The 56,347-nt window shown below is 67.0% G+C and carries 53 protein-coding genes (1 of these 53 cut by a window edge); 29 read left to right on the top strand and 24 right to left on the bottom strand.

Annotated features, from left to right (window positions below; translation table 11 throughout):
- The 10 genes from AC1DIP_RS17660 to AC1DIP_RS17615 form a co-directional block, all read right to left on the bottom strand.
- Positions 1-1,845: the 5' portion of a PEP-utilizing enzyme gene (locus AC1DIP_RS17660; protein ID WP_477734526.1), read on the bottom strand. The gene continues 18 nt to the left of window position 1, outside the view; the window shows 1,845 of its 1,863 coding nt (coding positions 1-1,845); it begins with the start codon at positions 1,843-1,845; the stop codon falls past the left edge of the window.
- Between the two features lie 67 nt (positions 1,846-1,912).
- On the bottom strand, positions 1,913-2,992 hold the full coding sequence (locus tag AC1DIP_RS17655; protein ID WP_476208319.1) for a PEP/pyruvate-binding domain-containing protein: 1,080 nt from the start codon (positions 2,990-2,992) through the stop codon (positions 1,913-1,915).
- Positions 2,993-2,997: 5 nt separating this feature from the next.
- Complete coding sequence (locus AC1DIP_RS17650) at positions 2,998-4,275, bottom strand: cytochrome P450 (protein ID WP_476208318.1); 1,278 nt, start codon at positions 4,273-4,275, stop codon at positions 2,998-3,000.
- 121 nt (positions 4,276-4,396) lie between these two features.
- Positions 4,397-5,191: an IclR family transcriptional regulator gene (locus tag AC1DIP_RS17645; protein ID WP_477734525.1), complete on the bottom strand. Its 795-nt coding sequence runs from the start codon at positions 5,189-5,191 to the stop codon at positions 4,397-4,399.
- Positions 5,192-5,288: 97 nt separating this feature from the next.
- A complete protein-coding gene (locus AC1DIP_RS17640) occupies positions 5,289-5,978 on the bottom strand; it encodes an HD domain-containing protein (RefSeq protein ID WP_477734524.1) in 690 nt (229 codons plus the stop codon).
- A 196-nt stretch (positions 5,979-6,174) separates the two neighbouring features.
- Positions 6,175-7,530, bottom strand: coding sequence for an MFS transporter (locus tag AC1DIP_RS17635; protein ID WP_477734523.1), 1,356 nt, complete (start codon positions 7,528-7,530; stop codon positions 6,175-6,177).
- 220 nt (positions 7,531-7,750) lie between these two features.
- Positions 7,751-8,950, bottom strand: a complete 1,200-nt coding sequence (locus AC1DIP_RS17630; RefSeq protein ID WP_477734522.1) for a cytochrome P450 — start codon at positions 8,948-8,950, stop codon at positions 7,751-7,753.
- 45 nt (positions 8,951-8,995) lie between these two features.
- Positions 8,996-9,961: a PDR/VanB family oxidoreductase gene (locus AC1DIP_RS17625; RefSeq protein WP_477734521.1), complete on the bottom strand. Its 966-nt coding sequence runs from the start codon at positions 9,959-9,961 to the stop codon at positions 8,996-8,998.
- A gap of 160 nt (positions 9,962-10,121) precedes the next feature.
- Positions 10,122-10,961, bottom strand: coding sequence for an IclR family transcriptional regulator (locus AC1DIP_RS17620; RefSeq protein WP_477734520.1), 840 nt, complete (start codon positions 10,959-10,961; stop codon positions 10,122-10,124).
- Between the two features lie 149 nt (positions 10,962-11,110).
- Positions 11,111-11,911, bottom strand: a complete 801-nt coding sequence (locus AC1DIP_RS17615) for an SDR family oxidoreductase (protein ID WP_477734519.1) — start codon at positions 11,909-11,911, stop codon at positions 11,111-11,113.
- A 158-nt stretch (positions 11,912-12,069) separates the two neighbouring features.
- On the opposite strand from AC1DIP_RS17615, the gene AC1DIP_RS17610 reads away from it, so the two are divergent.
- From AC1DIP_RS17610 to AC1DIP_RS17595, 4 genes are read left to right on the top strand one after another with little or no spacing between them, the layout of a single operon-like run.
- Complete coding sequence (locus AC1DIP_RS17610) at positions 12,070-13,449, top strand: aldehyde dehydrogenase family protein (RefSeq protein WP_477734518.1); 1,380 nt, start codon at positions 12,070-12,072, stop codon at positions 13,447-13,449.
- 30 nt (positions 13,450-13,479) lie between these two features.
- On the top strand, positions 13,480-14,406 hold the full coding sequence (locus tag AC1DIP_RS17605; RefSeq protein ID WP_477734517.1) for an MBL fold metallo-hydrolase: 927 nt from the start codon (positions 13,480-13,482) through the stop codon (positions 14,404-14,406).
- Positions 14,407-14,457: 51 nt separating this feature from the next.
- Positions 14,458-15,753, top strand: a complete 1,296-nt coding sequence (locus tag AC1DIP_RS17600) for an MFS transporter (RefSeq protein ID WP_477734516.1) — start codon at positions 14,458-14,460, stop codon at positions 15,751-15,753.
- 55 nt (positions 15,754-15,808) lie between these two features.
- Positions 15,809-17,212, top strand: a complete 1,404-nt coding sequence (locus tag AC1DIP_RS17595; protein ID WP_477734515.1) for an MFS transporter — start codon at positions 15,809-15,811, stop codon at positions 17,210-17,212.
- A gap of 143 nt (positions 17,213-17,355) precedes the next feature.
- On the opposite strand, the gene AC1DIP_RS17590 is transcribed toward AC1DIP_RS17595, so the two are convergent.
- Positions 17,356-18,228 carry an NAD(P)-binding domain-containing protein gene (locus AC1DIP_RS17590; RefSeq protein ID WP_476208311.1) on the bottom strand — a complete coding sequence of 291 codons (873 nt, stop codon included), beginning with the start codon at positions 18,226-18,228 and terminating at the stop codon, positions 17,356-17,358.
- A 137-nt stretch (positions 18,229-18,365) separates the two neighbouring features.
- Here AC1DIP_RS17590 and AC1DIP_RS17585 point away from each other — a divergent pair, with 137 nt between their 5' ends.
- Entirely contained in the window at positions 18,366-18,626 is a 261-nt protein-coding gene (locus tag AC1DIP_RS17585) for a DUF3072 domain-containing protein (protein ID WP_476208309.1), read from the top strand.
- A gap of 94 nt (positions 18,627-18,720) precedes the next feature.
- Here AC1DIP_RS17585 and AC1DIP_RS17580 read toward each other — a convergent pair whose 3' ends face one another.
- Positions 18,721-18,924: a hypothetical protein gene (locus tag AC1DIP_RS17580; protein WP_476208307.1), complete on the bottom strand. Its 204-nt coding sequence runs from the start codon at positions 18,922-18,924 to the stop codon at positions 18,721-18,723.
- A gap of 302 nt (positions 18,925-19,226) precedes the next feature.
- Here AC1DIP_RS17580 and AC1DIP_RS17575 point away from each other — a divergent pair, with 302 nt between their 5' ends.
- Both AC1DIP_RS17575 and AC1DIP_RS17570 read left to right on the top strand, forming a co-directional pair.
- A complete protein-coding gene (locus AC1DIP_RS17575) occupies positions 19,227-20,570 on the top strand; it encodes a glycosyltransferase family 87 protein (RefSeq protein WP_477734514.1) in 1,344 nt (447 codons plus the stop codon).
- 28 nt (positions 20,571-20,598) lie between these two features.
- Positions 20,599-21,855 carry a glycosyltransferase 87 family protein gene (locus AC1DIP_RS17570; RefSeq protein WP_477734513.1) on the top strand — a complete coding sequence of 419 codons (1,257 nt, stop codon included), beginning with the start codon at positions 20,599-20,601 and terminating at the stop codon, positions 21,853-21,855.
- Between the two features lie 21 nt (positions 21,856-21,876).
- Here the strand turns inward: AC1DIP_RS17570 and mptB are convergent, their stop codons facing one another.
- Positions 21,877-23,502 carry a polyprenol phosphomannose-dependent alpha 1,6 mannosyltransferase MptB gene (gene mptB, locus AC1DIP_RS17565; RefSeq protein WP_477734512.1) on the bottom strand — a complete coding sequence of 542 codons (1,626 nt, stop codon included), beginning with the start codon at positions 23,500-23,502 and terminating at the stop codon, positions 21,877-21,879.
- 149 nt (positions 23,503-23,651) lie between these two features.
- Positions 23,652-24,053 carry a MerR family transcriptional regulator gene (locus tag AC1DIP_RS17560; RefSeq protein ID WP_476211815.1) on the bottom strand — a complete coding sequence of 134 codons (402 nt, stop codon included), beginning with the start codon at positions 24,051-24,053 and terminating at the stop codon, positions 23,652-23,654.
- A 180-nt stretch (positions 24,054-24,233) separates the two neighbouring features.
- Between AC1DIP_RS17560 and AC1DIP_RS17555 the strand changes: the two genes are divergently transcribed.
- Complete coding sequence (locus tag AC1DIP_RS17555; protein ID WP_477734511.1) at positions 24,234-25,733, top strand: SulP family inorganic anion transporter; 1,500 nt, start codon at positions 24,234-24,236, stop codon at positions 25,731-25,733.
- Positions 25,734-25,794: 61 nt separating this feature from the next.
- On the opposite strand, the gene AC1DIP_RS17550 is transcribed toward AC1DIP_RS17555, so the two are convergent.
- The 5 genes from AC1DIP_RS17550 to AC1DIP_RS17530 all read right to left on the bottom strand — a co-directional run bounded on the left by AC1DIP_RS17550 (position 25,795) and on the right by AC1DIP_RS17530 (position 30,563).
- The gene (locus AC1DIP_RS17550; RefSeq protein WP_477734510.1) at positions 25,795-26,916 is read right to left on the bottom strand and encodes an NAD(P)/FAD-dependent oxidoreductase; all 1,122 of its coding nucleotides are present in this window, start codon (positions 26,914-26,916) and stop codon (positions 25,795-25,797) included.
- Positions 26,917-26,991: 75 nt separating this feature from the next.
- Positions 26,992-28,035, bottom strand: coding sequence for a Gfo/Idh/MocA family protein (locus tag AC1DIP_RS17545; protein ID WP_477734509.1), 1,044 nt, complete (start codon positions 28,033-28,035; stop codon positions 26,992-26,994).
- Positions 28,035-28,817: an amino acid ABC transporter ATP-binding protein gene (locus tag AC1DIP_RS17540; RefSeq protein WP_275181364.1), complete on the bottom strand. Its 783-nt coding sequence runs from the start codon at positions 28,815-28,817 to the stop codon at positions 28,035-28,037. The genes AC1DIP_RS17545 and AC1DIP_RS17540 overlap by 1 nt, the downstream gene beginning before the upstream one ends.
- Positions 28,814-29,602, bottom strand: coding sequence for an ABC transporter permease subunit (locus tag AC1DIP_RS17535; RefSeq protein ID WP_476208296.1), 789 nt, complete (start codon positions 29,600-29,602; stop codon positions 28,814-28,816). The genes AC1DIP_RS17540 and AC1DIP_RS17535 overlap by 4 nt, the downstream gene beginning before the upstream one ends.
- 97 nt (positions 29,603-29,699) lie before the next feature.
- Positions 29,700-30,563, bottom strand: coding sequence for a transporter substrate-binding domain-containing protein (locus AC1DIP_RS17530; protein WP_476208294.1), 864 nt, complete (start codon positions 30,561-30,563; stop codon positions 29,700-29,702).
- A 173-nt stretch (positions 30,564-30,736) separates the two neighbouring features.
- Here AC1DIP_RS17530 and AC1DIP_RS17525 point away from each other — a divergent pair, with 173 nt between their 5' ends.
- Positions 30,737-31,846: a substrate-binding domain-containing protein gene (locus AC1DIP_RS17525; protein ID WP_476208292.1), complete on the top strand. Its 1,110-nt coding sequence runs from the start codon at positions 30,737-30,739 to the stop codon at positions 31,844-31,846.
- A 25-nt stretch (positions 31,847-31,871) separates the two neighbouring features.
- On the opposite strand, the gene AC1DIP_RS17520 is transcribed toward AC1DIP_RS17525, so the two are convergent.
- Entirely contained in the window at positions 31,872-32,912 is a 1,041-nt protein-coding gene (locus tag AC1DIP_RS17520; protein ID WP_477734508.1) for a LacI family DNA-binding transcriptional regulator, read from the bottom strand.
- A 296-nt stretch (positions 32,913-33,208) separates the two neighbouring features.
- Between AC1DIP_RS17520 and AC1DIP_RS17515 the strand changes: the two genes are divergently transcribed.
- From AC1DIP_RS17515 to AC1DIP_RS17485, 7 genes are read left to right on the top strand one after another with little or no spacing between them, the layout of a single operon-like run.
- A complete protein-coding gene (locus tag AC1DIP_RS17515) occupies positions 33,209-34,528 on the top strand; it encodes an extracellular solute-binding protein (RefSeq protein WP_476208289.1) in 1,320 nt (439 codons plus the stop codon).
- A 6-nt stretch (positions 34,529-34,534) separates the two neighbouring features.
- Complete coding sequence (locus tag AC1DIP_RS17510) at positions 34,535-35,437, top strand: ABC transporter permease subunit (protein ID WP_476208288.1); 903 nt, start codon at positions 34,535-34,537, stop codon at positions 35,435-35,437.
- A complete protein-coding gene (locus tag AC1DIP_RS17505; protein ID WP_477734507.1) occupies positions 35,437-36,339 on the top strand; it encodes a carbohydrate ABC transporter permease in 903 nt (300 codons plus the stop codon). The genes AC1DIP_RS17510 and AC1DIP_RS17505 overlap by 1 nt, the downstream gene beginning before the upstream one ends.
- A gap of 13 nt (positions 36,340-36,352) precedes the next feature.
- Positions 36,353-37,543, top strand: a complete 1,191-nt coding sequence (locus AC1DIP_RS17500) for a Gfo/Idh/MocA family protein (protein ID WP_477734506.1) — start codon at positions 36,353-36,355, stop codon at positions 37,541-37,543.
- A 53-nt stretch (positions 37,544-37,596) separates the two neighbouring features.
- Entirely contained in the window at positions 37,597-38,601 is a 1,005-nt protein-coding gene (locus AC1DIP_RS17495; RefSeq protein WP_477734505.1) for a sugar phosphate isomerase/epimerase family protein, read from the top strand.
- 47 nt (positions 38,602-38,648) lie between these two features.
- Complete coding sequence (locus AC1DIP_RS17490; RefSeq protein WP_477734504.1) at positions 38,649-39,347, top strand: ThuA domain-containing protein; 699 nt, start codon at positions 38,649-38,651, stop codon at positions 39,345-39,347.
- Positions 39,332-40,447 carry a Gfo/Idh/MocA family protein gene (locus tag AC1DIP_RS17485; RefSeq protein WP_477734503.1) on the top strand — a complete coding sequence of 372 codons (1,116 nt, stop codon included), beginning with the start codon at positions 39,332-39,334 and terminating at the stop codon, positions 40,445-40,447. Before AC1DIP_RS17490 ends, AC1DIP_RS17485 begins: the two co-directional genes overlap by 16 nt.
- A gap of 37 nt (positions 40,448-40,484) precedes the next feature.
- On the opposite strand, the gene AC1DIP_RS17480 is transcribed toward AC1DIP_RS17485, so the two are convergent.
- Positions 40,485-41,636 carry a GGDEF domain-containing protein gene (locus tag AC1DIP_RS17480; RefSeq protein WP_477734545.1) on the bottom strand — a complete coding sequence of 384 codons (1,152 nt, stop codon included), beginning with the start codon at positions 41,634-41,636 and terminating at the stop codon, positions 40,485-40,487.
- Positions 41,637-41,853: 217 nt separating this feature from the next.
- Here AC1DIP_RS17480 and AC1DIP_RS17475 point away from each other — a divergent pair, with 217 nt between their 5' ends.
- Both AC1DIP_RS17475 and AC1DIP_RS17470 read left to right on the top strand, forming a co-directional pair.
- Positions 41,854-43,215, top strand: a complete 1,362-nt coding sequence (locus AC1DIP_RS17475; protein ID WP_477734502.1) for a hemolysin family protein — start codon at positions 41,854-41,856, stop codon at positions 43,213-43,215.
- The gene (locus tag AC1DIP_RS17470) at positions 43,208-44,248 is read left to right on the top strand and encodes a hemolysin family protein (RefSeq protein ID WP_477734501.1); all 1,041 of its coding nucleotides are present in this window, start codon (positions 43,208-43,210) and stop codon (positions 44,246-44,248) included. Before AC1DIP_RS17475 ends, AC1DIP_RS17470 begins: the two co-directional genes overlap by 8 nt.
- A 35-nt stretch (positions 44,249-44,283) precedes the next feature.
- Here the strand turns inward: AC1DIP_RS17470 and AC1DIP_RS17465 are convergent, their stop codons facing one another.
- Complete coding sequence (locus AC1DIP_RS17465) at positions 44,284-44,664, bottom strand: MFS transporter (protein ID WP_477734500.1); 381 nt, start codon at positions 44,662-44,664, stop codon at positions 44,284-44,286.
- A 6-nt stretch (positions 44,665-44,670) separates the two neighbouring features.
- Entirely contained in the window at positions 44,671-45,549 is an 879-nt protein-coding gene (locus AC1DIP_RS17460) for an MFS transporter (protein WP_477734499.1), read from the bottom strand.
- A gap of 89 nt (positions 45,550-45,638) precedes the next feature.
- Between AC1DIP_RS17460 and AC1DIP_RS17455 the strand changes: the two genes are divergently transcribed.
- The 8 genes from AC1DIP_RS17455 to AC1DIP_RS17420 all read left to right on the top strand — a co-directional run bounded on the left by AC1DIP_RS17455 (position 45,639) and on the right by AC1DIP_RS17420 (position 53,841).
- Positions 45,639-46,178 carry a CGNR zinc finger domain-containing protein gene (locus AC1DIP_RS17455; protein WP_477734498.1) on the top strand — a complete coding sequence of 180 codons (540 nt, stop codon included), beginning with the start codon at positions 45,639-45,641 and terminating at the stop codon, positions 46,176-46,178.
- 250 nt (positions 46,179-46,428) lie between these two features.
- Positions 46,429-47,589, top strand: a complete 1,161-nt coding sequence (gene rsgA / locus AC1DIP_RS17450; protein WP_477734497.1) for a ribosome small subunit-dependent GTPase A — start codon at positions 46,429-46,431, stop codon at positions 47,587-47,589.
- A gap of 44 nt (positions 47,590-47,633) precedes the next feature.
- Entirely contained in the window at positions 47,634-48,350 is a 717-nt protein-coding gene (locus AC1DIP_RS17445; protein WP_477734496.1) for an alpha/beta fold hydrolase, read from the top strand.
- Between the two features lie 43 nt (positions 48,351-48,393).
- Positions 48,394-49,497 (top strand): agmatine deiminase family protein, encoded by a 1,104-nt coding sequence (locus AC1DIP_RS17440; RefSeq protein WP_477734495.1) that lies wholly within the window; start codon positions 48,394-48,396, stop codon positions 49,495-49,497.
- Positions 49,494-51,260, top strand: a complete 1,767-nt coding sequence (locus AC1DIP_RS17435) for an amidase (protein ID WP_477734494.1) — start codon at positions 49,494-49,496, stop codon at positions 51,258-51,260. The genes AC1DIP_RS17440 and AC1DIP_RS17435 overlap by 4 nt, the downstream gene beginning before the upstream one ends.
- 32 nt (positions 51,261-51,292) lie before the next feature.
- Entirely contained in the window at positions 51,293-52,126 is an 834-nt protein-coding gene (locus AC1DIP_RS17430; RefSeq protein ID WP_477734493.1) for a pentapeptide repeat-containing protein, read from the top strand.
- Between the two features lie 100 nt (positions 52,127-52,226).
- The gene (locus AC1DIP_RS17425; protein ID WP_477734544.1) at positions 52,227-53,477 is read left to right on the top strand and encodes a D-arabinono-1,4-lactone oxidase; all 1,251 of its coding nucleotides are present in this window, start codon (positions 52,227-52,229) and stop codon (positions 53,475-53,477) included.
- Between the two features lie 22 nt (positions 53,478-53,499).
- Positions 53,500-53,841, top strand: coding sequence for a hypothetical protein (locus AC1DIP_RS17420; RefSeq protein WP_477734492.1), 342 nt, complete (start codon positions 53,500-53,502; stop codon positions 53,839-53,841).
- Positions 53,842-53,855: 14 nt separating this feature from the next.
- On the opposite strand, the gene AC1DIP_RS17415 is transcribed toward AC1DIP_RS17420, so the two are convergent.
- Entirely contained in the window at positions 53,856-54,386 is a 531-nt protein-coding gene (locus AC1DIP_RS17415) for a MarR family transcriptional regulator (RefSeq protein WP_476208265.1), read from the bottom strand.
- Positions 54,387-54,659: 273 nt separating this feature from the next.
- Between AC1DIP_RS17415 and AC1DIP_RS17410 the strand changes: the two genes are divergently transcribed.
- The 3 genes from AC1DIP_RS17410 to AC1DIP_RS17400 all read left to right on the top strand — a co-directional run.
- Positions 54,660-55,559 carry a hypothetical protein gene (locus AC1DIP_RS17410; RefSeq protein WP_477734491.1) on the top strand — a complete coding sequence of 300 codons (900 nt, stop codon included), beginning with the start codon at positions 54,660-54,662 and terminating at the stop codon, positions 55,557-55,559.
- Positions 55,559-55,990, top strand: coding sequence for a phage holin family protein (locus AC1DIP_RS17405; RefSeq protein WP_477734490.1), 432 nt, complete (start codon positions 55,559-55,561; stop codon positions 55,988-55,990). Before AC1DIP_RS17410 ends, AC1DIP_RS17405 begins: the two co-directional genes overlap by 1 nt.
- Positions 55,987-56,347, top strand: a 361-nt coding sequence (locus AC1DIP_RS17400; RefSeq protein WP_477734489.1) for a DUF3618 domain-containing protein, incomplete at its 3' end; no start/stop codon positions are given. The genes AC1DIP_RS17405 and AC1DIP_RS17400, both read left to right, overlap by 4 nt.

The raw sequence follows: 56,347 nt of genomic DNA, 5'->3' as shown, positions 1-56,347 counted from the left end.
GTGGGCGCCGGGGCCGGCAACCACAAGGTCGTCCTCGGCGTCCAGGATCTGGACCGTGCCCTTGGTGCCGTCCACCCGCAGCCGCTGGCCGGTCTTGATGGTGGTTGACCCGGAGCCCGTTCCGGTCACGGCCGGCAGTCCGTATTCACGGCACACGATCGCGGCGTGGCTCATCATGCCGCCGATGTCCGTGACGGTTGCGCTGATCTTGCCGAAGATAGGTCCCCAGGAGGGCGCCGTCACCGTAGCCACCAGGATCTCGCCCTGCTGAACCTCGGAGAGCTGGTCGGCGTCAGTGACCACACGGGCCAGGCCTTCCACCACGCCGGGCGAGGCGGCCATGCCGCGGAGTCCGCCGCCTTCCACTTCTTCGCCCGCTCCCAGCCACTGCTGGACCTGCTCGGTGGTGATGCCCCAGAGCATCCTGGTGAAGGGTTCGGTGATGGAGGCCGGCGGGGTGTTCAGGGCCGGCGCGGGGCGGGCGGTCTTGAGGGCGTCCACGATGCCGCGGCGGCGTTCGATCTCCTCGGGCCAGTAGTCGGGGCCTATGGGCTTGGCGCCCACGCCCCAGCCGGTGACCAGGTCGAAGAGGGCGTCGCGGACCTCATTGCGGCCCAGGTAGAGCAGGTCGTCCGGCTGGGTCCAGAAACCCTCGGCATGCATCATGCGGGAGAGTTCGCGGATCTTGCGCCAGAAGACGCCCATGGTCCAGTGCTCGATGTAGAAGTTGTGGTTCTCCACGTAGGGGTAGGCGGTGGCGGCGAGGCCGCGCTTGGCGTCGAAGACTGCCTGGTTGTCGCCTTCGAGGAGGTCCCGGTATTCCTCGATGATGCGGTCGCGTTCGGCGATGAGGGCCTCGACGGGACGCATGATCTCCTGGCCTTCGTCCACGCGCCGGATGTAGTCGGCGATGTAGCCCAGCGGGATTTCCTGGTTCACGTTCCAGTACTTGTCGTGGCCGTAGAAGCCGTTGCCCACGGTGAAGTTGAACCACGGGTCCTTGGCACCTTCGTACTGGGCCAGCCAGCGGTCCCCGCCCGGGGCGGCGGCGATGGCACCCAAAGTAGCCTCGACGTCGTCCGTGTTTCCAAAGTGGGGCTGCAGGCCCAGCTCGACGGCGAGCTTGGCGAGCTGCTTGAGCTCGTCATCGGGGCGGAACAGTTCCATGTCCACGCCCTGAACCATGCTGGCGATCGACTGGTCCGGGATGTTGGGGAAGACCTGCTTGCAGAAGTTGAAGAAGTCCAGGTAGGCGATGTAACCCAGGTTGAGGAACTCGAAGTGGTACTGCCAGTTCTGGTAGGCCAGCTGGATGAGCCGGTCGTAGCTTTCCAGAAGCTTCTCGGAGCCGTCTTTGCCCTTGCCGGAGGTGATGTCCTCGAGCGGGACCATGTCCGGCAGCTTGGGGAAAGAGATGGTTTCCATCTCGGCGATGGTGCCCTTGACCTTGACGTGCCAGTCCTTGAGCAGCTGCTCCCAGTTCTGGAAGTAGTGGCCGACGCGCTGCTCGAACAGCGGCACGCGGTCGGCGATCTGGTCCTCCGGGACGGGAATGGGGGACATGTAGAGGTATCCCAGGTGGATGCGGAACTCGATGCCGTTGGCGTTGGGGATCATGAGGTGCCGGGCGTTGTACTGGCCCAGGCACTTGACCGCGAATTCGCCGCCGATGGTCTCGAAGGGCTTGAACACGGTGGGCCAGTGCTGGCTGTCGCAGAACCAGAACTTGGCGTCCTCCCGCTCCTTGAGCTTGTCCTGGAACACCAGGTAGTAGGGGTAGATCTTTTCCCAGCCTTCGGCCCCGGCGGGAACCGGCAGTTCGGAGGGCTTGGGGAACGACTTCATGGACATGGCGGTCCTTTCAGGAGGGCTCGGCGGTGAGCCTTGGTGGGGGTGAAGCCTCGGATGGGGGTCAGGCAGTCGGTTTGAGCGCGGGGGTGCTCAGTCCGGAGAAGTAGCCGCCGGTGACGACGGGCTGGGGTGCGGTCACCGGTGCGGGCTTGGAGGAGTGGACCGTCTCCGGCCGGGACTGCAGGAGGAGCAGGTTTTCGCCGTCGGGGAGATCCGCGTCGAGGGCCCACTCAATGTCCTGGGGGCACTTGTAGTGCTTCTCGGCCCGCTTGGCCATCTGGGCGACGGCGGTGAGCTCGGCGTCGGTGAGGCTGCGGCGGCCCCGGCGTTCGTCGTCGACCTCGCGTTCCACCAGGCCCTTGGCGCCGGCGTCCGGGACCAGTTCGGCGTGCTTGTCGCCCAGGTGTTCGGTGACGACGGCGAGGGTCACCTTGTCCAGCACGATGTTGTCCGGGGTGACCTGGCCGGAGACCACCATCTCGCCCACGCCGTAGGAGGAATCGATGGTGATCTTGGACCGGTCGCCGTTGGTGGGGTCCATGGTGATCGCCACGCCGGAGACCTTCGAGTTGACCATCTTCTGCACCACGACGGCCATGGAGAGGCCTTCGTTGGGGATGCTGTTCTTGAGCCGGTAGATGATGGCGCGGGAGGTGTAGAGCGAAGCCCAGCACTGGCGGATGTGGTCGGTGACTGCCTTGACCCCGTCCAGCCAGAGGTAGGTGTCCTGCTGCCCGGCGAAGGACGCGTCCGGAAGGTCCTCGGCGGTGGCGCTGGAGCGCACTGCCACGGGGACAGGGGCGTCGAAGCGTCCCATCAGGGATTGGTAGGCGGCGATGGTCATGCTGCGCAGTTCTTCGGGCACGGGGCGGGAGCAGATGTCCTCGCGGATGGCCGCGGACACCTGGTCCACCTGCCGGGTGTCCTTTGGGTCCAGGCCGGCGAGCAGTTCGTGGATCTTCGCCGTGATGCCGGCTTCGTCCATGAAGGCATCGAACTGGGCGGTGGTGACGACGAAGCCGGGCGGAACGGGCATGCCGGCGGAGGTCATGGTAACCAGGGACGCTCCCTTGCCGCCGAGGTTTTCAAGCTTCGGCTCGATGCCGCCGTCGAAGAACTGGACATAATCGTTGCTTTGCATGGTGTTTAGGCCTCCCAGGTGACAGGAACGGTCTCGGGAACACGGAAGGAGAGGTTTTCGCGGAAGGCGATGTCCCCGGGGGCGTCGAGCTGCAGCCGGGGGGCGAGCCGGGCCACTTCCTCGAGCGCGATTTTTGCCTGCAGCTTGGCGAGCATGTTGCCCAGGCAGTAGTGGATGCCGAACCCGAAGGAGAGGTGCTCGCGGGCGTTCGGCCGGGTGATGTCGAAGTCCCCGCCGTCGGTGAACTTGGTTTCATCGCGGTTGGCCGAGCCCATCAGGAGCAGCAGCTGCGAGCCCTCCTGGATGGGTACTCCGCCCACCTCGGTGTCCTTGAGGGCTTTGCGCCGCCATCCGACGATGGAGCCGGCGTAGCGGAGGACCTCGTCGATGGCGGCGGGGATCTTCTTGGGATCCGCCACCAGCTGCTCCCACTGCTCCGGACGGGCCAGGAGCTCGCGCAGGGCGTTGGAGATGAGGGTGGTGGTGGTCTCGTGCCCGGCGAAGAGCAGGCTGTAGAGGACCGAGGCGATCTCGTGGTCCGAGATTTCGGCGCCGTCCTGCTGGGCCTTGACCAGGTCTGCGGTGAGGTTGTCGCCGCCCTGTTCGTGGGCCGCCCGGACCAGTCGCAGGCATTCCTGCCAGTACTCCACCAGGTTGTGGGCGTGCGGGATCTGCTGTTCGTCGCTGAGGTCGCCCCAGGTCATGGCGGCGCGGGAGTCCGACCAGCGCTTGAACGTGTCCACCTGGGAAACGTCGGCCCCGATCAGGGTGAGGATGGTGATCGTGGGAACGTCGTAGGCCAGGTCCTTGACCAGGTCCCCGCGGCGCTCTTCGCGGGACAGCATCTTTTCGAGCAGGTCCACCACGTTCTGCCGGATGAACGGTTCCAGCGCCTTGTAGCGGCGGGGCGTGAAGGCTTTCTGCACTACGGCGCGGATGCGGGTGTGCTCCGGCGGACGGCGCGCGGACAGGCCGGAGTAGGCGGTGAAGCCGCCCTCTTCCATGATCTTTTTCGCGGCGGGTCCGCGTTCCCGGACCGGGGCCTGGGCGTTCTCGCTGGAGAACGTTTCCCAGTCCTCGAAGACGGCTTTGATGTCGTCGTACCGGGAGACGACGTACAGGCCGGTGCGCTCATCGAACATCACGGGCTGCTCGGCCCGGAGCTCTGCGTAGGCGGTGAAGGGATCCTTCATCTGGAAGGGTTCGTAGCCGTGGTGCCCGGCGGGGGCTTCGGCGCCGTACCCGAAAGGACAACGGCCAGCCGTTTCTGTCGACGATGACATGTTGACTCCTGGTGACTTGGCTCCGCCCGGCGCCTCGGGGCGGCGGGGGTTTCTTAGTGACCAGTGTGGTCCACATCACCGGGCGGGGACAGCGCCGGCTTCCACTGGACGGAATCGAACGTCAGAAGCGCGGACCTTTGTGGACGCCGATCAATGTCTCCAGGGGGATCCGCGCGGTGGCCTTTTCGATTTGGGCTGAAATGCCCTTGAGGACGGGGAGGTACCTGGTCATCGTGGATGCCTGTGCGGTGGGCAGCACCAGGCCGATCGCGGCGCCGATCCGGCCGGTATGGAACACCGGGACCGCGATGGAACAGGAGCCAAGCCGCACTTCCTCGAGGGTGGTGGCGTAGCCCTGCGCGTGGATGTCCACCAGCTCGGCGGTGAATCTTTGCGGGTCGATGTGGGTGTGGGCGGTGGCGCGTTCCAGGTCCCGGTGAAGGTAGGCGTCGCGCACCCAGTCGTCTTCGAACGCCAGGATGACTTTCCCGACGGCGGTGGCGTGCATGGGCAGGCGGCCGCCCACCCGGGAGGCGCGGGGCACGCGCTTGGAGCCGTAGACCCGGTCGATGTAGAGGACCTCATTGCCGGCCCGGATGGCCAGGTGTGCCGTCTCTCCGGTCAGCGAGAACAGGTCCTGGATGTAGGGGTGGGCGGCATCGCGCAGCTGGCGGCCGGTGTTCTGCGCGAGCTCCCACAGCCGGATGCCCAGCTGGTAGCGGCCGTTGGGTTCGCGCGAGAGGAATCCCCAGTCGGTCAGTTCATTCACCAGGCGGTGCGCGGTGCTGAGCGGGAGCCCGGATTTGTCTGCAATGTCGGTCAGGCTCAGGGCGCCGCGGGCGGTCTCGAAGGCTTCCAGGATGGACAGTACTTTGGACGTCACGGTGCGTCCGGGGTCGCGGCTGCCGCCGGCCATGGGGGCCTCCTCGCTCCTGGCGCTGGGCCCACGGTGCCGGCAGCGTCCGGATTGAGTCTAAGCGCGGGAACGGCTCCGGGCCGCGCCGGTTTCCAGGTCAGCCAAGCAGGCGTTGCCGTTGCGGCCAGAGGGTGACCGATTCCAGGGCTGACAGCGCCCGCGCCATGGCCTGCGCCTCGGCAGTGAACAGGTGGCCGTGCACGCGCTGGGAACAGAGCCGGAGGGCCTGCCCGCGGTCCAGTCCGAACCAGTCCATGACGGTGTCGATGCCGTGCGGGCTGAGGCGCCAGGTCTTGTCCGCGTCCTTGACGATGGCGTCCTCGATGGAGAGGGCCTCCCGCCGGGAATCGTGGCCGTCGATGATGCCCAGGATGGCGGGGATCCTGGTGTGGTCGTAACGGCACTCGGCGAGGATGTCCGCGGCCAGGCGCGCCCCCTCCTTTTCGTGCAGCAGCACCAGGTCCGGCCTGCCGCCGCCCGGCGCAATGGCGGCCAGGACATCGCCGGGCGGGACCTGTGACCAGCCGACGTCGTGCAACAGGATGGCGGGAAGCACCACCGCGGCGTCCGCCTCCGGGTGGGCGTCCAGCAGGGCGCGGGCCAGGCCGAAGGCGTAGAGGGTGTGGGCGTCGTTGTCCCGGACCTGCAGGTACGGTGCGGCGAGGTCCCAGATCCCTGCCAGCACCGGGTCCAGCGCGATGACCCCGGCCGGGTTCGGCTCGATCCCGGAGGCAACAGCGGCGGCGTCGAGGCCTGAGTGGTTGGCGGCGGGCTGCAGCTTCGTCATTCCTACAGCCTGCCCGGCATCGTGCCCACGGGCAACGGGCGGCTTCTGCCCAGTGGAACCGGGTGGTGGGCGGACGACGGCGTCACGCACGGCACGCTTTCGGCCCACCTGGGGCGGGGAAGCCCCCGGAAACCCGGGGACCCGCCGTCGTGCGCTGCCTGAAAGCCTGCCCGGCGTGACGCCAGGACGGGGACAGTCAGGCCTTCCGTCCCTCCAGGTCTGCCAGGGACGTACCCCTGGTGTCGGAGGACATCAGGGTGGCCACGGCCGAGACCAGGCAGATGCCGAGCGTAGTCAGCCCGATGGTCAGCGGGATGTTCGCGGAGCCCGGAGGGGCGATCGCCGTGAAAATGCTCGGGAAGAACGACGCGATCATGAGTCCAATGTTCTGCGACACCGCGAAGCCGGTCACCCGGATCCGCATGGGGAACTGCTCCTGGAAGAACGTGGCGAACGTGGCGTTCCACATCTGGAAGAAGATGCCCTGCACGATCACCACGCAGACAAAGACCAGCGGCAGGCTCCCCTGCTCGATTGCCCAGAGGTATCCGGTCACCAGGACGCCACCGATGACGCCGCCGGCCGCCATGAGCATGCGCCGGCCGATCCTGTCCGAGAGAGCGCCGAAAACCGGGATGGTCACCACGGCCGCGACATTGGCCACCAGCGTCACCCACAGGAATTCGCTGCTGGAGAAGCCGTTGCCGTAACCCTTCTGCGTGGCGTAGGAGACGCCGAAGATCAGCGTGGCCATGCCGATGACATTGGTAAACGTCATGAGGATGCAGCGGACCAGGACGCCGGGGCGGGTGCGAAGAAGTTCAACGAGCGGGAAGCGCTGCTGGACCTGGGCCGCTCCGGACTGCGCGGCGTACGCAGGAGGTTCGGTCACCCGGCGGCGGATGAGGTACCCGGCAAAGATGACGACGGCGCTGAGCAGGAACGGGATGCGCCAGCCCCAGGCACCGAACTGGTCAGCCGGGAGGAGGGCGGCGAGCGGCAGCAGGACGGCGGTGGCCAGGATTGACCCCACCTGCGTGCCCTGGAGGCTGAAGCTGGCGAAGAATCCGCGCCGGGCATCCGGCGAGTGTTCGACGATCATCGCGCTGGCACCCCCCAGTTCGCCGGCCACCGCGAAGCCCTGGATCAGGCGGAGGATCACCAGCAGGGCGGGGGCGAGAAGCCCCACCTGCCCGTACGTTGGCAGGAGCCCGACGGCGAAAGTCGCGAAGCCCATGAGCAGCATGGCGAAGACGAGCACTTTCTTGCGACCGTGCCGGTCCCCGTAGGCCCCCAGGACGACGGCGCCCACCGGGCGGGAGACGTAACCCACCGCGTAGGTAGCAAGGGAAGCAATGATCCCAACGGTCGGGTTCTCTGCGGGGAAGAAGATGGTGGGAAAGATGAGCGTGGCGGCCAGCGAATACAGCGCGAAATCGTAGTACTCAAGGGCACTTCCAATCCAGCCGCTCATCGCCGCTTTCCGCGGATCCCGGGGACCGGTTCCGCCTTCCTGGCCAGCCTGTACGACGCGGGTTGGGGTGGTGCTCATGGTGCTTATGTCCTTCGTCTTCATTGGCAAGGAACCGGACCGCTGGTGGCAGCTGAGGCTTTGGCGGTGTCCGCGCCGCAACCCCCGGAGAGGGGATCGGGCGACAGCTCTTGAATCGATTCATCCAATATAGAAGGTGACGTGCGTTACGTCAACGGGCAAGCGCTATCCGGGGAAGGAGACACCCCCGGGAGGCACCCGGCCTCCCGGAAGGTCCTGCCTATGCGGCCGTGACCCGCACCGGGAGGGACTCGAACCCGCGGAGCACGTTGTGCAGGATGGGCACCGGGGCGCCGTCAGGTTCGATGGTGGCCACCCGCTCCAGCAGCTGCTGCAGCACAATTTCCATTTCGAGCCGGGCGATCGGCTGCCCCACACACTGGTGCAGGCCCATCCCGAACGCGACGTGGCCCGATGCATTGCGGTTGAGATCGAAGTCATCAGCGTTCTCACCCCACTTGCGCGGGTCACGGTTCGCGGCGCCGAGGAAAACCAGGACCTTGGCCCCGGCAGGGATATGTACTCCGCCCAGGACGGTGTCCACCGCGACGGTCCGGTGGAACTTTTGGAACGGCGATTCCAGGCGCAGCGCCTCATCCACGGCAAACTTCGCCATCTTCGGGTTTTCCCGCAGCTGGGCCCAGGCTTCCGGGTAGCGCGCCAGCACGGAGAGCGTGTTGCCGATGCCGAAGATGGTGGTGTCCACGCCGGCGGACAGCAGGGCGCGGACCAGGAGCGTGGCTTGCTGCTCGGTGATCAGCCCGTCCTCCACGCGCTTCCAGATCTGGGCACCGAACCCGGTGTCGTCCAGGTTTTCGCGCTGGCAGTTCCGCATCACCGCGGCGGCGTGCTCGTCGCCCTGTGCGAAGGCCTGCTTGAAGATGTAGTTCTCCGGACCGAACGCGTTGAACACCATGTTGCCGTACGGCAGCAGGTGTTCACGTCCGACGTCGGGAATCCCAACCGCGTCGGGGAAGACACGGAGGGGGTACTTTTCGGCGAGGTCCGTAATGGCGTCGAACCGGTTGCGGCGGGCAAGCTGCTCCGTCAGCTCCACGGCAGGCGGCGTGAACGGCTCGCGGAGGGCACGCACCGTGCCGGGGTTGATGACGCCGGTCAGGGCGCGGCGCATGACGGTGTGAATGGGCGGGTCCGATTCCAGGATGCTCGGCGGACGCCAGCCCGAGTCCTTGCGGATGTCCCGCGGGCCCAGGCCGCCGGAGGAGATATAGGTTTCGAAGTCGGTCAGGACCTCGTAGACCTCCTGGTACCCGGCCACGGCGTAGCTGCCCGTACTCTCCAGGTAGGACACGGCTCCGGCGACGCGGAGCCGGCTCAGGAACGGATAGGGGTCCAGGAGGTTTGCGGTGTCGAACGGATCCTCGTCCAACACATTGGCGTCGTGGGTGGTAACGGTCATGGGAAACACTCCTGGGGACGGAACTTGGCAGGGAAGAGGTTGTGGCTAGAGGTCCAGGACGAGCCGCGGACATCCCGCGGCCGCCCGCGAGACGCAGACCAGCATGATTTCGCCCGCATCCCGGTCCTCCTGGGTGAGCACTGCGTCACGGTGTTCCGGCTCACCCGCAATGATCTGGGTTTCGCAAGTGCCGCACAGGCCGCCGCGGCAGGAGGACAGGACGCGCACGCCCACTTCCTCCACCGCTTCGAGGATGGTCTTGTCATTCGGCACGGTGACGGTGGTCCCGGTCCGGGCCAGCTCCACCTCGAACGGGGCGTTGGCGGCGGCGGCACCCAGTGTGGAGGCGACGAAACGCTCCGTATGCAGGGCGCCCGGCGGCCAGCCCATGCAGCGTTCCTCCACCGCGCCGAGCAGGCCGCCGGGTCCGCACGCGTACACCAGCATGTGCGCCCGCGGCATGCCAAGAATCTGGTCCAGGTCGAGCCGGCCGGCTTCGTCCTCGGCGATGATCCTGATCCGGTCAGTCCCGTACAGGTCCTCCAGCTGCTGCGCGAAGGCCATGGTGTTCCGGCTCCGGCCGCCGTAGATCAGGGTCCATTCCTTGCCTGCAGCCTGGGCCGCTTCCAGCATGGGAATGAGCGGGGTGATGCCAATGCCGCCGGCGATAAAGAGGTAGCGCCGCGACTCGCGCAGCGGAAAGTTGTTGCGGGGTTCGGAAATGGTCAGGGGCGTGCCCGCCAACAGGGCGTGCACTGCTTTTGATCCGCCACGGGAATCCGGCACGTGCAGCACACCGATGCGCAGGTGGTCCAGCTCGTCAGGCGAGGAACACAGGGAGTACTGGCGAATAAGGCCATCGCCCACGTGGACATCGATGTGAGCGCCGGGCTGCCAGGGCTGGAACGGCTGGCCATCGGCCCGTCGCAGGACCAGGGAAACGACCTGGTCCGCCACAACGTCCACCTGATCCACCACGGCGTCGATAGTGGCTCCTGCAGATGCACTCATGGGGTTCACTTCCTGTGGAATGGCTCGCCTGCCGGGCAGGCTATGGCCGGTAGCCCGGCCTCATTGGTCTAAGTTGAGGTTAGGTGTTCCACACCACAGGCAGGGGAAGGCTTTCCACCCAACGGAAAGATTCGCGCCCGGGCAACTGCAAAGACCTGGCTTACTGCGGCAGATGCTCCACGCCCAGCCGCCGGGCGATTCCCCGGGCGGCGATGTTGAGTACGGGAACCACGGTACCCACCGGCGCAGGGCGGCCGCGTGTGACGATCCCCAGCGCGGCCACCACCTGCTTGTTGGGCAGGAAGACCGGCACCGCCAGGCCGTAGTTGTCAGGTCCCGCCTCCTCCTCGGTGGTGGCATAGCCGTTGGTGCGGACCCGTTCGATCTCGGCGGCCAGTAGCCCCGGCTGCGTGATGGTCCGGGGCGCATGCGGTTCCAGCCGTTGGACAGCGGACGAAAACAGGTCCTTGGCGCCGTAGGCAAGCATGACCTTGCCCGCGGCGCTGGCGTGCAGCGGCAGGCGGGCCCCGACGCGCCGGAACGGCTGGCCTGCACCGGTCCCGGACATCCGCTCCACCAACAGGACCTCTTCGCCGTCCAGGATGAACAGATTTACCACGTTATGGGTGACAAAAAGGACGTCCTGCATAAAGGGTGCAGCCACTTCGGCGATGTTCTGCTGCGCCGGGGCCAGCAGGCCCAGCCGCCAGATCCGCTGGCCTACACGGTATTCGCCGTTCGCTTTCTCGAGGCCGCCCCACGCCACCAAATCACCAGCCAGGCGGTGTGCGGTGGCCACCGGGAGCCCTGCCCTCCGGGCCATGGAACTGAGGCTTTGAACGGAATGCTCGGTATCGAAAGTGCCCAACAGCGCCAGGGCGCGCGACGTGACGCTGGCCGCCTGGTGTGCGGCGGCACCGTCGTCGCCGGCTGGACGCTTTGGCGCGGCCGTCGGACCCGCGCGCCGGGTGGTCCGGCCTGCCGGGGCAGCGTTAGCCATGGGTCACCCTTCTGCGCTGGAGGACACGGCGCCGTCCGTGGCGCGGTGCTGCATCCTGCCATTTTAACGCCCGACGCCGGCGCCTCCCAGGACGCAAGGCGAGGCGCCGGCGTCGTACTGTGGGCGCATCCTCCATGGGAGGAGAAGGTTCAGTTGGGTACTGCGGCGAGGCCGGAGCCGCGGTAGGCGCCCAGGCCGCCGTCCACGCGGATGTCCGAGCCGTTCACCCAGCCCGATTCGGGGCGGAGTAGGAAGTCGATGACGGGGGCAATGTCGTCCGGGTCGCCGAAGCGGCCCAGCAGTGCACCGGCGCCCTCCACCTTGTCGCGGCCGTGGTCTTTCTTGAAGTCCTCGAGGATGGGAGTGGCCACGGGTCCCGGGCTGACGCTGTTGACCCGGATCCGCTGCGGCAGAAGTTCGGCGGCCAGGTGCTCGGTGAGGACCCGGACGCACTGTTTGGAGAAAAGGTAAGACTCACCCGTTACCCCGTCGTCGCCGGCAATGGACTCCAACGCGGCAGCTTGGTCTTCGGCGAGCGCGAAAGCGGAGCACTTTGCCTTGACCTCCCGCCAGTTCACGGCAACATTGGAGGCCAGGTTCACCACGCCGCCGCCCTCGCCGAGCAAGGGCGCAAGCGCCCGGACCAGCCCGCGGACGCCGAATACGTTCACCGCCAGCACGGTCCGCCACGGGGCCGTCCCAGGAACGCCGGCGATGTTCGCCAGGCCCGCGATGCCGTGCGGCGCTGCGGCGGTGACTGCTGCCGCTGCGGCGTCGATGCCGGCCTGGCTCGAGAGGTCCGCTTGGACAAATGTGCCGCTGAACTCAGTGGGTGGGTTGCGGTCGATGCCGATCAGCGGGATGCCGCGGGCGGCGAGGATACGGGCGGTACGTGCCCCGATTCCGGAGGAGACCCCGGTGAGTACGATGGGCAGTTGCTCGTGGGACATGCAGACTCCTCGTTAGTGCGTGACGTGCTTCACTCCATAGTGGCAAGCGGGACCGGGCGGTTGCGGGACACTTTCCGTTGGACGGAAAGGTTACCCAAGGATGTGACGGGTGCCATGACACTGGGATAAGAATTCCCTCCCGGCCGAAAGGACAAACCATGACGGCAGCCCAGTATGAGGTCCACGACCCGGCCACCCTTGAACTCGTTGGACATGCTCCGGAAAACACCGCGCAGGACGTCGAGGCCTCGGTGGCAGCCGCCCGTGCAGCGTCGGCCGACTGGGCCGCTGACCGGGAGGCCCGCCGCAATTCCCTGCGGACAGGCGCGGCCCTGATCCGCCGCGACCTGGACGCGCTGGCCACCCTGCTCTCCCGGGAACAGGGCAAACCGAAGGCCGAGGCCGCCGGCGAATTCTCCGTGGCCGCAGGGCTGTTCGAGTACTACGCCGACCTGGAATGGGATTCGGAACAGCAGCTGAGTCCGCGCGCGGACCGCAGCCTGGAGGTCCAGTACCGGCCCGTGGGCATCGTTGGCACCATCACGCCCTGGAACTTCCCCATCTCCCTGCTCTGCGTGAAACTTGCCCCGGCCTTGGTGGCCGGCTGCACCGTGGTCGCCAAGCCCTCACCATCCACTCCCCTGTCCACGATTGCCCTGGTGAACCTGCTCAACGAGGCCCTCCCCGCCGGTGTGCTGCAGGTCCGGACCAGTTCGCGGCGGACTGTGAACGTTGCTTTGAGCACCTCGCCGGGCATCCGCAAGATCTCCTTCACCGGTTCCACGGAGGTGGGCATCTCCATCGCGCAGCAGGCCGCCTCAACGGTCAAGCGCGTCACCATGGAACTGGGCGGGAATGATCCTGCCATCGTGCTGGACGATGCGGACATCGCCGTCACCGCCCGCGGCATTGTGGGCAGCGCCTTCCGCAACGCCGGCCAAGTCTGCATGGCGGTCAAGCGCGTTTATGTCCCGCGCAGCCGCAGTGCGGAACTTGCTGAGGCCATTGCCGCCGAGGCGGCCCGCCATGTGCTGGGCCACGGCATTGCTGATGGCACCACCATGGGCCCGATGCACAACGAGTCCCAGCTCAAGCTGGTCCACGGCCTGGTGGATTCCGCCGTGGGCGCCGGTGCCCGCATCCTCTCCGGGGGCACCGCCGGCTGCGACCTGCCGGGCTACTTCCTCTCCCCCACCGTAGTGATCGACGCCGAACCCGGCATGGACCTGGTGGAGCAGGAACAGTTCGGGGCGGCGCTGCCCATCGTGGCCTACGACAGCCTCGACGACACCATCGCGGGACTGAACGCCGGCGAATTCGGCCTCGGCGCATCGGTGTGGAGCCCGGACCAGGAGCGGGCCTACGCCACTGCCTCCCGCATTGATGCAGGAACGGTCTGGGTCAACCAGCACACCCTGGTGGAACCGGACGCCCCGTTCGGCGGCTGGAAGGCCTCCGGCGTCGGCCGCGAGCGCGGCCGCTGGGGCCTGGAGGAATACCTGGAAACCCGTGTCATCAATGCCCGCCCGCACGCCTGACCCCCGCACACCCTGCAGAAGGACTTCCCTGTGAGCGTCGAACTGATCACGCTTGGCACCGCCGCCGGCCCGGCCATCCGCGGACCTGAAAACGGCATCTCCAGCGCACTGGTGGTGGGTGATGCCTTTTATATGGTGGACTTTGGCCTCGGCTGCTCCCGCGCGGCACATGAGGCGGGGCTCCGGGGCAAGGATTTTGTGGCCGGCTTCGTCACGCATCTGCATTCGGACCATGTGGTGGAGCTTCCCGGCTTCCTGCTGTGGAACTGGGGGAATCCGGTGGAGGGCTTCACGCGGCCGGTATCCGTTGTTGGCCCGGGCAAGGATGCCACCCGGACGGGTGGCGGTGGCCTGTCCGGCACCGCCGAACTGGTGTCCCACTCGCTGCAGGCCTTCTCCTACGACATTGACATCCGGGTCCATGACGAGGCCCGCCCGGACCTTGCGTCACTGGTGCGCACCGTGGACCTGGCCACCCCCGCGCACGGCTCCGAGGACGCGGCCCGCCCCTTCGACGTCTACGAGGATGACAGGGTCAAGGTCACCGGCATCCTGGTGGAGCACCCGCCAGTGCGGCCCGCCGTGGCGTTCCGCTTCGAGACCGACGCCGGTTCTGTCGTATTCTCCGGCGATACCGCCGAATGCGAGGCCATGGTTGTGCTCGCCGAGGGTGCGGACGTCCTGGTGCATGAAGCGGTCAACCTGGACTTCTATGCGGACAAGGGGTTCGCGCCGGAGTTCCTGAACCACCAGCGGATCGCCCACACGCCGCCTGAGGCCGCCGGCCGGGTAGCCTCCGCGGCGGGGGTGGACAGGCTTGTGCTCTCCCACCTGGCCGGGCGGGCGGAACCGCAGTGGTGGCGCAGCCGTGCTGCCTCAACCTTTGCCGGCACCGTGGACGTCGCCGTCAGCGGCCAGCGTTTCCGCATCGGCAGCCCCGTCCTGGCTTCCGCCTGAGCAGAGAACCTGATCTCGGGTCGCCTGCCACAAACTCAGCAAGGACAACTCTTGGCTCTGCCGTCGCACACCACACCCGTTGATGACGCCGACGCGACGACGGACCGGGCGTGGCTTGCGGTCCTCGCGGCCGGTATCGCAGCGGCCATGCACATCTGGAAGCTTCCCGCCGCCCTGGCCGGCATCCAGACGGATCTTGGCACCTCGCTGATCCAAGCCGGGCTGCTGCTGGGCATCATCCAGCTGGCCAGCGTGGTTGGCGGCCTGGCCACGGCCGTGGGCGGTGAGATGGCCGGCCTGCGCCGACTCCTGATCCTCGGACTTGTCCTGCTGAGCGGCGCGTCCGCCGTGGGTGCGGCCGCCCCCAGCACCGAATGGCTGATGGCAACACGCACCCTGGAGGGCGTCGGCTTCCTGCTGGCCGTGGTGGTGGCACCCGCCCTCATCCGCAAAGTGGCCCCGCCGCAGCGGCTGAACATTGCGCTGGCAAGCTGGGCCACGTTCCAGGGAACTGCTACGCTGATCGGCCTTTCCGCGGGTGCGCTGTTCCTGCAGGCTGCTGGCTGGCGGGAATGGTGGCTGATTATGGCGGTTCTCACGCTTCTCCCGGTGCCGCTGCTGCTGCGCCGGGTGCCGAAGGACGTGGCTCCAGCCGAGGCCGGACTCCGGCCCGCTCTGCGCAGGGTGGGGCGCACCGTTGCCACCCGCAGGCCCTGGATCATCGGCGTGGTGTTCGCCTGCTACACGGCGCAGTGGATGGCGGTGCTTGGCTTCCTGCCCTCGATCTACCGCTCAGCGGGGCTCGACGGCCCGTGGCCCGGTCTCCTCAGCGCCCTGGTCGGTGGCGTCAACGCCATCGGTGCCCTCAGTGCCGGTCCGCTGATCCAGCGGGGAATTTCTGAGCGGAGCATCATTTTCTGGACCTTCCTGTCGATGTCCGCCGCTTCCGTAGCCACGTTCGCCGTGAACTGGGACCGCTTCGGCAACGGCATTTTTATCCAGGTTGTCCAGATCGCCGCGTTTTCCGCCGTCGGGGGCCTCATACCGGCGGCGGTGACCAGCTACTCCGTGCGCATCGCGCCCGCAGATGGCTCCGTCACTGCCGTGCTGGGGCTGACGCAGCAGATCTTCAATGTGGGAAACTTTGCGGGGCCCATGTTGTTCGCCCTGCTCGCCACCACCACCGGCGGCTGGGGCACCACCTGGTGGCTGACGTGTGCCTTGAGCTGCTTGGGGATGGGCCTGCTGGCGCTCCTGGGACGAGCCGCAAAAAGTGACTTTCCGGCCAACGGAAAACCCAAATGTAAGGCCGGTCACACGAGCCTACAGTCAAGGAAACGCCGGTGAAACCGGCAAAGACTCCCCTTCAACGATTGGGCAAACCGTGTCTAAAACTCCGCTTATGACGCCGGGCTCCGCGGCCTCCCGCGATCCCCGCACCTGGTCCCGGGCCAAGCGTAACCGCTACGGCTGGTTCATGACGTTCGGCCTGCTTTTCCTGATGATGCTCAGCTGGGCTGACAAGGCAGTCCTGGGCATCGCGGCCGTTCCCCTGATGAAGCAGCTGGGCATCACGCCCGAGCAGTTCGGGTTGGTGGGAAGCGCCATGTTCCTGACCTTTGGTGTGGCCCAGATCGTTGCCGCCCCTATCGCCAACAAGGTATCCAGCAAGTGGATCCTGCTAGTCCTGTGCCTGCTGTGGTCCGTGGCGCAGGTTCCCATCCTGCTCTTCGCCTCGCTACCCGCGCTTTGGGCAAGCCGCCTGCTCCTCGGAGCCGGCGAGGGCCCGCTGGCACCGGTCCTGATGCATGGCATCTACAAGTGGTTCCCCGAAAAGAAGGGAGCCACACCCGCGGCGCTGGCATCATCCGGCGTGACGTTGGGCATCGTGGCGTTCGCACCGGTCCTGGCCTGGGTCATTGGACAATTCGGCTGGCAGACCGCCTTTGCCGTGCTGGCCATCGTGGGACTGCTGTGGTCCGTCTTTTGGGCCATCGCGGGCAAAGAGGGCCCGTACACCAGCAGGAAGGCGGAGCAGGATCTTGACGGCATCGCACCGGAAGAGACACCCGTGGTAAGCGAAACCAAAATCCGCTACTGGCGCACCATCCTCTCCCCCAGTTGGATCTTCGCGGTCCTGGCCTCCTTCTTCGGCTACTGGACCTTCACCTTGGCCATGTCCTGGGGACCCGCATACTTCCAAAATGTCCTCGGCTTCAGCGGGCAACAATCCGGTTCAATGATCGCCTTGCCCGCAGCGTGGGGCACCATTGCCACCGTGGGCCTCAGCGCCCTCACTCAGCGCCTGCACCTAAAGGGCGTTCCGACCAGGAAGGCCCGTGGCTGGGTCCTCGGCGGCGCTGGCGCCTTCGCCGGAGCCTGCCTACTCGGAGCGACTATGACTACCTCGCCGGCCCTGTCAATAGCCCTGATGGTCTTCGGCTTTGGTACCGCACCGGCGCTCTTCGCCATCACGTACCTTGTGGTCGCGGAACTGACCACCATCGGCCAGCGCGGAGCCAACCTCTCCATTGCCAACGCCGTCCTCACCACGGGCGGCGTGTTTGCCCCCGCCGTATCAGGATTCCTTATTGGCGGTGCAGCCACCCCGGCAGATGGCTACCGCGCGGCATTCGCCCTGGCCGGCGGCCTCATGCTGACCTTCGGTGTTCTGGCACTACTCTTCGTCAACCAGCAGCGTGACCGCCGCCGGCTCGGCCTTGACGTAACGGCTGGCTTCTCAGTCGGGACGGCCACGCCTGCGGCCCGGGCTGAGGAAACGGTAGTGGTAACCGCCAAGGCCTGAGGCGCCAGTGCAGAAGGCAGCCGCCGGAAGCCACAAGCACAGCCTCCGGCGGCTGCCTTCTCTGCATCAAAACTATTCCGGGATGGTTCCGCACGGATGCATACATCCCGCCGCGCCCAAGGTGCGACCTACTTTTCTGCCTGCTACCGGCTCGCGTAGTAGGCCGCGGCCATGTCCTGCTTGGTGCGGCCCTGTTCTGCCACCCGGTCCAGCCTGGCGGCGAACGCTTCCGCCCCGTCAAGCTTCAGTCCCAGTTCAGCAGCGGCATCCACGATCAGGTGGGCGTCCTTGCGGGCCGTGTCCACGGCGAAGGACGCAGGCTCGAGTCCCTCCTCCAGGATGAGCCCCATCTTGGTCCGCAGGTAGGGAAGGTCCAGTCCGCCGCCGTCGATTACGTCGAGGAACTGCTGCGGATCGACGCCGAGCTCCTCCGCCAGGGCAACCACCTCACCGGCGGCATTGGAGGCGGCAATGACCCAGCTGTTCACCACGAGTTTGAGCCGGGTGGCGGAGCCTTCGGCGGGGTCCTGCCCCGCCCACATGGTCCGGGCTCCGATGGCATCCAGGACCGGCGCCACCCGCTGGCGCACCGGGTCGGGTCCCGCGGCAAGCACCAGGAGCTGGCCGGCTTCAGCAGGGGCCCGGGTGCCGGAAACGGGTGCTTCCACCAGGTCCAGCCCGAGCTCCGCGGCCAGTTTGGCCAACGCGGGAACGTCCTGGACGCCCACGGTGGTGGACTGCACCCAGGCCATGCCGGGCCGGGTGCCGGGGGCCGCAGCCCGCATGACTTCTTCCACTGCGGCGGCGTCGTAGAGCATGGTCAGGACGACGTCGGCGGCCTCGACGGCGCCGGCAGGGTCAGTGGCGCGCCGCGCACCGTCCGCGGCCAGGGGTTCCGTTTTGGCCGCGTCCCGGTTCCACACCGAGACGTCATGGCCGGCCCGCAGGAGGTTCCGTGCCATGGCCGCCCCCATGATTCCCGTGCCGAGCACTGCGACTTTGAGCTTGGTATCCATCGAGTCATTCTCCTGGCTGCGTTGAGGTCTGCGTCTACCTATTCAACGTCTCCATGATTCCCCGACTTATTCAAGCCAGGGCATTTGGGTGCGCATGTTCCGGCGGAATGTCGGTGCCCCGACCTAGACTCGTTCCCATGAGCGACAGCAACCAGGAAACAATCGGCAGCCCCGAACCGGAACCGAACGCAGGGCTCAACAGGGATCCGGAAGACTGGATAACAGGGGATGAACCCATGACGGCGGCCCAGCGCAGCTATCTCGATACCCTTGCCCGCGAGGCGGGCGAGGAACTTCCCGCGGACCTAAGCAAGGCGGACGCATCAAAGCACATCGACCGGTTGCAGCAGCGCAGCAGCCGCGTGGGCGGCGACGGGGACAACAGCCAGCCACGGTAAACGGTCGACGCCGGAAGTGGCGGCGGCGCCAAGGGAGCCCCGTTAGGGGCCGGCTGCGTTGGTGCCGGCTGAATCAGGTGCGGGCCAAATGGCCTTACCAGGCCTGGTGTTCGCGGGTGAGGCCGAAGGGGACGGCGTCGCTGAGATCCACCGTGAACTTGTCGGCGCCATGGCGGGTCACCAGGATGCCGTGGCGACGGCCCATGAGTGCATGGGCCTTGGCGGCTGCGACGGCGGCGTCGAGCTCGGTGTCCATGCTGTGGCGGTCGGAGACGGTGAGGGTCAGGGGGAAATTCATGGATATTGCCTGTGTCTTTCAGGGGATGGGTGGGCATACTCCGCCCAGCGCTCCCCCTGGCTGCATAGGCGGCAGGCACTTTCGCGCCTCGACCCATGGTGCCTGAGCAAAAATGTGCCAGCAACTTTAGATAAATGACGCAGGTCAGCGCCTCGGGCACCACCATTTGTCCTGACAATTACTGGCCGCAGGGCGCCGTCAATTAGAGTTGGAAGGGAGTGGGAGCCGGTTTTCGGAGCTTCCAGCTGCCTTTGAAACCCGCCCCGCGGCCCACCCGAGCCCTTATTGCGCGACCGCTGACTGTGCAACGACCTGACAAGGATTCCGCCATTTCCACCGACGCTCTCTTCGGCAATCTGACCAGGATCCGCAACGTCATCCTCCCCACCCCCGTGCGGAGCGCACTGAATTCCGGGCGTGGACTGCTGGGCGGCTTCATCGTGGTCCATTTGGTCTTCCTGGTGTTCGCCGCTTCGCTCTCCCTGCGCGGCGAGGCCTTCAGCGACACCTTCATTTACCGCGACTGGGCCATGGCCGGCTTCAACGACGCGAACCTGACGGGCGGCCCCAGCCCCTGGGTCTACCCCATCCTGGCCCTGATCCCCATGGCCGTCGCGGGCCTCGCAGGTCCTGGACCGTTTTTCTTCCTCTGGGTCCTCATGACAACGCTCCTCAACGGCTGGGCACTGCTGAAGCTCACGGAGCGGGGCCGGAACGCCAACGCCATCCCCGCCGGCTGGTGGTGGCTCGCCTTTACCTTCCTCATGGGCTGGCTGGGATTCGCCCGCGTTGACGGCCTCACCGCCCCGCTGGTCCTCGTGGCCCTGGCATACGGCGTCCAGCGCCCGTTCATCGCCTCGATCCTGCTGGCCATCGGCACCTGGGTGAAGGTCTGGCCGGCGGCCATCATGCTGGCCCTCTTCGCCGTCGTGAAGAACCGCCTGCTGGTGGTACTGGCAGGAATCGCGACGACGGCAGGCGTCGTCGCGCTGGCAGCAGCCCTGGGCAGCGTCCCCAAGCTCCTGAACTTCCTCACCCAGCAGGGCGACCGCGGCATGCAGCTCGAGGCCACCTTCACCACCCCATGGCTGTGGCTTTCCGTCCTGAACGTGGGCGGCTCCCGCATGTACATGAACACGGACATCAACTCCATGCAGGTGGACGGCCCCGGCACCGCCACCATGTCCGTGCTGATGCAGCCGCTCCTGGTCCTGGCAGCCCTGCTCGTGGCTGGCCTGGCCTTCTGGGCCCTCCACAACGGCAAGCAGCACAAGGTGGCCGGCGGCGTGGACCGGACCGAGCTGCTCCTCGCCGGCGCCCTCGCCCTGGCCGCCGCCTTCGTAGTGTTCAACAAGGTGGGCTCGCCCCAGTTCATGGTGTGGCTGGGCCCCGCCGTCGCCGTCGGCCTGGCGCACAGCTGGCGCGAATGGCGCGTCCCGGCACTGATGCTGATCGCCATCGCCGTGGCCACCTACTTCATCTACCCCCTCTTCTACGATGCCCTCAGCCACAACAACCCGTGGATGGCGCTGGTGCTGACCATCCGCAACCTCCTGGTGGTGGTCCTGTTCCTGTGGAGCGTCCGGCGCCTGTATTCGCTGGGCAAGAAGACCGCCGCACCCGCCCCCGCGCTCAAGGAGACCTGAGATTTCCACAAGGTTCTTTGACCGTTTGGTGACGGTCCGCAGCAAGGTCCTGCCGGCCAAAGTAGTGGACTGGTTCGCCCGGCCGTCCAGCGTGTGGTGGGGCTTCGCCGTCGTCCACTTGTACTTCCTGGGCTGGATGGCGTCCTTCTTCTTGAACGGCGATACGTTCAGCGACACCGAGCAGTACCGGCAGTGGGCCATGGCCGGGTACAACCCGGCGGACCTGACCGGAAAGATCAGCCCCTGGGTGTATCCCGTGCTGGCGCAGATCCCCATTTTCCTGGCGAATATCGCCGGGCCGGGCCTCTACCTGCTGGTGTGGTTCCTGATCATCACGGCGCTCAACGCCGTCGGCCTGCTCTACCTGACCCGCGGCCCGCGGAAGGTGACCGGCGTGGCCCCGGCGTGGTGGTGGCTGTTCTTCACCGTCTTCATGGGCTACCTGAGCTTCGCCCGGGTGGAAGGCATCACCGCACCCATCGTGCTGATCGCGCTGCTCTACGCCGCCGAACGGCCCGTGGTGGCGGGCATCCTGCTCAGCATCGCCACGTGGATCAAAGTGTGGCCCGCAGCCGTGCTGGTACCCATCGTCATCGCCAGCCACAAGCGCGTCCAGGTGGTCCTCGCCGGCGCCGCCGTGACCGCCGTCGTTGGACTGGGGACCTGGCTGACCGGCGGGCTGCCGCACATCATGGACTTCCTGCTCAACCAGGGCGAACGCGGCATGCAGCTCGAGGCCACGTTCTCCACACCGTGGGTCTGGCTGAGCGTCTTCCACATCGCCGGTTCCAAGATGGCGGACAACACGGCCATCAACTCCACCGAGGTCTACGGCCCCGGAGCCAGTACCGCAGCGTTCCTGATGCAGCCGCTCCTGGTCCTCGCCGCCGTGACCGCGGCCATCCTGCTGGTGCGGGCCATGCGCCGCGGCGCCGAGCGCGAGGAATTGTTCCTTGAGGGCTCCCTCATGATGGTCACCGCGTTCATCGTCTTCAACAAGGTGGGCTCGCCGCAGTTCATCATCTGGCTGGCCCCGGTGATCATCGCGGGCCTGACCCACGACTGGGAGCGCTGGAAGGTGCCCGCGGCCCTGCTGATGGGCATCGCCATCACCACGTTCGTGATCTACCCGCTGTTCTACACGCCCCTGATCCACGCCCACCCGGTCATGGCGGCCATCCTCACCACCCGCAACGTGCTCCTGGTGGTGCTGCTGTGGTGGTCGGTGAAACGCACGGCGGAACTGGGCCGCAGGACGTCCACGCGGGTACCCGCGGGCGCCTAGCTTCTTATTTGGCCCGCCCGGCTAACGGCTTTCGGAGCGGTCGACGGCGGCGGGGGCCTGGGATGCGGCGCGGCGGCGCGCCGCCCTGCGCTCCACAGCCCACTGCCAGCCGCGACGGCCCAGGTCCAGCGGCCTGCCCTCGATGAGCAGTTTCCGCGTGTGGACGTCCAGTACCAGCAGGTAGAACGTGAAGGCCAGGGCGGTGAAGAACGCCAGGGACGACGCGTCGATGGGCAGTTCCACGAAGGACCAGACCGAGAGCTGGTCCTGCGCGCCGAACACCACGAAGAACGTCACGCCCACGTACAGCGAGCGGATCTGCCAGTCGTCCCGGATGCCGGTGACAGCCAGGAACGGCAGGAACCACAGGATGTACCAGGGCTGGATGATGGGTGAGAGCATCACCACTGCGGTGAACGCCAGGGCCATCCGGCGCACCGCACGGGAGTAGTCGCCACGGAACATCAGCAGCAGGACCAGGGCGATGGCGGCCCACTTCATGGCTGTCCTTAGCCAGGTGGCCAGCGTTCCACCCGGCAGGCCCAGGGCGTTGGCGAGCAGCTCCACCTGCTGGCCGATGAAACCGGACGGCGAGTAGCCGGTGTAGCCGGGGGTGGGGTCCATGATGGCCCAGGTCCAGCCGATGCCCAGGTTGTAGGGAATGCCGCCGAGGGCCAGCACGCCGAAGCTGATGCCCGCCGTCGCTCCCCACATCAGGAACTTGCGCGGCCAGGAGGCGGACGGTCCTGCCCACATGACACCGATGAACGGCAGCAGCAGCACGGTGATGGGCTTGATGCCCACGGACGCGGTGACCAGGAGGATGCCCAGCAGGTAGCGGCGGGTGGCGGCCAGGTAGACGCCGGCGACTGCGAGCCCCACCATGAGTGCGTCGTTGTGGGCGCTGGCGATGAAGCTGATGAGGAAGAGCGGGTTGGCCACGGAGATCCAGAGGGCCCGTGCACCGTTGATGCCGTGCAGTTCGGCCAGCTTGGGCACGTAGATAACGCAGAGCAGGACGCCGACGCCGGCCAGGAGCCTGAAGAGCAGGACTGACGCGTCGGGCTGGGCACCGGTCAGCCCCACCACGGCGCGCGCGAGCCACAGGAAGTACGGCCCGTAGGGGGTCCTGTTTTCCGCCCAGGCGGGGTCGGCGCCCAGGGCAAACCAGTTGTTGAGCGTGGAGATGCCCACCTCGTAAGGGTTCTGGCCCTCCTGGACCAGGCGGCCTTGGCCGGTGTAGGCGTAGACGTCCCGTGAAAAGACGGGCACGCAGAACAGCAGGGGCAGTGACCAGGCCGAAATGGCGATGACTACGGACCGCAACGACGAGTGCCCCCAGTCCCCCAACCTCTGGCCAAGCCTCAGCCAGGAGCGCATCAGGAGCATGGCACCGGCCGTCAGCAGCACGGTGGACACCGCCACACCCCACCCTTCGGTGCGGAGCGCGATCACCACCGGCTGGCGGATCATGGGCGAGCCGTTGGCGATCCAGCCGGTGCCGATGGAGCCGACAAACATCATGAGGGCGCCGATGAAGCCTTCGATGGTGGCGAAATAGGCGCGGCCCCTGGCGGGCGCGGAGGCGTCGACCGGTTTACCCGGCCTGCTCTCCGACGTCTCAAGGTGTGACCCGCCTGCCGTCATGATTGTGTGGTCCCCTACTTTGTTACGGCATTGGTTGCACCGGCTCTATGGGCCGCCCTGCAACCCGGTCATTTTATCAGCCGCGCTTACTGCTGCCCCGGGGGCATGGCCGGGTGGCAAGGCACAGTTTGGCAACAGCGGCCGGTTCCCTAACGTGCACGCAGCAGCGCCAGGAACTCATCGGCCATGCCGAGTTGTTCCTCCAATTTGGCACGGCGCCGCGCTGCCTCTTCGATGAACCCGTTCAACTCAGTTCTGATGTCCGTAACGTCCTCGCCGGGCGCGGCAGCCTCCAATGCGTCGATGACCTTCAAGAGCCCGGCCATGGCTTCGAGCGTGAATCCGAGCGGCTTCATCCTGCGGATCAGGAGCAGGCGCGTGAAATCGCGCTCAGTGTAGAGGCGGAATCCGCCGTCCGTGCGGCCGGACGGTTTGAGCAGGCCCACCTCGTCATAGTGGCGGATGGTGCGCAGGGACATCTGCGAACGGTCCGCCAGTTCGCCGATATGCATTGTGGCCACCACTTCTTCGGCGGTCATTTCTTTCATCATCACGTCACCAATCCGGCTCAACCCTTACGTTAGGGTAGTGTTGCATGCGCAGCCGGCAGTCACCGGCCCTTCTCTCCACCCCAATTGTCTTCCATGGCAGGGCTGGACCCTTGCGCACCGTGGCGCGCACAACGTTGCCCACCCGCTCTTTCCTGAGAGCCAAGTCCCTGGAGCCGCTCCTTGGCCGTCGTCGACCGCCCCCGCCCCGCCCGGCAACCGAATTCCGTCCTGGCCGCGCTCCGCTCTCCGCGGCAGCTGACCCGCGAGGTCCTCGCCGGCATGGTCACCACCCTCGCCCTGGTCCCGGAGGTCATTTCGTTCTCGATCGTGGCCGGGGTGGATCCGATGGTCAGCCTGGTCGCCTCCATCGTGCTTGCCCTGGCGATGTCCATCCTCGGCGGACGGCCCGGCGTTGTGACGGCCGCCGCGGGCTCGGTGGCCCTGGTCATTGCTCCGCTGGTCCACGAGCACGGCGTCCAGTACGTCCTGCCGACGGTGCTGCTTGCCGGCGTCATCCAGGTGGTCTTTGGCCTGGCCGGCCTTGCCCGCCTGATGCGGTTCATCCCGCGCTCGGTGATGATCGGGTTCGTTAACGCCTTGGGTGTGCTGATCTTCGTGGCGCAGGTGCCGCACGTCCTCAATGTTCCCTGGCTCGCCTACGTCTTGTTCGCCGTAACGCTGGCCATCATCTTCATCCTCCCGCGCTTCACCAAGGTGGTCCCGTCGCCGCTGGTGGCCATCGTCGTCGTCACTGCGATCGCCATCCTTGCGGGCCTTGCTGTTCCCAACGTCGCCGACGAGGGGCCCCTCACCGGCCAGATGCCGGGAATCACCCCGTTCCTTGTTCCGCTTGATGTTGAGACGTTCCGGCTGGTGCTGCCCACGGCCCTGAGTGTGGCGTTCGTCGGCCTCATGGAAACCCTGCTCACGGCGAAACTGGTCGATGACATCACGGAAACCCCCTCGCACAAGGGCCGCGAATCGTGGGGGCTGGGCGTCTCGAACATCCTCGCCGGTTTTTACGGCGGCATCGCCGGCTGCGCCATGATCGGCCAGACAGTCCTGAACGTGAAGACCGGGCAGGCGCGCACCCGCATCTCGACCGTGGTGGCCGGGGTGTTCCTGCTGGCCCTGGTGACGGGGCTGAGCTCGATCATGGGGCAGATCCCCATGGTGGCCCTTGCCGCGGTCATGATGGTCGTGGCCGTCACTACGGTGGACTGGCACAGCGTCAGGCCGGCCACCCTCAAGAGGATGCCGCTGCCGGAGACGATCGTCATGGCTGTCACGGTGGCCGTCGTGGTGTTCACCGGCAACCTGGCCTACGGCGTACTGGTGGGCGTCATCCTGGCGATGGTGCTGTTTGCGCGCCGGGTGGCCCACGTCATCACCGTTGAGCGGAACCTGGCGGACGACGGCGGGAGCGTGCGTTACGAGGTGGTGGGGCCGCTGTTCTTCGGCAGCAGCAACGACCTGGTGGAGCACTTCGCCTACGGCGAAGATCCCGCCTCGGTGACCATCGATCTTAGCCGCGCCCAGATCTGGGACGCGTCAACGGTGGCCGCCCTGGACTCCATCGAAACCAAGTACGGACACCACGGCGCCACGGTGGCCATTGAAGGCCTCGATGAGCGCAGCACCGGCTTCCACCGGCGACTCACCGGGCATTTGGGCGCCTGACTTTCGGCGCGCGTCCAGGAGCGGGGCCGCACGTCTGCGGTCCCGCTCCTTCGCGCATGACCTAGGAGAACCGCCCCGGCCGGAACGTCGCCAGCATGGGGTGCTTCCGGCCCGTCAGGATTTCACCGGCAAGAAGTTCGCCGGCGATAAGGCCCAGGGTGGCACCGGAGTGCGTGAAGGCAACGAAGCAGCCCGGCACCTGGCCGACTTCGCCCAGGACGGGTTCGCCGTCACCGGGGATCGGCTTGTAGCCCATCTTCCAGGAGGCCGGCTTGAGTTCCGGGTTGCCGGCAACCAGCCTGGAGGCTTCATCAGCCAGTTCCTGCACTACTTCCTCCGGGACGGTGAAGGAACCGTCCGCGTGCTCGGTGATGTGTTCCTCGTACCAGTCGTGGTCCAGCGCGAACGTGCCGCCGGGGTTGGGCCGGAGCGCGGCGCGCGGGGTGTTCATCACGGCGGTGACGTCGTGCTGCACCTGTTTGGTCACCACCAGCATGGACACCGGCGAACCATTGGGGATGTGCACGCCCAGGGGCTGGACGACGGCGGGCGTCGCTGCCCCGCACGCCACCAGGACGGCGTCGGCCGGGTAGGTCCCGCCGGACGAGGTCTCCACGCCGGTGGTGCGGCCGCCCTCCACCGTGACGGAGGCCTTGCCGGCGTTGAGGACCAGTTCGCCGCCACGGGAGTGGAACTCCTCCATCAGGAAATCGATCAGGTCCGGAAGGCTGACCCAGCCTTCGCCGGGGTTGAAGATGGCGTTGTCCGGCACGGCACTGGAATCGATACCGGGGGTGGCTGTTGCAATCTCTTCCGGAGCCAGCAGTTTGGAGTCGTAACCGATGGACTTCTCGTAAGCGTGCCGCGCCTCGGTCGTTTCAGCCTGCCCGTCCGCGTTCCACATGAGTCCGCCGCCGAACTGGAGCCACTCCCGGCGGGGGTTGGAGGCGAAGAGCGTGCGGTAGCGGTCCACGCCGGCCACCCGCAGCTGGTGGTAGGGGGTTGACCGTTCGCCGGCGGAATTGAGCCAGGACAGGGAACGGCCGCTGGCTTCGCTGGCCAGGCCGCGCTCGGTCAGGAGGATCACGGAGGCGTCTTCGCGGAGCAGGTGCACGGCGGTGGAGACGCCCAGGATGCCGCCGCCGATGATGGCGACGCGCTTGGTAGCTGTAACAGAGGACATTGGTGTCCCTTTCTGTGGAATTCGGGGTGGTGAGGGACGCGAACGGTGCGTCCTGGAGAAGAGTTGGGGGGAACCTCAGGCCAGGGCGTGGATCCCCTCGATGACTTTCAGTACTTCGAGGGGGCCGGCGGGGTCGACGGGCAGCGGCCCCTCCCCGCGCAGGGCTGCGGCCAGTTGCACGTAAAACTTCGGGTAGGCGCCGCGTTCGGCAGGAACGGGGGACGTTGCACCATTGATGCCCAGGAGCCCCCAAGACTCCTGGGGGTCGAGGCCATATGCCGGATCCGACGGCGGCATCCCCGCTGCGAGGGCAGGTTCCTGGCCGTCAAGACCCCACTTGGTGTACCCGGCCTCGGAGCCGAGGACGTGGAAACGGGCGCCCGCCTGGGCGGCCATCCCGTTCATCCACAGCCGGGAACGGACTCCGGAGGCGTGCAGCAGTGACACGAAGGCTTCAGCGTCGGCAGCGTCCGGATGTGGCCCGCGGTTGACCGTCTCGCCGTAGCTCCGTTCCACCGGGCCGAACAACTGGACGGCCTGGTCGATCAGGTGGGCTCCCAGGTCGTGCAGGATGCCGCCGCCCTCGGAGAGGGACACGGTGTCCCGCCAGTTTCCAAACCCTTCCGGCCGCCACCATTCGAACCGTGATTCGAAGCTGCTGACCTGCCCCAGCGCTCCCGAGGCCAGGATCTTCCGGAGGGTCAGGAAGTCCGCATCCCACCGGCGGTTCTGGAACACCGTGAGCCGCACCCCGGCGTCGTCCGCCCTGCTGATCAGTTCCTCACCCAAGGCGGATGTGGGCACGAAGGGCTTGTCCACCACTACGTGCAGGCCGTGCGCGATGGCCGTCGCGGCCAGTCCGAAGTGGGTGTGCGGCGGGGTGCCCAGGATGACCAGGTCCAGGTCCGCGGACAGGGCGAAAAGCTCTTCCGGAGTTCCAACGATCCGTGCCCGTGGGTAGAGGCGTGCCGCCTCGGCCGCGCGCCCGGGCTGGGCCGTCACGATCACGTCGAGCAAGAAATCCGGGTTGGCCGCGATCAGCGGCGCGTGGAAGACCTTTCCGGAGATCCCAAAGCCAACGACGGCGGTCCGGATGGGTGCAGCGGGAACCGTACCCATCAGAGCACCTCGGAGAGGAAGCGCTGGAGGCGTTCGCTGCGGGGGTTGTCGAAGAGTTGGGTGGGAGTGCCTGCTTCGACCACTTCACCTTCGTCCATGAAGACCACCTGGTCGGCGACTTTGCGGGCGAAGCCCATTTCGTGGGTGACCACCAGCATGGTCATGCCGCGGCGGCCCAGGCCCGCCATGAGGTTCAGGACGCCCTTGACCAGCTCCGGGTCCAGGGCGCTGGTTGCTTCGTCGAAGAGCATGACTTCGGGTTCCATGGCCAGGGCGCGGGCGATGGCGACGCGCTGCTGCTGGCCGCCGGAGAGATCGCGGGGGCGGTGGTCGGCGCGTTCGGCGAGGCCTACTTCGGCCAGGCGTTGGCGGGCGCGATCCATGGCCTGGGCCCTGGGCATGCCCTTGACGGCCCAGAGGGCCAGGGCAACGTTTTCTTCCGCGGTGTGGTCCGGGAAGAGGTTGAAGTGCTGGAAGACCATGCCGATGCGGGTGCGCAGGGTGTCAGGGTTGGTGCCCAGGGTGCTGTCGCCGGCGAGCAGCACGTCGCCGCTTTTGGGTTCGTGGAGGCGGTTGATGCCCCGCAGCAGGGTGGATTTGCCGGAGCCGGAGGGGCCGATGATGCAGGTGGTCGTTCCGGGGGCGACCGTGAGGCTGACGTTGCGCAGGACGTCGATGTCGCCGTAGGCCATGGTGACGTTGTGCAGTTCCAGGCTGGAGCCGTGGAAGGTCGGGGCCCCGATGCGGCCTGCTGTGGTGGTGTTTTGCGTGGGGGTGTTCATGTGTTGCTCCCGGTGGTGAGCGGCGAGGCCGCGTCGAGTTCCTTGACTTCCTTCAGCCCGCTGGTGGGTGGCGCGGCCCGGCGGCGTCCGGTGCGGAACTTGTTGTCGAAGTGGTTTACCAGGTGCGTCAGCGGGACGGTGATCACCAGGTAGAACAGGCCCGCCGCGACCAGGGGTGAAAGGTTGCCGGACAGCACAGCGGCGTCCTGGCCCACGCGGAAGAGTTCGCGTTCGGTGACCAGCAGGCCCAGGAAGTACACCAGGGAGGAGTCCTTGACGATCGCGATGAACTGGTTCACCAGGGCCGGAAGCACCCGGCGTACGCCCTGGGGCACCACCACCAGGGCCATCGACTTGGCGTAGCTCATCCCCAGGGCGCGGCAGGCCTCGCCCTGGCCCTTGTCCACACTGAGGATGCCGGCGCGGAAGATCTCCCCGATGTAGGCGCTGGCGATCAGGCTCAGCGCGATGATGCCCAGCGGGTAGGGGGACGGCCCGAAGATCGACTGGCTGAGCCGGGCGAAGCCCTGGCCGATCAGCAGGATGGTCAGGATGGCCGGCAGGCCCCGGAAAAGGTCCGTGTAGATCCGGGCCGGAACCCGCAGCCATTTCGAGGGTGAGATGCCCATGACGGCCACCACCATCCCCAGCACCGTGCCAAGGAGGGTGGCGGCGATGGAGATGATCAGCGTGTTCAGCAGGCCGACCGCCAACAGTTGGGGCAGGACCTCGGCCATAGCGCCGAAGTCGAAGAAAGTACGGATGATGGTGTTGAACCAGTCCATGGTTGCTCTCAGACGTAGATTGGGTGGAGGTGCCGGGGCGGGCAGCGGCCAGCGGGGCCCGCCCCGGCCGTGGAGCCGGAGGGCTTGCGCGCGCGGGCTACTTGCTGGGTGCCGGTGAGGTGGAGTCGGCCTGTTCGGCCTTGGGCAGGTACTGCTTGGGCATCGGGGAGCCCGGGAACCATTTCTGGTAGAGCTTCTTCCAGGTGCCGTCTTCCATGGCGGCGGCCAAGCCCTTGTTCAGGGCTTCCTTGAAGGCGGTCTTGCCCTTGGCGACGGCGAACCCGGCCGGAGCGTCGAAGGACGGGATGTCCGCGGCGCTGACCAGGCCGTGCTGGTCCTCGTAGGCCTTCGCTGCCTCGTAATCCAGGAAGTGGGCGTCCACGCTGCCGCTGTTCACGGCCGCGATGGCGGTGTTGTTGTCCGGGAAGCGGACCAGGCTGGCCGAGGTGAAGTTCTTGACGGCGTACGCTTCCTGCAGGGTTCCCTGGACCACGCCCAGGCGCTTGCCGGCCAGGCCCTCAGCGCTTGTGATGCCCGACGTCTTGGTGGTGATCACCGTCAGGTAACCGGCCAGGTAGCCGTCCGAGAAGTCCACGGTTTCCTTCCGCTTGTCCGTGATGCCGATCGCGGCCACACCGGCGTCGAACTGCCCGTTGGCCACTGCGGCCAGGAGGCCGGAGAAGTCCTGTCCGGTGAAGACCACGTTGTCCACACCGGCCCGGTGGGCCACATCCTTGAACAGTTCGACGTCGAAGCCGGTGAAATTACCGGACGCGTCGGCGAAGGTGTACGGCTTGGAGTCGCCCAGGCTGGCCACGCGGATGGTGCCCGGCTGGATCAGGCCGTAGGGGTTGTTCTCAGTGGTGGAAGCGGCGGAGGTGGAGCTGCAGCCGGAGAGCGCCAGGACCGCAGCCAGTGCTGCGGCGGCGATTCCAGCCGGGCGGAGGTTCTTTTTCTTCACAGCGTTGTCCAATCGTTGGGAGGGAGGCGGTGCTGTCAGGGCCGCCGAAGAAAGTCGCCGATGCTCTTGTTGAGTCCGGTCTCACACCGTAGGGTTGAGACCGGACTCACATCGATGGATAGAAATGTAGCGGAAGTCACAGGGGGCGTCAACAGCCTCTTCGAAAGGTGAAGATGAGCGCTGAAGGAGCACGGCGGCGGGACGTCACCGTTGCAGACGTCGCAAAGGCAGCCCAGGTCTCCAAGGCCCAGGCAGCCCGCGCGTTGGGCAATTACGGCGCCGTCAGCGACGACGTCCGTGAGCGCGTCCAGGCCGCGGCGGAGGCCCTTTCCTACCGGCCCAATGAGCTTGCGCGCAGCATGAACACGGGCAAATCGCACACCATCGGCGTGGTGGTGGGTGACATCGAAAACCCCCACTTCGGACTGGCAACCCGGGGCATCACGGACACGGCAAAGAAGGCCGGCTACAACGTCATCCTGGTCAATACGGACGAGGACCGCGAGGCGGAAGTGGACGCCGTGCGGGTGCTGCTGGACAAGCGCGTGGACGGGCTGATCGTCGCTCCTGCGTCCTCGGTGGACACCGGACACCTCCAGGAGGTGCACCGGTCAGGCCGGCCCATGGTCTTCATCGACCGCACTGCCGGGGACATGCCGGTTGAGACCATGGCCGTGGACATGGCACGGATTTCGCGCGAGGCTACGCGGTACCTGCTGGATGCGGGCCACCGCCGGATCGCCTTCATTTCCACGTTGAGGACTAATGCCCCGTACACCCCGGAGGTGACACTGGAGTCCTCACAGATTGCCGACCGTATCGAAGGCATGCGGGAGGCCTTCATGGAGTCCGGGGTGGCTTTTCCGGAGGACCTGGTCCGGCTGAACGCGGGCGATGAAGACTCCATCCGCAGCATTACCCGGGAAGTGCTCAGGGGGCTGGACCGAGCCACGGCCGTGGTGGCGTCCGACGGCCTCATCGCCCTCAGCGTTGTGGAAGCGATCCAGGAACTGGGCCTGTCCATTCCAGCGGATGTTTCATTCCTGATGTACGACGACTTTGCGTGGACCAGGCTGACCACCCCGCCCCTCACGGTCATCGCCCAGCCCGTCTACAACATGGGAGTGGCGGCAGCGAAGGCGCTGATCCGGCAAATGGAGGGGCTCCCGCCCGCCGCTCCCGCACAGTTCACGGCAACCCTGGTGCGGCGTGGGTCAGTGGGGCCGCGCCCGGCCACCACCGGGAAACCTGGCCGAGAACAGCTGGCGGGAAAGCCCGCCTGACGCCCCGGGCGCCCCGCCCCTGCACTCAGGTGGCGGGAGCGGCCGTGGATTCGCGGACAATCACATGCGTGGCAAGTTCCACGCGGTGGGAATCCAGGACCTCGCCGCGCGCCTGGCGCAGGAGTGACCTGAGGGCAGCCCGCCCCATCTCCTCGAGGGGCTGCGCCACCGACGTGAGCGCCGGCACGGATTCCTCGCCCTGGATTGTGCCGTCGAAACCGACGAGGCTGATGTCCCCGGGAACCTTCAAGCCGCAATGCGCCGCCTCGCTGAGCACGCCCAAGGCGATGCTGTCGCTTCCGGCAAAGATGGCCGTGGGGCGCTTCTCGAGGCCAAGCAGCGCCTTCATCCCGGACACCCCGCTGTCCCGGCGGAACCTGCCGCCGGAAATGATGTACTGCGGATCCACGGAGAGGCCATGGGCTGCGAGGGCAGCCATGTAGCCGTGGAGCCGCGCCTGGTTGCACTCGGCCCGCTCAATACCGCCGATGTAGGCAATGCGCCGGTGGCCCAGTTCCAGCAGGTGTTCGGTGGCGGCCTTGCCGCCGGCCCAGTTGGTGGCGCCGACGCTGACCACGTCCGCGGGAGGCGGGTTGAGCGGATCGATCACCACCACAGGGATCCGGCGACGCCGGAAAGCATGCATCTGCGCCTCGCTGAATGCCGAGGTCACCACGATCATTCCGGCCCTGCCTTCGTCGACCATCCGCTGCGCGCGGCGCTCCGCGGTCTGCACCGTAGGGGTCGACGGCCCGGTGACGCTTACCAGGACCTCGACATCCTCGGCAGCGGCGAACTGCAGGATCCCGTCCAGGACCTCGGTGGTGTAAGCCGAGGTCAGGACGTCCACCACCACCTCGATCACGGTGCTGGTCCTCGTCACGGAACGGCGCTGCACGGGTGATTGATACCCCGCCTGCTCCAAGGCGGCCAGGATACGGGCCCGGGTCTCCGGCGCAACATCTTCGCGGCCGTTGACCACCTTGGACACTGTGGGGGTGGAAACCCCCGCCTGCAAGGCAACAGCTGCCAGGGTTGTCTTTGCCGGCCGTGCAGTCTTCGCCACTGGCTCATCCACCCTTTCGAAACATTTCGCTTACGGCCATCTTGCCCGGGTTTCATCAGGGCGTCAACTGATGACCGACAGGGAAAGGTTCAGCCTATAACGGCCAACCCTTGACTGTGACCCGGCTCACGGCTAGATTGGCACCACCGCTCGCAAAGTTTCGAAAACTTTCGAAAGTCGCGCGGTACGACCACTGACCGAATTGACGCGGGCCATCCGCCTCGGAGCCGGGGCAAACGCCTGCTTCACACGTTACCGGGACCCAGCGTTGAGCCCGGAGGATGAACGGAAGCGAAATGAAGATTCGAAAGTTGCGCTCGGCAGCGTTGGCAATTTCCGCAGCAGGACTGGCAGTCAGCCTCGCTGCCTGCGGTTCGTCAGGTCCTGCCGGCTCAAACGTCAGCAGCGATTCGGCCACCATGTGGGGACTCACCGGCGGCAACCAGCCGGTGCTCCAGAAGTCGGTGGATGACTGGAACCAGGCCAACCCGGACAAGTCCATCAAGCTGGATTTCTTCGCCAACGACGCCTACAAGACCAAAGTCCGCACCGCCGTCGGCGCCGGCGAAGGCCCCACCTTCATCTATGGCTGGGGCGGCGGAGTCCTGAAGTCGTACGTCGACGCCAGCCAGGTTGACGACCTGTCCACCTTCATCAAGGACAACCCGCAGGTCAAGGACCGCTACCTTCCCTCAGTGCTGAAGAACGGTGAAGTGAACGGCAAGACCTACGCACTGCCGAACAACAACGTCCAGCCGGTTGTCCTCTACTTCAACAAAGACGTCTTCGACAAGGTGGGAGCCCAGCCCCCGAAGACCTGGGATGAGCTGATGGCCCTGGTGCCGAAGTTCAAGGCGGCCGGTGTTGCCCCGTTCTCGCTGGGCGGCCAGTCCAAGTGGCCGGACCTGATGTGGCTTGAGTACCTGGTGGAGCGCATTGGCGGCCCCGAAGTCTTCGCCAACATCGCAGCCAACAAGCCCGGAGCCTGGTCCGACCCCGCCGTCAAAGAGGCGCTGACCAAGATCCAGGACCTGGCTGACGCCGGCGGGTTCATCAACGGCTTCTCATCCGTTGCGGCGGACAGCAACGCAGACCAGGCCCTGATGTACACCGGCAAGGCCGCCATGATCCTGCAGGGCGGCTGGATCTACCAGGGCATGAAGAAGGACGCCGCCGACTTCGTCAAGAGTGGAAAGCTGGGGTACACCACCTTCCCCACCGTTTCGGGCGGCAAGGGTGACCCGACGAACGTCGTGGGCAACCCCTCCAACTTCTGGTCCATCTCCGCCAAGGCGACCGATGCCCAGAAGAAGGCGGCCCTGGACTACGTCAAGGACGGCATGTTCACCGATGCCAACACAGATGCCTTGATCAGCTCCGGCGCCGTCCCGGTAGTCAAGGGAATCGAAGACAAACTGGCCGCCTCACCCGACAAGGACTTCCTGACCTTCGTCTACGGCCTGGCCAAGAACGCCCCCAGCTTCACCCTCTCCTGGGACCAGGCCCTCAGCCCCGCGCAGGGTGACGCCATGCTGTCCAACCTGGACCAGATCTTCCTCAAGAAGATCAGCCCTGACCAGTTCATCAGCACCATGAACGCCACGATCGGAAAGTAAGGGACCATGACGGCTCTTGGTTCCGCCAACCGGGGGGTCCGCGACGCGGGCCCCTCGGGGTGGCTCGCAGTCCCGGCCCTGGTCTTCTTCCTGGCGTTCGCTGTCGTCCCGCTGATCGGCGTCGTCTTCCTCAGCTTCACCAGCTGGAACGGTTTGGGCGAGATCAAGCTGGACGGCCTGTCCAGCTGGACCACGGTCCTCACGGATCCGGTCACCGGCAACGCCCTGGTGGTCACCGCGAAGATCATGTTCTTCTCGTTCATCGTCCAGGCGCCCATCAGCCTGCTGCTGGGCGTGTTCACGGCCGGCGGCCAGAAGTACCGCGCCGCCCTCGCCGTGCTCTATTTCCTGCCGTTGCTGCTTTCGTCCGCCGCCGTTGCCATCGCCTTCAAGGCCCTGCTCGATCCCAACTTCGGCCTGGGCCCCGGATTCAACCTGCCCATCCTTGCCCAGGACTGGCTTGGCAACTCGGATTTGGTCCTGTTCGTGGTGGTCTTCGTGATTGCGTGGCAGTTCGTTCCCTTCCACACGCTGATTTACCAGGGCGGCGTCCGCCAGATCCCCACGTCGCTGTACGAGGCCGCCGAAATCGACGGCGCGGGACGCTTCCGCCAGTTCTGGAACATCACCCTGCCCCAGCTTAAGTACACGATCATCACGTCCTCCACCCTGATGGTGGTGGGCAGCCTCGCCTACTTCGACCTCATCTTCGTGCTCACCGGGGGCGGTCCCGGCTACAGCACGCGGCTGCTGCCGCTGCACATGTACCTGACGGGTTTCAAGGCCAACGACATGGGCGCCGCGAGCGCCCTGGGAGTCATTCTCGTCGTCATCGGACTGGGCCTGGCGCTCATCCTCCAGCGGTTGGGCGGCAAAAACCGCAACGCAAGCCAATTGGAAGGTGCCTGATGGCCTCCACAACACAACTTCCCGTCCCACCGGCCCCGACGGGCAGCATCACCGCAGCACCGGTTACCCGCACCAAGGGACCCGGGCGGCTCCGGCCAAACCTCCTTGGCGGCCTGGGCGGCTGGCTTTGGCTGGCCATCATCATCGTCCCCATCTATTACGTGGTGATCACCAGCTTCAAGAACCAGGCTGGCTTCTTCACCTCCAACCCCATGCTCCCGGCAACGGACCCCACCCTGGATAATTACAAGCTGGTCCTGGAGAACAATTTCGTCAGGTACTTCACCAACAGCCTGATCGTCACCCTGGGCACGGTCCTGCCTGCCCTGCTGGTGTCCTTCATGGCCGCGTATGCAATAGTCCGCGGCAAGGGCCGGTTCCTGAGCCTGACGAACAACCTGTTCCTCCTTGGCCTTGCCATCCCCCTGCACGCCACCATCATCCCCATCTACTGGATGATCACCCGGGCGCACATGTATGACACCTTGCTGGCCCTGATCCTTCCGTCCGTGGCATTTGCCATCCCGGTCAGCGTCCTCATCCTGTCCAACTTCATGCGCGATGTCCCAAATGAGCTTTTCGAATCGATGCGCCTGGACGGCTGTTCCGACTGGGCCATGATGTGGCGCCTCGCTCTCCCCATGACCAAGCCGGCGGTCATCACCGTCGGCATCTACAACGCCCTTCACGTCTGGAACGGTTTCCTCTTCCCGCTGATCCTGACGCAGAGCCCGGCAACCAGGGTCCTGCCGCTGTCCCTGTGGACCTTCCAGGGTGAGTTCAGCGTGAACATCCCCGCCATTCTCGCCTCCGTCGTCCTGGCGACCCTCCCCCTGCTAGTGGTGTATGTCGTCGCCCGCCGTCAACTGTTGAGCGGCCTGACGGCCGGCTTCAGCAAGTAGAAAGGACTCCTCCATGACCACCACGCAACCCCTGCGGGTCGGCATGGTGGGCTATGCCTTCATGGGTGCAGCCCACTCCCACGCCTGGCGCACCGCGCCGCGGTTTTTCGACCTGCCCCTGCAGCCCCGGCTGGCCGCGGTGGCGGGCAGGAATGCCGACGGCGTCCGCGCCGCAGCGGACAAGCTCGGCTGGGAATCGGTTGAGACGGACTGGCGCCGCCTGATCGAGCGCGACGACATCGACCTCATCGATATCTGCACTCCCGGCAACACCCACGCCGAAATTGCCATCGCCGCCCTTGAAGCCGGAAAGCACGTGCTGTGCGAGAAGCCGTTGGCCAACTCCGTGGAGGAAGCCGAACGGATGACGCTCGCCGCGGAGACCGCCGCCAAGAACGGCGTCCTCTCCATGTGCGGCTTCAGCTACCGCCGCACGCCGGCCCTGGCGTTGGCCAAGCGATTCGTGGACCAGGGACGGCTCGGCGAAATCCGCCATGTCAGGGCCCAGTACCTGCAGGACTGGCTCACCGACGCCGACGCCCCCATGACGTGGCGGCTGGACAAGGCGAAGTCAGGCTCCGGCTCCCTGGGTGACATCGGAGCACACAGCATCGACGCCGCGCAGTGGGTAACGGGCCTGAACATCAGCGGGGTCTCGGCCCTGCTGGAGACCTTCGTGCCGGAACGCCCGCTGGCCGGCGACCTGGTGGGACTCGGCGGGCACGGCGACCTCAGCAGCGACGCCCCGCGCGGGAAGGTCACCGTGGATGATGCGGCGATCTTCAGCGCAAGGTTCGACGGCGGCACCTCAGCAGGTGCCGTGGGCGTCTTTGAAGCCACGCGCTACGCCCTGGGCAGGAAAAACGCCATGCGGCTGGAGGTCAACGGCACCAGAGGTTCCCTTGCCTTCGACTTCGAGGACATGAACGCCCTCTCCTTCTACGACGCCGCCGAATCCCCCGACGCCGGCTTCCGGAAGATCTTCGTCACCGAGCCCGAGCACCCCTACGCCGGAAACTGGTGGCCCACCGGCCATGGCCTGGGGTATGAACACGGCTTCACCCACCAGGTGGTGGACCTGGTCACGGCCATCGGCGAAGGCCGCCAGCCCGAGCCGTCCTTCGCGGACGCCCTGCAGGTGCAGCGGGTCCTGGCGGCCGTGGAGTCCAGCGCCGCAAATTCCAGCCAGTGGCAAAAGGTCTAGGCAGCGGTTCGGCCCATGGAACAACCAGCTTCAAACGATTCAAGGAAACACACATGACACGACCAATCACGCTGTTCACCGGCCAGTGGGCTGACCTGCCCTTCGAGGAAGTGGCGCGGCTCGCGGGCGAGTGGGGCTTTGACGGGCTGGAGATCGCCTGCTGGGGCGACCACCTGGATCCGCGCCGGGCGGCCGAAGACGACAACTACCTCCAGGGCCGGCTGGACATCCTCGAGAAGAACAACCTGCAGGTATTCGCCATCGCCAACCACCTGACCGGCCAGGCCGTGTGTGACGATCCCATCGATGAGCGCCACCAGGGCATCCTGTCCGCCGAAGTCTGGGGTGACGGCCAGCCCGAAGGAGTCCGCCGCCGGGCAGCGGAAGCCATGAAGGACACCGCCCGCGCTGCTGCCCGCCTCGGCGCCAAGACCGTCACCGGGTTCACCGGCTCCTCCATCTGGAAGGCGGTGGCCATGTTCCCGCCCGCCTCCCAGGACATGATCGACGCCGGATACCAGGACTTCGCGGACCGCTGGAACCCCATCCTCGATGTGTTCGACGAGGAGGGCGTCCGGTTCGCCCTGGAAGTCCACCCCTCAGAAATTGCCTACGACTACTGGACCGCCAAGCGAACCCTCGAGGCGATCGGCCACCGGGAGAACTTCGGCCTGAACTTCGATCCATCGCACTTCATCTGGCAGGACCTTGACCCCGTGATGTTCCTGCAGGACTTCGCGGGCAGGATTTTCCACGTCCACGTCAAAGAGTCCGTCCGCCAACTCGATGGCCGCAACGGACGCCTGGGCTCGCACCTTGCCTGGGCTGACCCCCGGCGCGGCTGGGACTTCGTCACCGCGGGGCACGGGGACGTCCAGTGGAACAGGATCTTCCGGACCCTGAACGCCATCGGCTACGAAGGCCCCACGAGCATCGAATGGGAGGACGCCGGCATGGACCGGCTCATCGGCGCCCCCCAGGCGCTGGCCATGGTCCAGGACCTGGCCCGGATTGCCCCGCCGGCAGCGGCCTTCGACGCCGCCTTCGCCAGCCACTGACCCACGCCCTGCCGGCAAAAGCCGGCAGCCAGACAAAGGAAACTTCAATGACAGAACGCAAGAATGCGCTGGTCGTCCGCGGCGGCTGGGACGGCCACCAGCCGTACGAGGCCACGGAGCTCTTCATTCCCTACCTCAAAGACAACGGCTACGACGTCCGCGTGGAGGAATCCCCCAAGGTCTACGCCGACGCCGAATACATGGCAGGAGTGGACCTGATCATGCAGTGCATGACCATGAGCACCATCGAAAAAGACGAGTTCGCCGGGCTGCGGGCGGCCGTGGAGAACGGCACAGGCCTGGCCGGCTGGCACGGCGGGATCGCCGATTCCTACCGGAACACCTCCGACTACCTGCACCTGATCGGCGGCCAGTTCGCCTGCCACCCCGGCAAGCACCCGGACGAGTGCACCGGCGAGCAGTCGGACAACTACGTGCCCTATACCGTCAACATGCTGCCGGCCGCCGCGGACCACCCCATCACCAGGGGCATCAAGGACTTTGACCTGGTCACCGAACAGTACTGGGTCCTCTCTGACGACTATGTGGACGTCCTGGCCACCACCACCCAGAAAGTCCGCGAGTGGGACCCCTGGAACCGCGAAGTGACATCCCCCGCCATCTGGACCCGCCAATGGGGCAAGGGCCGGATTTTCGTATCCACCCCAGGGCACCGCGTGGAAATCCTCCAGGCCCAGAACGTTCGCACCATCATCGAAAGGGGCCTGCTGTGGGCAAGCCGTTGAACGTCGGAATCGTTGGCTGCGGCGCCATCATCGCGCAGTACCTCGCCAACTTCCGCCGGCTGGACCAGGTCCAGCTGGTGGCCGTTGCGGACCTGGACCCGGCACGTGCCCAGGCAGTTGCGGATGATTACGACGGCGTCCGCGCCCTGTCCGTGGAGGACCTGCTCACCGCACCGGACGTGGACCTGGTCCTGAACCTCACCATCCCGGCCGCCCACGCGGACGTTGCCCTGAAGGCGATCGCGGCAGGGAAGAGCGTCTACGGCGAGAAGCCACTGGCTGCCACCACGGAAGAAGCCCGCCGGGTGCTGGACGCGGCGCGGGAGGCGGGCGTCGTCGTCGGCTGTGCGCCTGACACCGTGCTGGGCACGGGGATCCAGACCGCCCGCAAGGCCATCGATGACGGCCTGATCGGTGCCCCCATCTCGGCGTCTGCCACCATGGCCACCCCGGGCCATGAACGCTGGCATCCCAACCCGGACTTCTACTACCAGCCCGGCGGCGGCCCCCTCCTGGACATGGGTCCTTACTATGTCACGGCACTGGTAACGCTGCTGGGCCCCGTGGTGTCGGTGATGGGCGCCGCCAGCCACACCCGGAACGAGCGGACCATCGGATCCGGACCCCGGCAGGGCGAAAAAGTCCCCGTGACCATCGACTCCCACGTCACCGGCGTCCTGGTCCACGCCTCCGGGGCGCTGTCCACGCTCTTCATGAGTTTTGACGCCGTGAAGTCCAAATCGCCCAATATCGAGATCCACGGTGAGCGCGGCTCCCTGGTGGTACCGGACCCCAACCATTTCGACGGGGACGTCCAGCTGTTTTCGCTCGGCGCCGAGGACTGGGAAACCCTTCCGGTGTCCGCCGGCTATGTTGATTCCGGCCGCGGGTTCGGCATCGCGGACCTGGCCGCCACGCCGGAGGGCAGGGAACCCCGTGCCGGCGGCGCCCTGGCCTACCACGCCCTGGAGGTCATGGAATCCGTGCTGGAGTCCGCGCACAAGGGCACTTCGGTGGCCATCCAGAGCACCGTCGACCGCCCTGACCGCGTGGATCTGACGGTCCTGGCTGAGCGGGCGGAAGCACTCCAGCCCAAGTAGGCGGGGTGTCCGGAACCGTGCCGCAGACGCAGCCCGCCTAGAGCAGCTCGTCGCTGCGGGCGGCGCGGTTCCGGCCCAGGGACTTGGCCCTGTATAACGCGGCATCCGCGGAGGCCACGAGGTCATCAACGTCGGAGGTCCCGCCGTCGTACGTGGAAATACCGTAACTGGCGGTGGGCATCTCCATCCCGTTCAGTGTCTTGGCGCCGGCCAGCCGCCTGCTGATCTCTTCCGCAATGGTTTCCGCGCGTTCGGCGCTTGCCCCTGGAACCAGGATGACGAACTCTTCCCCGCCATACCTGCCGATCAGGTCGGTGGAGCGGACCGTGGCACCGCAGGCGCCGGCGAAGGCCTGCAGCGCCAGGTCCCCGGCGGCATGGCCATGGGTATCGTTGACTGCCTTGAAGTGGTCGAGGTCGGCAAGGATGAGGGCCCCGGAGCCGCCCGTGATGCTCCGGTCTGCCAACTGCTCCGCCGCAAGGTCCATGAAGGCCTTCCGGTTCAACAGCCCGGTGAGGTCGTCCCGGGAAGCCACCACCCGCAGCGCGCGCGTCTGCTGCTCGCTGCTCAACGCCGCCATACTGAACGACACCACCACCAGCAGCACCATGGTGACCATGGTGGTGACTGCTGATCCGAAGACGGTGATGAAAACGGGACCGTTCGGGCCTTCCACCAGGAACGCCAGCCAGCGGAAGAAGTAGAAAACGGACAAGCCGCCTGCGGCCACGGCCATGGGGATGCGCACCCGCGAGTAGCCGGGTTCAAGCCGCCACAGCTCCCGCGAAGCCATTCCGATGGTCAGGCTCATCGCGGCGAGGAACACCGGGCCGCCGGACCAGGTATTGGTTGCAGGATGGTCCAGCAGGGAGGCAACCAGGGTCACCAGGGGGATACCGGTGAAGGCCCATTTAGGCGGGCGCACCGTCCGCAGCGAACGCGCTCCGGCCCACACCGCGACCCCGCCGTGGACCAGCAGGGTGTTTCCCACCGGGTTGGCCCACACCTGGTGGGACGTGCCGTCCAGGAGGAAGCAACCTGATCCGGACAGGAAGAACAGCAGGGCTCCGCACCACCAGGCACTGTACGGCGAGCGCGTCACCCGGTACGCGGAAAAATAGAACAGGACCACCAGCACCAGGGCCATCAGGCCGAAAGCGATGCGCAGGGTTGCCGTATCCAGAACCATGTGCCAGAAGTCCCCCCAAACGCGGCGAATGCTGCTCACGACAGTATTGCATTCCACCCTGACATCGCAGAAGCTCCAGCACACCCCCGAAAGGCCGCCGGGAACTTCCCGGATTGCACCGGAGTTGGACTGGACATGGACGACCCTCCTTCACACATGCCCTGGCCCCTCTGCCACCTGACCGGAACACCGGCCACACCAGGAGAGGGGCGCCCGAATGTATGAATGGATCATGCTGGGCATCGGCCTGGTCCTGACCGTCGGCACCGGCTTTTTCGTCGCCTCGGAGTTCGCGCTGGTGAACCTTGACCGGCATGACCTTGAAGCCCGCCAGGCCCGCGGCGAGAAGCGGCTCGGCCCCACCATCAAAGCCCTTCGCATCACCTCCACCCACCTCTCCGGCGCCCAGCTGGGCATCACCCTGACCACCCACCTGACGGGCTACACCTTTGAGCCTGCCATCAGCAGGATGCTCAGCGGCCCCCTGCAGTCCGCGGGGCTGGCCGAAGCCCTGGTGCCCGCCGTCGGCTCCGTCGCCGGCATCTTCCTGGCTACGGTCTTTTCGATGGTGGTGGGCGAGCTTGTCCCCAAGAACTTCGCCCTGGCGCTGCCCCTGGCCACCGCCAAGGTGGTGGTCCCGTTCCAGGCCCTTTTCACCGCGGTCTTCAAGCCGGTCATCCTGCTGTTCAACAACACGGCCAACAGCATCATCCGCAGCTTCGGCATCGAACCGAAGGAGGAACTCTCCGGTGCCCGCAGCGCGGAGGAGCTAAGCTCCCTGGTGCGCCGCTCCGCCGTCGAGGGCGTACTGGACCTGGACCACGCCACGCTCCTGCACCGCACCCTCCGCTTCTCCGAGTACAGCGCGGCGGACGTGATGACCCCGCGCGTTAGGATGGCGGCCGTTGCCGCCGCGGATACCGCGGAGGACATCGTGGCCCTTGCCACCGCCACCGGCTACTCCAGGTTTCCCGTGATCGGGCGCGACCGGGACGACGTCCTGGGCGTCCTGCACGTCAAGCAGGCCTTCGCCGTGGCCCCTGGCCGGCGTGCGGACACCACCGCAACGGACCTCATGACCGAACCGCTCAGGGTCCCGGAATCCATGGGGGTTGACACCCTCCTGGGGCTGCTGCGGCACCAGGGACTCCAAGTGGCCATTGTCTCCGACGAGCACGGCGGCACCGCCGGGATCGTCACCCTGGAGGACCTGGTGGAGGAAATCGTAGGTGAGCTGGAGGACGAACACGACCGGGCACGTGCCGGGGTGGTCCGCACGGGCCGTTCCATCACGTTCGACGCCGCCCTGCGGCCGGACGAGCTCCTGGACCGCACCGGCATCGAAGTCCCCGACGGCGAGGAGTACGACACCGTGGCCGGATTCGTCACGGACCGGCTGGACCGCCTGCCGGAGCTGGGCGACGAGGTAGCGGTCGATGGCGGCACCCTCCGCGTGGAGCGCGTGTCAGGCATGCATGTGGAGCGGCTGCGTTTCACTCCCGGAGCGTCCGGCGAACCGCCGCGGAGCCCGCACGACCGGATCATCGACAACCTGACCCAGGAGCTGACCCATGAGTGAGTACCTTCCCGGTATCATCTGGCTGGTGGTGCTCCTTTTGGTGAACGGCTTCTTCGTGGGGGCGGAGTTCGCCGTCATTTCGGCCCGCCGCTCCCAGATCGAACCCCGCGCCGAGGCCGGCAGCAAAGCGGCCAAGACCACGCTGTGGGCCATGGAGCACGCAACGCTCATGCTGGCCACGAGCCAGCTGGGCATCACCGTCTGTTCACTGGTCATCCTGAACGTGTCCGAACCTGCCATCCACCACCTGCTGGAAATCCCGCTGGGCCTGACCGCATTGTCCTACGAGGCAATCAGCATCATCGCGTTCGTGGTGGCGCTGCTGCTGGTGACGTTCCTGCACGTGGTGGTGGGCGAAATGGTGCCCAAGAACATCTCCTTCTCGGTGCCCACCCAGGCGGCCCTCCTGCTGGCCCCGCCCCTGGTGTTCGTGGCCCGGGTGTTCAAGCCGGTGATCTGGACGTTGAACGGGATCGCCAACTCGATCCTTCGCCTTTTCCGGGTGGAACCCAAGGACGAGGCCACCAGCGCGTACACGCTGGACGAGGTGGCCACCATCGTGGAGCAGTCCACCCGGGACGGCATGCTTAAGGACACCACCGGCGCCCTGACCAATGCCTTCGAATTCACGGCCAAGACGGTGGCCGACGTCCAGGTGCCCATGGCGGACATGGTGCTGCTGCCGGAGACCGCCACCCCGGCCGATATCCAGCAGGCCGTCGCGGCACACGGCTACTCCCGCTACATCCTGGCCAATAGGGCCGGTGAGCCCGACGGGTACCTGCACCTCAAGGACGTCATGGACCTTACGTCGGCGGAAAAGTTCCACCGTCCGGTTCCGGCCAAGCGGGTCCGGCGCCTTGCCTCGGCATTTGCGGGGGCGGACCTTGAGGACGCTTTGGCGGCGATGCGGCGGACGGGCGCCCACGTGGCCAGGGTGTTCGACGCCGACGGCGGGACCACCGGGGTGCTCTTCCTGGAGGACATCATCGAGGAGTTGGTGGGTGAGGTACAGGACGCCACCAGCGCCTGAAGTCCCCGCCAACCGGTCGACATTTCTCCTTGGTCTCAGCGGCGCAGTTCCCGGAGCCGGAGCAGGGCAACGGCCGCTCCCGCCACCAGGAGAGCGGCGGCGGCGCTGATTCCCGAGTAACCGGCTACGCCCATGACCGGTCCTGCGGCGGCGCTGCCCAGTGCCGCAGCCAAGGACATGGCGGCGTCCGAGAAACCCTGGGCGGGGATCCGCTGGGAAGGCGCCAAGGCAGCGACCAGCAGGGTGGAGCCGGCCACGGTGGTGGCGGACCAGCCCAGCCCCAGCAGGACCAGGCCGGTGGTCACGGCCGCCGGATACTCCGGCGCCAGTCCCGTGAGTGCCACCGCGGCCAGGAGGGTTGCCAGCCCCGCCAGCACCATCCGCGCCGGTCCCATCCTGTCCGTCAGCCACCCCATCAGCGGCTACAGGGCGTACATCCCGGCGATATGAAGGGAAATGGTCAGGCCGATCAGCGCGATGGTATCCGGGTGGCCTGCTGCCGCCCCGGCCTGGTGCTGCATGTGCAGCGGGGTCATCGACATCACCGCCACCATCACGGCGTGCGCGGCCACCACCGCCACCACTGCCCCGCGGGTGGTGCGGTTCTCCCGCACGATCCGCCATCCGGCCTGGAGGCCGCCCCGTCGCCGGACACTGTCGCCGGTATCAGGACCATCCATGGCCCGGCGGGTCAGCAGCGGATCGGGCCGCAGGAAGAGCCATACGATCGAGGCGCCGATGACCATCCCGGCTGCCGAGATGAGGAAGGGCCCGGCGGCGGCCGGAATGCCCAGCCAGCCGGCCAGTACCGCGCCGGGACCCACCATGTTGGGTCCGGCGACTGCACCGATGGTGATGGCCCACACCACCAGTGAGAGGTCCCGCCCGCGGTGTGCGGGTTCGGCCAGGTCCGTGACCGCGAAGCGGGCCTGGAGGTTTACTGCGGAGGCCACGCCCACCAGGAAGGCTCCGGCGAGCAGCAGGAGGAAGTAGCCCGTGGTCACCGCGCCCACCATCAGCGCGGTTCCGGCGATCGCAGCCGCCAGTCCGGAAGCGAGGGCAAATCGCCTGCCGCGGGAGAGGGCCAGCTGCGCCAGCGGAATGGCGGTCACTGCCGTTCCCAGCGTCAGGAACGTGTTGACGGACCCCGCCCAGGCTTCCGAGCCGGACAAATCCACGGCCAGGATGGACCCGAGGGCCAGCGTGGAGCCGTTGCCCAGGCCGGAAAAGATCTGGGCGGACACCAGCGTCCTGCGCATGCGGGACTGCAGGGACCGGGCGGTATCGGCGGTGGCGGTCAAGGATCTTGCTCCTCGGTCAGGGAAAGGTGGCATGGGGCGGGTCCCGTCGGGGCAGCCCGTCGCCATGCCCAGTGTGGTGTCATGGGTTTATGCAGTTCAACCATGACAACATGTCCGGGGTCCGGGTGGCTGAGGCACTGGTCAACATGCTCGACGGCGGGGCCTGGAACGCAGGCGCCCTGGCCGACCTCCTGGCCGGCCACCTGTTCCACGACCCGGAGGTGGGCGCGCCCGAGGAAGCGCTCCTGCGGGACTGGACATCGCACCTGCGCACTGTCTTTGACTCGGACAGCGAGGAGGACCGCTGCGCAACGGTGAACGCATTGCTGGAACAAGGGGTCAAGCGGGTCTTCCTGACCGCCCACGATGGCCTTGGCCCGCACCTCCACTTTGCTGAAACCAGCGACAGCCTGGTGGAACGCGTGCGTGCCCTCACGGCGGGTGGCCTGGCCATCTTCATTACCGAGGCTGCGGGTGGGAGGCTGGGCACCTGTGCCAGGGACGGCTGCCCGAAGGTTTTCGCGGACACCAGCCGGGGCGGCCGGAGGGCCTATTGCTCGGCACGCTGCGGCAACGCGGACGCCGTGATGCGCTACCGGGAGCGCGGGCGCCCGGGCGGCAGTCGTTAGCAGCCGGCCCCCAACCCTGGCCTCCGACGGCGGGGGGCGCTAAAGTGGGACCCGTTCCCGACCTGCCGTTCCCGGCAGCAAGACTGGGACCCCGTAGGGGATTGGAGGTGGTTTCGATGACTTCAGTTGCCGCGCGCCCAGAGCGCCACGCACCCACCACATCAGCCACCCCTCCCGGTTGCACGCGCCTGGCCTGACGGCACCATTCCGCAGCAGCGTCACCGCACCGGGGAACCGCAAGGAAACCACAGTGCACCTTTCTTCAGGCGACCCCCTGGACAATCCCTTAAGCACCACCCACCCAACCGGCGGCCCCGGCGCTTACGGCTACACCCCCGCCGTCGCCCGCCACTTCGACCAGTACCCCTGCCCCGGCGCCACGGAATGCGGACGGGTGGTCCGCGCGGACCGCACCCTGCTGCTGGTCGCCGCCGGGGACGGACTGCTCCACCTGCCGTATCCGCTGTCCGGGGACCCTGCCGTCACCGGCGACTGGGTCTGGATCGGCCCCAACCGAGCCGGTGACCGGCAGATCCTCGCGGTCCTCCCCCGCCGCTCGGAGCTCAGCCGCAAACGCGCGTTTGAGGATTCCTCCGAGGAACAGGTCCTGGCCGCAAACATGGACACCGTGGGCGTCGTGGTGCCCGTCGACAGGCCACTCACGCACAACCGGCTCGAACGCACGCTCGTTGCGGCGTGGGACTCCGGCGCCACCCCGCTGGTGATCATCACCAAAGCCGACCTGGTGCAGGTGGCGGACGACGTCGTCGGGAAGGTCATCCTGCAGGCGGCGGGCGTGGAGGTGGTTACCACGTCCGCAGAAACCGGCGACGGCATCGACGAACTGATGTCCCGCATCCCCGCCCGTGGCACCATTGCGCTCCTGGGTCCGTCCGGCGCGGGCAAGTCCACCTTGATCAATGCCCTGGTGGGCCGTGAGGTCCAGCAGACCGGGGAGGTGCGGTCCGGCGACTTCAAGGGCAAGCACACCACCACGGCACGCGAACTGGTGCCGCTGGCCAACGGCACGGTGCTGATGGACACACCCGGTGTGCGGGGTTTCGCGCTGTACGACGCCGGGGAGGGCCTGGGCGGGATGTTCGGCGATGTGGAGGAACTGGCTGCCGGCTGCCGCTTCGCGGACTGCGCCCACGGCGGTGAACCAGGCTGCGCGGTGCGGGAAGCGATTGACGGCGGCGTCCTGGAGGAACGGCGCTGGAGCTCCTACCTGAAGATGCAGCGGGAACTGGCGGCGCTGGCACGCCGCTCGGACGTCGCCGCCCAGCGCGCCTATTACCGGGAGTGGCACCAGAAGGTGGTGTCCGCCGGAAAATCGCAACGCTGGGCGGAACGCGAGGCCACCGAACGCCAAGGCCGGACCGCGGGGAAGGACCGTAAGCGGAAACGGTAGGAGAGGCGGTATTCCCGTGTCCGGACCGGGAGTAGGGTGCGGTCATGGACATCATCATGGTTCCGGGTTTCTGGCTGGACGCCTCATCATGGGAGGAGGTGGCACCCGTCCTGGAAGCGGCAGGGCACCGCCCCCGCCCCCTCACCCTTCCTGGGAAGGAGACTGTTGACTCGAGCCGGGCGGGCATCAACCTGCAGGACCACATCGACGCGGTGGTGGAGGTCCTGGACAACCTGCCCGGCAAGGTGGTGCTGGTGGGCCATTCCGGTGGCGGCGCCATCATCCATGGTGCGGTGGATGCGCGGCCGGACAAGGTGGAACGGGCCATCTACGTGGACAGCGGCCCGCTCGGTGAAGGCGGTGTCATCAATGACGAGTTGACGGCCGTTGGGGATGACGTCCCCCTGCCTCCCTGGGAGGACTTTGACGACGCCGACCTGGTGGACCTCACCGACGGGCTTCGCCAGGCTTTCCGTGCCCGGGCTGTTCCGGAGCCCCGCGGCGTTGCCTACGGCAAGCAGCGGCTGCACAACCGGCGGCGCTATGACGTACCCGCCACCGTGATCGCCTGCGAGTTCCCGTCCGCCATGATCCGGGAATGGATCGCAGCGGGGCATCCGTTCACCGCGGAACTGGCCAAGGTCCGGGACGTCGAGTACATCGACCTGCCCACCGGGCACTGGCCGCAGTTCACCAAACCGGAGCAACTGGCACGGGCCATCCTGGCGGCCGTCGACCGCACCGCGATGTCCCCGGCCTGAAAAACCCTTGCGCAGGACCGGCACGGTCCCCAATAATAAATGAATGGCATTCATTTATTCGACCACCGCCGCGGACAGCGCCGCCCCCGGCGACGCCCACACCCGGCCCGCAGCCCGCATGCCCGCAGAGTGGGAGCCCCACCAGCGGACGTGGATGGCGTTCCCGCCGCCCAACGACACCTTCGGACCGGCGGGAAGCTCCACCCTCGACCGCGCGCGGGCCGCCTGGAGCAAGGTGGCCCAGGTCATCGCCCGCTATGAGCCCGTGACCGTCATCGCCGATCCGCGGGACGCCACCCCCGCACGGGAATGGCTCGGCCAGGGCATCGACGTCGTGGAGATACCACTGGACGACGCGTGGCTCCGGGACAGCGGCCCCACCTTCGTTCACGCGGCAGACGGCTCGTTGGCCGCCGTTGACTGGATCTTCAACGGCTGGGGCGCGCAGCACTGGGCAGCCTGGTCCAGGGACCAAAACGTTGCCCGGGGCGTGGCAGCCGGCATCGATGTGCCGGTCCGGCCGAGCTCCCTGGTGAATGAGGGGGGAGGATTCCACGTGGACGGTGAAGGCACCGTGCTGCTGACCGAGACGGTCCAGCTCGATCCCGGCCGCAACCCCGGCGCCACCAAGGAATCGGTCGAGGCGGAAGTCCACGCGGCCCTGGGCACCACCAAGGCCATCTGGCTTCCGCGCGGCCTCACCCGGGACTACGACGAATTCGGCACCCGCGGCCACGTGGACATCGTCGCCGCCTTTGCCGGGCCCGGCACCATCCTGCTGCACCGGCAGGACGACCCCGCCCATCCCGACCATGCGGTCTATCTTCAGCTGAAGGCCGTCCTCGGAGGCCAGCTGGATGCCCAGGGGCGGCCCCTGCGAATTATCGACGTTCCAGCCCCCACCACGCTGAAGGACGGCGACGGTTGGGTGGACTGGTCCTACATCAACCACTATGTGGCCAACAAGGTGGTGGTGCTCTGCGCCTTCGACGATCCCAACGACGCCATCGCCGCCGGCATCCTGGAACGTGCCTACCCCGGACGAACCGTGGAACTGGTGGACGCCCGGGACATTTTCGCCTTTGGCGGGGGCATCCACTGCATCACCCAACAGCAGCCGGCCCGGCAGAAAGGCGGTGCGGCGTGAAACTGGCTGAGCACAGCACCCAGCCCGCCACTTCCCGCCCGTTTGAGGTAGTGGAGGCCAGCATAAGCCGGCTCAGGGCAGCCCTTGAGGCCGGTGAGGTGAGCAGTGAGGAGCTTGTCACCCTCTACCTGGCACGCATCGAGAAGTATGACTCTTCAGGAATATGCCTGAACTCGCTCGTGGTGGTGAACCCGGAAGCCGTGGCCGAAGCACAGGCATCCGACCGCCGGCGGGCTGCCGGCTTCACGCTGGGCCCCCTGGACGGCATCCCGTACACGGCAAAAGACAGCTACAAGGTCAGGGGACTCACCGTTGCTGCGGGGTCGCCGGCCTTCAAGGACCTGGTGGCCCAGCAGGACGCCTTCACCATTGAGCGCCTCCGGGCCGGCGGCGCTGTCCTGATCGGCCTAACCAACATGCCACCCATGGCCAACGGAGGTATGCAGCGCGGAGTATATGGACGGGCGGAGAGCCCTTACAACGCCGATTTCCTCACGGCAGCCTTTGCATCCGGGTCATCCAACGGTTCCGGCACGGCCACTGCGGCCAGCTTCGCGGCGTTCGGACTGGCGGAGGAAACGTGGTCCTCAGGCCGGGCCCCGGCATCGAACAACGCCCTGTGCGCCTACACGCCGTCCCGCGGCGTCATCTCCGTCCGCGGGAACTGGCCGCTTGTTCCCACCATGGACGTGGTGGTTCCGCACACCCGCACCATGGCGGACATGCTGGAGGTCCTGGACGTGGTGGTGGCCGACGACGCCAACCCCCGCGGCGACTTCTGGCGTGTCCAGCCGTGGATCCCGGTGCCCAAGGCATCCGCTGTGCGGCCGCCGTCGTACGTTGCCCTGGGCATCCCTGACGCAACCGCCGCGGCCGGCGTACTGGCAGGAAAGCGTTTTGGTGTGCCCCGGATGTACATCAGCGCGGATCCGCAGGCCGGCACCGCCGACGCCCCGGGCATCGGCGGACCAACAGGGCAGCGGATCGACACGCGCGCGTCCATCATTGAGCTGTGGAAGGCGGCCCGCCGCGACCTGGAAGCGGCCGGCGCCGAGGTGGTGGAGGTGGATTTCCCCGTCATCTCCAACTACGAAGGAGACCGGCCCGGTGCGCCCACCATCTCCACACGCGGCCTGGTGTCACCGGAATACCTGCGCCGGGAAATCGTGGACCTCTCGGCCTGGGCCTGGAACGACTTCCTGGAGGCCAACGGCGACCCTCTGCTCAACTGCCTGGCCGATGTCGATGGCTCCGCGATCTTCCCCGCACCGGACGGTGCACTGCCGGACCGCTACGACGGCTTCGATGACGACATCGCTGACTATCCGGCGTGGATCCGGGAGCATGGCGTTCCCGACCTCGCCCATATTCCGGACCTGCCCGCAGGCCTGGCCGGACTCGAAGAGACCCGCCGGGTGGACCTGGAGGCATGGATGGACCGGCTGGGCCTGGACGCGGTCGTGTTCCCCGCCGCCGCGGATGTGGCCCCGGCGGACGCGGACACGAACCCGGCTTCGGCAGACACGGCCTGGCGCAACGGCGTCTGGGTGTCCAACGGGAACCTGGTCCCCCGGCACCTCGGCATTCCCACGGTCACGGTGCCCATGGGCCTCGCAGCGGACATCGCCATGCCGGTGGGCCTCACCATGGCCGGGAGGGCGTACGGCGACACGGAGCTCCTCCGCCTAGCTGCGGCGTTCGAAGCGACCGGCCGGCGCCGCGTCCCGCCGCCCCGGACCACACCTGCAGGAAAAGGAGCCTGACCCCAGCCAGCCGCGGTGGGTAGTCTGGACGCATGGCGTGGCCCCTTGCCGACCCGGCCGCCCTCCGGCCTGACTGCTCACAGTGCTTTGCCCTGTGCTGCACGGCCTTCGGTTTTGCCCGCTCCGCAGACTTTGCCGTCGACAAGCCGCCCGCCACGCCGTGCTCCAACCTGGCCGCAGACTTTTCCTGCACCATCCATGACAAGCTCCGGGCCCGCGGTTTTGCCGGCTGCACGGTTTTCGACTGCTTCGGCGCGGGGCAGGCCGTCAGCCGGCGGCTGTTCGACGGAATCTCCTGGCGGGAAAACCCGGAAACGGCAACGGACATGTTCGCGGCCTTCCGGATCCTGCGCCAACTCCACGAGATGCTGTGGCACCTGGCCCAGGCGGAGGCGGCGGCCTACAGCGCGGACACCGCCGGCGAGGTGCGCCATGTGGAGTCCAGCGTCCGGAAGGTCGCCGAAGGCGGGCTTGGCAAGGTCCTGGCAGCCGACGTCGAATCCCTTCACCGGCAAGTGGGCGAAGCTTTGCGCTGGGTCAGTGAGGAGGTCCGCGCCGGGTATATCGACGATGCCCGGCATCCTGCCCTCCTCGCACCAGGCGCAGACCTGGCCGGAGCGCGCCTGGCCGGGTTGGTGCTGTGCGGCGCGGATCTGCGCGGCGCCTGCCTGATCGCCGCCGACCTCCGCGGCGCAGACCTGACAGCGGTGGACCTGCTGGGTGCAGACCTGCGGGATGCAAGGCTCGACGACGCAGACCTCAGCCATGCGCTCTTCCTCACCCAGGCGCAGGCCGCCTCCGCCCGCGGCAGCGCGTCCACCCGGCTCCCCGACGGGCTGGAACAGCCCGCCCACTGGGGCCCGTAACCTGCAAACGGCCTCCCGCCCACCCAGCGGATGCGCCTTGACAGCCGGGATTGTGAGCGCTGACAGTGGGTGGAAACCGACGCCAAGCGAAAGCCACTCGATGAAGAACTGGGCAGGAAACCTCGAATACTCCTCCGCTGATGTCAGGCGGCCGGAGTCCGTTGCGGAGCTGGCAGCCATCGTGGCCGCTTCGCCACGGGTCAAGGCCCTGGGGTCCCGGCACTCGTTCAACCGCGTGGGTGACACAGACGGCGTCCACGTGCTGCTTGATGCGCTGCCGCAGCGGGTGGAGGCGGACCCCGGCCGTGGCACGGTGCGCGTCAGTGGTGGCGTCAGTTACGGAGCACTGTGCCGGACCCTTGAGAAGTCCGGCGTGGCCATCCACAACCTTGCCTCGCTGCCGCACATCTCCGTGGCAGGGGCCGTCCAGACCGGCACCCACGGCTCGGGCGTGAACAACCAGTCCCTCGCCGGCGCCGTGGAATCGATTGACCTGGTGCGGGCTTCCGGCGAGCAGGTCACCCTGACCCGGGCGGACGGGGACGAGTTCCTGGCCAGCGTGGTGGGCATCGGGGCCGCCGGCATCGTCACGGGGCTGGAACTGGCAGTCCAGCCCAGTTTCAGGATGCGCCAGCGGGTCCTCGAAGACCTGCCGTGGGAGAACGCCCTGGCCGATTTCAGCTCCATCGTTTCGGCCGCCTACAGCGTGAGCCTGTTTACGGACTACGCCGGCGGCACCGTCAACCAGGTCTGGCTCAAGGCGCTGGACGGGGAGCTGCCTCTTCCCAGCCTGTTCGGGGCCACCGCCGCCCAGCAGCCACGGCACCCCTTGCCGGACATGTCAGCGGAAAACTGCACGGCGCAGCTGGACGAACCCGGGCTGTGGCTGGACCGGCTGCCGCACTTCCGGCACGAGTTCACCCCGAGCAACGGCGATGAACTCCAGAGTGAGTTCATCCTTCCCATCGAACACGCCCCAGCCGCGCTCCAGGCCGTCCGCGCACTGGCAGGAGGCCTCGCGCCGCTGCTCTTCGTCTCGGAGATCCGCACCGGCGCCGCGGACGAGTTCTGGCTCAGCCCGTTCCACAAGCAGCAGAGCGTCGCGCTCCACTTCACCTGGAAGCCGCTGCAGCCTGAGGTGGAAGCCTTCCTTCCAGTCCTGGAGGAAGCCCTGCGCCCCTTCGGCGCGAGGCCGCACTGGGGCAAGCTGTTCACCGCGGACGGCCATGACTGGGAGGCCCTGTACCCGCGCTTCGCAGATTTCCGTGCGTTTGCCGCCGGGCATGATCCCGAAGGCAAGTTCCGGAACGGGCTGCTGGACAGCATCCTGGGTGTCCCGGCCCGGCGGTAGGGAACGCCGGTACGCTGGACGCATGACTTTCCGCGCCGCCGTCGTACCCGCCACCGCCCTGGCCGCTGCCCTCCTGCTGACGGGATGCGGCGCCGTGGGGGACGCGGCAGGGAACGCTGCCAGCGATGCCGCGTCCAAAGCCGCCTCGGCCGCCGCCCAGGAGGTCAACCGGCAAATCTGCGCCGTGGTCAAGGACGGTCTGGTCAGCGCGCGGGACCGCAAGGCGCTGGCTGGCTTGGTCTCGGCCGCCAAATCAGCAGGGGTGCCCGCAGAGATCACGACGCCGTTGGGCCAGGTTGCGGAGTCCGGAGACCAGGTGCCCGCAGACTCCCTCCGGGCACTGCAGGACGCCTGCCGGGCATGAGGCGGTAGGCCGGGTCAGTTTTGGCGCGGCTGTTCCCAGCTCCGCATGCCGGCTGCCCGGCCGGACTGGGGGCGGTGCGCCCGGTGCTCCGGCGGTGCGAACGGAACCACGCCCGGGTCCCGGCTAAGCGGGACTGCGCGGACAAACTTGGTGAGCTCCTCACGGAGTACGTTCCAGCCAATGTCCGGATCGTCGGGGTAGGCGTTAACCTCCGCTTGCCGTGCCACTTCGACGGCTGCCACACCGGCGTCCGTCAGTTCCACCTTCAGCTGGCGCCGGTCCGAGGTGCGGCGGGTCCGGGTGATGAGTCCGTTAGTTTCCAGCCGCGTGAGGACCCTGCCCAGCGTCTGGCTCTGGACCCTGATCGTGTCGGCAAGCTGCTCTTGGTTCAGTGGGCCCCCCATCAGGCCTTCCAGTGCGATGACGGCTGCACGGGTGAGGCCAAGGGGGGCCAGTGCATCGTCCTGGCGCCGCTGGATCAGGCGCGCCGCCAAAGTGATCAGGCGGTAGCTGCTCCGGGCGTCCGGATCGAGATTGCTGGTCATCGGCCGCGGCCTTCCTATTGGTGGCGAAATGCTGGTCACCCTGCGTCGCTACACTCCTACAATAAGCATGCTTACCAACATGATTGCAAGTAGGCTTATCATCCACTGCCGTCCAGCGGGGCTGCTCGGGCTTCCAGCATCCAACACCAATCCACGCCCCCTTGCGCTTCAAATGGAAAGTGTGCTTAGTATCTAATTAGTAACCATGCTTACTAAGTCGCCAGCATTGCTGGTTCTTGATCGCCAGCTAACCCTTTCTGAAAGAGAGCGAAGATGACAGAGAACCAATGGCCCCAGACCCCGCACACCGCCAGCGATCCGGCCATCGCCGATCCGTACGGCGGAATCGAGGCGGCCCCCCAGCAGGCCTCTTACCCATCCACTCCTGATGGCAGCTCCAAGAAGCAAGCTGCCAAGGAGGAAGCCTCCAACGTCGCAGGCGAAGCCGCATCTGCGGCCCAGGGGGTGGCCCAGACCGCCAAGGGTGAGGCTGCGAATGTTGCGCATGAGGCGAAGGCCAATGCGCAGGACCTGTTGAGCCAGGCGAAGTCGGGCCTGACCAGCCAGGCAGGGACGCAGCAGCAGAAGGCTGCCGAGGGCATCCGCAATATCTCCACCCAGCTGCACAGCATGGCCAGCGCCCCGGACCAGCAGGGCATGGCCGGTGACTTGGTCCGCCAGGCGGCGGAGCGCACCTCCTCGATGGCCACCTGGCTGGAAAACCGGGAACCGGGCGACCTCCTCAGCGAGGTCCAGCGCTTCGCCCGCAACAAGCCCGGAACCTTCTTGCTCCTCGCCGCCGGCGCCGGCGTCCTGGCCGGCCGCCTCACCCGTGGCCTCACCGCAGGTGCCCCCGAATCACAGGCACAGGTCCGGGCTTCAGGCCAGCAGGGCTTGGGCCAGCACCGCGCCCTGCAGTCACCGCCCGCGGCCCCGCTTCGCCAGGAGACCGTGTACGCAGCCGGAACTGATGACCTCTTCGCTGAGCCAACGATAGGCAGCGGGGCCCCGGTTTCCACCAGCACCCTACCTTCGGGAACCGCCGAAGAGACTCCGCTCCGCTTCGAGGACGACCCCTACCGGGCCGAAAACGGCGTATACGGTGGCGACGAGCCCTTCGGCACTGAAGACACGTCCGGCACCGGCCGGCACGGCCAGACGGGTGGTCTGTGATGAGTAGCCAGATACCGGAGCCGCCGCCCAGCGCGGCGCATGTGAAAGCGGACAACGCCTCGATCGGTGAGCTGCTCGGGGACGTGACCCGGGACCTGTCCACCCTGATGCGCCAGGAAGTGGAACTGGCCAAGGCTGAACTCAAACAAACCACCACCCGCGCAGGCAAGGGCGCCGGCATGCTCGCCGGCGCCGGGATCGGCGGACACTTCGTCCTGCTCTTCCTGTCCCTGGCCCTGATGTGGGCCCTGGGCGCCATCATGGCCCTGGGCTGGGCCGCGCTGATCGTCGCCGTGATCTGGGCGATCATCGCCGCGGTCCTGGCCTCGGTAGGCCGCAAGGAACTCAAGCAGATCAAGGGCCTGCCCCAAACCGGGGAAACCCTCTCAGAAATTCCCCCAACCCTAAAACCAGGTGAGGTAAACCGATGAGCGACAACCCCGACGTCATCCGCGCAGACATAGAAGCCACCCGGGCACGCCTGGGCACCAACGTGGACGCCGTGGCCGACAAAGTCACCCCGTCCAACATCGTCCACCGCCAAACCGACAAGGTCCGCGACGCCGTGACCGGGGTGAAAGAGAAAATCATGGGAGCAGCAGACCACGCCACCACCACCACCGGGACCGGGCACACCGGCAACGCCATGCACACCGCCGGCGACAACCTCCACCAGGCCACCGACACCGTCCAGGCCAAACTCTCCGACGCCGGCCAGGCCGTCTCCCACGCCCCGGACCAGGTCAAAGCCAAAACCGCCGGGAACCCCCTGGCCGCCGGGCTCATCG

Source organism: Pseudarthrobacter sp. 05T312 (assembly GCF_056396685.1).
Note: the sequence above shows the minus strand (reverse complement) of the source record. Positions and strands in the feature narration are given on the sequence as shown.

Bases quoted from the DNA above. Each gene is read 5' to 3' on its own strand.
- AC1DIP_RS17525 (WP_476208292.1), top strand. From the start codon at position 30,737: ATGAGCGCTGAAGGAGCACGGCGGCGGGACGTCACCGTTGCAGACGTC.
- AC1DIP_RS17475 (WP_477734502.1), top strand. From the start codon at position 41,854: ATGTATGAATGGATCATGCTGGGCATCGGCCTGGTCCTGACCGTCGGC.
- AC1DIP_RS17420 (WP_477734492.1), top strand. From the start codon at position 53,500: ATGACTTTCCGCGCCGCCGTCGTACCCGCCACCGCCCTGGCCGCTGCC.
- AC1DIP_RS17465 (WP_477734500.1), bottom strand. From the start codon at position 44,664: ATGGGGTGGCTGACGGACAGGATGGGACCGGCGCGGATGGTGCTGGCG.
- AC1DIP_RS17620 (WP_477734520.1), bottom strand. From the start codon at position 10,961: ATGGCTAACGCTGCCCCGGCAGGCCGGACCACCCGGCGCGCGGGTCCG.
- AC1DIP_RS17585 (WP_476208309.1), top strand. From the start codon at position 18,366: ATGAGCGACAGCAACCAGGAAACAATCGGCAGCCCCGAACCGGAACCG.
- AC1DIP_RS17610 (WP_477734518.1), top strand. From the start codon at position 12,070: ATGACGGCAGCCCAGTATGAGGTCCACGACCCGGCCACCCTTGAACTC.
- AC1DIP_RS17625 (WP_477734521.1), bottom strand. From the start codon at position 9,961: ATGAGTGCATCTGCAGGAGCCACTATCGACGCCGTGGTGGATCAGGTG.
- AC1DIP_RS17535 (WP_476208296.1), bottom strand. From the start codon at position 29,602: ATGGACTGGTTCAACACCATCATCCGTACTTTCTTCGACTTCGGCGCT.
- AC1DIP_RS17410 (WP_477734491.1), top strand. From the start codon at position 54,660: ATGACAGAGAACCAATGGCCCCAGACCCCGCACACCGCCAGCGATCCG.
- AC1DIP_RS17590 (WP_476208311.1), bottom strand. From the start codon at position 18,228: ATGGATACCAAGCTCAAAGTCGCAGTGCTCGGCACGGGAATCATGGGG.
- AC1DIP_RS17405 (WP_477734490.1), top strand. From the start codon at position 55,559: ATGAGTAGCCAGATACCGGAGCCGCCGCCCAGCGCGGCGCATGTGAAA.
- AC1DIP_RS17630 (WP_477734522.1), bottom strand. From the start codon at position 8,950: ATGACCGTTACCACCCACGACGCCAATGTGTTGGACGAGGATCCGTTC.
- AC1DIP_RS17500 (WP_477734506.1), top strand. From the start codon at position 36,353: ATGACCACCACGCAACCCCTGCGGGTCGGCATGGTGGGCTATGCCTTC.
- AC1DIP_RS17545 (WP_477734509.1), bottom strand. From the start codon at position 28,035: ATGGGTACGGTTCCCGCTGCACCCATCCGGACCGCCGTCGTTGGCTTT.
- AC1DIP_RS17495 (WP_477734505.1), top strand. From the start codon at position 37,597: ATGACACGACCAATCACGCTGTTCACCGGCCAGTGGGCTGACCTGCCC.
- AC1DIP_RS17650 (WP_476208318.1), bottom strand. From the start codon at position 4,275: ATGTCATCGTCGACAGAAACGGCTGGCCGTTGTCCTTTCGGGTACGGC.
- AC1DIP_RS17505 (WP_477734507.1), top strand. From the start codon at position 35,437: ATGGCCTCCACAACACAACTTCCCGTCCCACCGGCCCCGACGGGCAGC.
- AC1DIP_RS17445 (WP_477734496.1), top strand. From the start codon at position 47,634: ATGGACATCATCATGGTTCCGGGTTTCTGGCTGGACGCCTCATCATGG.
- AC1DIP_RS17655 (WP_476208319.1), bottom strand. From the start codon at position 2,992: ATGCAAAGCAACGATTATGTCCAGTTCTTCGACGGCGGCATCGAGCCG.
- AC1DIP_RS17645 (WP_477734525.1), bottom strand. From the start codon at position 5,191: ATGGCCGGCGGCAGCCGCGACCCCGGACGCACCGTGACGTCCAAAGTA.
- AC1DIP_RS17425 (WP_477734544.1), top strand. From the start codon at position 52,227: ATGAAGAACTGGGCAGGAAACCTCGAATACTCCTCCGCTGATGTCAGG.
- AC1DIP_RS17515 (WP_476208289.1), top strand. From the start codon at position 33,209: ATGAAGATTCGAAAGTTGCGCTCGGCAGCGTTGGCAATTTCCGCAGCA.
- mptB (WP_477734512.1), bottom strand. From the start codon at position 23,502: ATGACGGCAGGCGGGTCACACCTTGAGACGTCGGAGAGCAGGCCGGGT.
- AC1DIP_RS17490 (WP_477734504.1), top strand. From the start codon at position 38,649: ATGACAGAACGCAAGAATGCGCTGGTCGTCCGCGGCGGCTGGGACGGC.
- AC1DIP_RS17540 (WP_275181364.1), bottom strand. From the start codon at position 28,817: ATGAACACCCCCACGCAAAACACCACCACAGCAGGCCGCATCGGGGCC.
- AC1DIP_RS17635 (WP_477734523.1), bottom strand. From the start codon at position 7,530: ATGAGCACCACCCCAACCCGCGTCGTACAGGCTGGCCAGGAAGGCGGA.
- AC1DIP_RS17440 (WP_477734495.1), top strand. From the start codon at position 48,394: ATGGCATTCATTTATTCGACCACCGCCGCGGACAGCGCCGCCCCCGGC.
- AC1DIP_RS17480 (WP_477734545.1), bottom strand. From the start codon at position 41,636: ATGGTTCTGGATACGGCAACCCTGCGCATCGCTTTCGGCCTGATGGCC.
- AC1DIP_RS17415 (WP_476208265.1), bottom strand. From the start codon at position 54,386: ATGACCAGCAATCTCGATCCGGACGCCCGGAGCAGCTACCGCCTGATC.
- AC1DIP_RS17640 (WP_477734524.1), bottom strand. From the start codon at position 5,978: ATGACGAAGCTGCAGCCCGCCGCCAACCACTCAGGCCTCGACGCCGCC.
- AC1DIP_RS17470 (WP_477734501.1), top strand. From the start codon at position 43,208: ATGAGTGAGTACCTTCCCGGTATCATCTGGCTGGTGGTGCTCCTTTTG.
- AC1DIP_RS17615 (WP_477734519.1), bottom strand. From the start codon at position 11,911: ATGTCCCACGAGCAACTGCCCATCGTACTCACCGGGGTCTCCTCCGGA.
- AC1DIP_RS17510 (WP_476208288.1), top strand. From the start codon at position 34,535: ATGACGGCTCTTGGTTCCGCCAACCGGGGGGTCCGCGACGCGGGCCCC.
- AC1DIP_RS17560 (WP_476211815.1), bottom strand. From the start codon at position 24,053: ATGATGAAAGAAATGACCGCCGAAGAAGTGGTGGCCACAATGCATATC.
- AC1DIP_RS17550 (WP_477734510.1), bottom strand. From the start codon at position 26,916: ATGTCCTCTGTTACAGCTACCAAGCGCGTCGCCATCATCGGCGGCGGC.
- AC1DIP_RS17455 (WP_477734498.1), top strand. From the start codon at position 45,639: ATGCAGTTCAACCATGACAACATGTCCGGGGTCCGGGTGGCTGAGGCA.
- AC1DIP_RS17430 (WP_477734493.1), top strand. From the start codon at position 51,293: ATGGCGTGGCCCCTTGCCGACCCGGCCGCCCTCCGGCCTGACTGCTCA.
- AC1DIP_RS17580 (WP_476208307.1), bottom strand. From the start codon at position 18,924: ATGAATTTCCCCCTGACCCTCACCGTCTCCGACCGCCACAGCATGGAC.
- AC1DIP_RS17595 (WP_477734515.1), top strand. From the start codon at position 15,809: ATGACGCCGGGCTCCGCGGCCTCCCGCGATCCCCGCACCTGGTCCCGG.